Raw genomic sequence first — 57,671 nt, forward strand, 5'->3', positions numbered from 1 at the left:
AGGATGAGGCAGGCTCCGAGAGGATTAAGCTTTTCTCTCCCAACAGCAACTCATACCTGCATTTGGGTGCAGCAAACCCGGTAGATGCCAACGGTATTATGATGATGACCGAAGGAGGCTTCTATCAGGAAGTTGTCAGCGGCTCACAAATTACAATGACAACCCGTAAGAAAACCGATGCGATCCCTGAAGGGCTCTTAAACGCCTCTGATCAGGCAAATGACTTAATCGATGAAAGTACACTGGATGGCGATATCTTCCTAAAAGGGGATGATAACGGAAAGCTCAGTGACAAAATTGGAGATGAGCGAACCGGTGAATACCACTTCGTACGCATAAGCGGCGAACAATACACCTGGACCGATGGTAATACCTATACCTTTGGCGGCTCCAAAGATTTTAACTATGGCAACGGTTATGAAGTTAGTTATGTGAAAACCGAAGGCCGGACTAAATGGGATGGCAGCTTCGAACTTGATTACTTTTCAATACCCGGCTATGACCCGGATAAGCTGCTGATCGGCAAGACCATTGGTGATACCTATGACTACCAAGCTGGTAACAAAGAAGAGGTCTATTTCGGCCTGGATGAAGTGAGCCGAGGGGCCACATTGGCAACAACAGAAGTGAAAGCTACGGGTGTGAATACTTCGGCAAGTATCTCAGCACTCAGCTTTAACTTTGAGGCGGCAGGCGCTAAAGTCGATTTCAATGTTGCCCCAATTACTGCCGACATCCATTTTGGCCATAAATTTGAAAGAAGCGAAGCCAGTCAGGATATAACAGGAGTTCAAGGCGTTACAGTCTCATCAGCGGTGAAAGTTGGGCTTTATGCATCACCACTGGCAGGCTCTGCAAGCGCTCCGCCCACTACAGACTGGGCTGCAGCCGTCAAAGACTCAGCAACTATATTAACCAAGCTATCCCTTTCCCAACAAGCGATAGACGATACCAACTCTGGCGGCTCACTTGAATTAACCCCTGCTTCAGCAAAATTATCAGCTACCCCAGCCACAACGTTAACGATGAACCCTTCAGCCCTTGATCTAAAAACCGCTACAAATCTCAGTATGGAAGGCACAATTCAAGCAGACCTCAACGGAGGCAGAGTCAATGTTAAAACTACTATGGGTCCTTTGACCGTAGCGAGTGCAAACTTACTCAGCTTAAAAGCCGCTACGACAGCGAGACTCGAAGGCACCGCCGCAGCAGTAATCACTGGCGGCACGGTTACGACTAAAGCTAAAACAGCCCTTACCCTGCAAGGCGCTACAATTAACATGAAGTCCAAGGCCCTGGGAACGATTAATGGTGGGGGCATGCTTCAAGTCAAAGCCGGCGCGGTGCAAATAGGCTAATTATGACGCAACTGATCGCACCGCCGGAAATTACAATCCAAACCCTTCCTTACGCCTGGAAGGGCAAACAGAGGCTGGCTGTCAGTCTGATGCTGGCAACACCCATCGACAACCATCAACCCTACTCCACCCAGGATGCCTGGAACGGTATTATGGAGGTGATTCCTAAAGCGGAATGTTTTGACCTGGGCTATCCCAAACCCCGTGGCGAGGTTTTGGTTTACGGCAGTTATTACGCACCGGATGGTTATGCTATTAGTGCCGACAATGTGCGCCTGAAGGTCGGTAAGGTCGACAAACAACTGATTGTTACCGGTGAGAGGCTTTGGAAGAAAATTCTGACACCCACAACTCCAGAACCTTTCAGCAAGCTCCCTCTTACTTACGAGCACGGTTTTGGCGGTGAAGAAGACGAAAAAAACCCTATAGGTAAAGGTTACCCCCTAAAGCCCGATGAGCCTATGCCACAACTGGAATACCCTGACCAACTACTAACCCAGAAGCGACAAAGGCCTCAACCGGCCGGTTTAAACGCCACATCCGTCGACTGGATGCCCCGCAAAAAACTCTGGGGCACCTATGACGAGCTCTGGCAGGAACATGACGCTCCTTTCTTAGCCCGTGATCTTAGTCCGGATTTTTTTATGCAGGCGGCGCAGGATCAGTGGTTTGAGCACTACGTGCCTGACAACACCCCGATCCTGTTGGAAAATATGCACCCTCATCATCGGAAAATTGAAGGTCTGACACCGGACTATCAGCTGCAGTTCCTGGCAGAAATAAAGGGCCAAACCTCCCTGCATCAGGCAGTGACCGACTCACTTATATTATTGCCTGATATCAACATGCAAGTTGTTATCGCCCGAGCCGAACTTGAGATCGCCTCCATCGATGGCAGCGAGGTAACGGCACTACTGGCTTCATATTCCGCCATCAATCAACCTGAAAACCGTACCTTACAACACTTTTCCAACCACCTGCAGCTCAGGCGCAGCGACACCATTACCGATGAAGAGATTCTTGACTACAGCCCTTTGCGGCCTTTACGGGTCAAAGAGCCATTAACCCCTCTGGTAATACCCGGACCGGACAAAACTGAAATTGCACGCCCCGGAACGTTGACCCTAGCTGCACTGGCGGCTGCAGGAGGACTTGCCGGCAAAATGGCGGTGGCCGCTGCAAAATCAGCGGGGGGCGACCAGGGTTCGAAAGACGCCACCATCACAGATATGGAAGCCTCTGCCACGAGTAAATCCACAGCGGTAGCCGATAAGATCACCGCCGCCCAAGCAGAGCAAGTTGCGGATGCCTTAAAGACACAATTTGAAGCGATGGGTTTGACCGATCAGCAGCTCAACGAGCTAATACAGGCGGAGCCAGACCAGATTCCAGTATTGATTAACCAGATGTTAGCCCAGCTTTTCCCCGATCAGGCACTCCCTGACCCTGAAAACCCTGAAGCTGATCCCTTGGTACAGGAGCAGCTTAACCGTGCAGGAGAACTAGCCGATGCCAACAGCAGAGCTATTCCTGAAAGCGGCAATGCGGCTATAGATAACGAGATTGCCAGGGCACTGGCCAAGCCTGGACAATCTCCTGACTTTGCGACCCTGGAGCCTTTGGTAGAAGACCAGCTCAACCGGGTGTCCGAGGAATTAGCTCAACTTTATGATGCTTATCCTGGGGATAAGAGTGAATTAGACCAACCCAGTGATATAGGCACCAAGGCAATTTTAAATCTGCTAAAAGGCTTATCAGGAAAATCATGAATCTTGAAGCGTTTATCCAACAGGTCCAGGGAGATACCTTGCCCGCTGAAGGCATACTTGAAAATGCCATACTCAATCAGATCAACCTGATTCAGCTTGATCTTTCAGGCTGGAGCTTCTCCCGTTGTCACTTTAATGAATGTACCTTATCTGAAATGCAACTCGCCAGTAGTCAGTGGAACGAGTGTCAGTTTAGGGCGTGTGCTTTTACTCAAACTCAATTCAGCAACAGCTTGTTTATCAACTGTCAGTGGTCAGAATGCCAAAGCGAAAAGAACCAGTGGCAAGGCTGCGAATGGATAGAGTGCCAGCTGAACGGCGTAAAAAATGCAAATGACGCCTTTGTCGGAGCAAACTTCAGTCAGACCCATTTCAGTAACTGGCAAACCGAGCACTGTGACCTTAGCGACGCCTCTTTTCTGGAATGTAACCTGACCACAACCATTCATCGTGAGCTCTATTCCCCAAGATGCAGCTGGCTGGACTGCAACCTGCAACACAGCCAGTTTATCCGAGCAAACCTTGAAAACGCTCGCTTCCTTGCCGCCTGCCAACTGGAGGGTGCAAACTTCACCGCCGCTTATCTGGTGAATGCCAGTTTTGCTGAAGCAAAGCTGAGCAAATCCCATTTTGATGAAGCAGAGCTTCACAGCACCAACTTCAGTGACTGTGTGTTAACAGAAGCCTCACTTAACAGAATCAATGCCGAGCGAAGCGTCTGGGTCAGGGCTGATTGTTCCTCAGCAGATTTCTATGGCAGCCTGCTAACCTACACCCTGTGGCTGGAAGCGGACCTGAGATCGACCGATTTCGAAGCCTGCAACCTTTACAGTGCAGACTTTTACCTGGCAACTTTTGGTAAAACCGGGTTTAAGAGATCAAACCTTGATCAGACGCAATTGGAAGAGTGGCAACCCTCATGACAACGGCTCCCGTAACTCAGCTAACTGAAGCGCTTCAGTTCCAGATCAAATCTGATGAAGAAATCCTCGATCGGGTTTTCCAAAAAGAAACATTTTCAAGCACAGACCTCGCGGTAGCCCGTTTCAGCAACTGCCGGTTTGAGCAGTGTCGCTTTGAGCAGTGTGATCTGCGGGAAAGTGTTTTCGCCACCTGCCAATTTAGCGATAGCCAGTTTATTCGTTGTGATTTTGAGAGTAGCCAATGGCTGAAAAATGAGTTCACTCGCTGTCTGTTTACGGAATCCGATCTCAAGCACAACCAGTGGCTGGCGTGCAAATGGCTGCACTCCCAGTTCAATAAAACCAATTTCCTGCACGCATCCTTTGAACAAAATAGCCTGGAACAATGCCAGTTCACTGGTTGCCATTTCGGACATACCACCTTTTTCGAATCTGACCTGACCCAGTGCTCCAGCACGGAAGGGATGACAGAGCGCCTTAGCCTTTACCAGTGCAAAATGCATCCTTTCCCTTTCATGGAAAATAGTTTGACAAAACTACTGATCGCCGAAGCAGATCTTACAGGTGTCGATTTTGCAAAGCGGGACTTGTCTATGACTCAGTTTATGAATTGTATTCTGAATAACCTCAAAGCAGATGGCGCAACCCTGGTTCAAACCAATCTTTCCAACTGCAAGCTTAACAAAGCTCAAATGAATGGGATTCAGGCGACAGGGGCTTTAATGACCGGGTGTGAGCTGAACCATGCAACCCTCAATAATAGCCAGCTTGATCAGGCAAGCTTTCAAAATGCGCAGATGAACCGGGTTCAGTTAAAAAACTGCCGACTGGACATGAGTCAGCTGTCGGATGTGCAGCTGCAGCACGCAAATCTTGCAAACTCTGTATTAACCTATTCAGATCTTAGCAACGCAAATCTTTATCAGGCGGTACTGACAGGATGCGAACTGACACGATGCAATCTCCATAATATAAAGGTTGAAGATACGGACTGGACAGGTAGTAACCAACAGGATGCCTTGCCGACCGATGAAAAAAGACTCAAAGCAGAGTTATGGCAAAAACCCCTGCCAAGAAAACACTAAAAGCAGCAAAAACAGTTAAAATAAATTCAGAAGACCTCTATTGGCATATCAGCAAGGATTTCATATGTTCGCCAACAGTCAACAAGGTGCCATGAGCATGATGATGCCGGATGTGTGTAAAGTCCCCGCACCTCCGGCCCCGCCTATACCCATGCCTTTTCCGAATCAGGCCAACAGTATGATGGCGAACCCCAGCACGGCATCAACCAAAGTCATGATGATGAATATGCCTGCCCACTCCCTGAAGACCCTTGTCCCCTTAAGCATGGGGGATACGCCAGGTGTAGCCGGCGGCCTTATCTCCAGTAAGATCATGAGTGAATGCCGCCATATGCTGGGCAGTATGAAGGTTATGATTCAGGGCCAGCCAGCGACTAAACTCAGCGCAATGACTGGTCAGAATGGAGCGCCTCAGAACGGCCCACCGGGAACCACCATTAAACCGGCACAATCTAAAGTCATGCTCATGGGGTAATCAAGATGTCAATATATTCAGAAAACCGTTCGGCAGAACACAAAGATAGCCATGCAGCAGCTCATCCGGTTTTATTGCATGGCAATAAGCTAATGACAGCAGATGTTATCTCGGTTTCTTCAGATAATGCAGCCGGACTGATGCTGAAGGCACCCATCGGAGTGATTAAGGCCCAGATTGCATTCAGCTGCCATACCCAGCCGGAAGAGGGTGACACTGTACTTCTGGCAGATTCTGATACAGGCTACTTTGTAACAGATATTCTCACCCGCCTGAACCCAAGCCCTGCAAAGCAGAGCTTTCCCCAGGGCGTTGAGCTAAAAAGCAGTAAAAAAATATCACTGGAAAGCCATCAAGAGATAGCAATTAACAGCACAGGAAAAACATCCTTAACCGCTGCAGATTTCAGTTTGGCAGCACTTAGAGGCAGGGTACGGATACTTGATCTGGTCGCGCTGATATCAGAGTTTAACGGTCGTTTCACAAAATTATCATGGATCAGTGACTGGGCGGAACAGAAGGCCGGCACCTTCAGGCAACGCTTCAAACGCAGTGACAGAAAGGTTGAAGAACAGGATGTACAAAAGGCAGGCAGCCTTATCCAACAGGTCGACAAGACCGCTTCGCTTCGAGCTGAGCATACGATCATAAAAGCCCGTAAAGATGTACAGGTGGATGGTAAGCGAATCCATATGGGCTAAAGCGCTTTACTGAAATATCAAACAAAAATGCCGCTTGCGATGAAGCGGCATTTTTTGCTGGGCACAGAGCCCGGATTAATCGAACAGTTCTTCAAGAACCTTGTTCGAATCACTTAGGCGCTGAGTCAGAAGCATCACCACAAAGCGGTGCAGACGAACAGCCATAAGCTGGTTATGGGTCTCCATCTCCTGCAGAGACTTAGCGGTCAGGCGCATAAGCTGAGTATCCACGACTGCAGTGGCTGAAGCAGTACGGATACCGCCAGTATAAACACCCATTTCACCAATAATGGTTCCCGGCATCATGGTTTTCAGGCGCTGACGATTTTCTTCGCCTATCTCCAGTTCAATATCCACCTTGCCCTTGGTAATTAAGTAAAGGGCATCAGCTTTATCACCCTGCTTAATAAAGGTTTCACCGGCTTTAGCATCTACAGGCTCAAAATAACGCACAAGATGTACCACCTCATAAGGCAGCAGATCTAGCCGCTCCTTGAGCACAGATTCCAGTGTATATTCACCCGACTCATTCGTTGGCAAACGACTGATTAGTTCGTTCTCACACCACTCCAACGCACGATCCCAGTTAACAAATAAGCCTGCCGTATCCATCAGGCCTCGGGTTGTAAGCTTGGTTTCTTCACCATCCTCAAGCATCTTCAGGTCAGAGGATTCCAGCAGTTGCTTCAACTCATAGGGTACCGCTGTCAATATCAGAATAATATTTCTCTGCACACATGCCCGGTGCAATCGAAGCAACGCATTTGCTGTTGAGGAATCTGTGCCACTGACCCGCGAAAAATCAAGAATCATAAAAACACAGGGAGGCTGGAGCATTGTCTTCAATTCTTCCAGTAACGTATACGCCGTGCCAAAGAACAAAAAACCTTTCAGGCGTACGACCCGAACCCTGTTGCCATATTTCTCCAGTGCTTTTTTATGACGTAAAGGCCGCTCTACACGACTGCGTAACGTTGTGGCATCTGTATTATGATGGATAACCCGCAAGCGACTGTATTGGCGGACAAACATAAGAATCGTAATCAGGGTGCCCAGCAGCACCGCGGGTAAAAAACCACTCAGAATGATCACGGTGAAGATCAGAGCAATAATCTGATAATCCATCATTCCAAATCGACTACGGGATTGGTACAGCCACTGATCCATAAAAATCAGCCCCTGATATACCAACACTACAGCGACTGCAGGTAATGGCAAATAAGCCCAGACAGAGCTACCTGCCAGACAGAAGAGCAGCAGAATAAGAGCCGCAATAATGGCAGGAGACTTACCCTGTCCTCCCATTTGTTGATTCAGTGTAGTCTGACTTAAAGACAAAGATGCTACAGAGCCACCCATCAAGCCAGTCAGCAGGTTAGCGCCCGATGCAACTTTCAGCTCTTTATCCAGATCAATACTATCCCCAACGGTCAGTTCAAGAGATGTCGCCTGAAGCAGCATGGAAAAGACGCTGATTAATGCCAGCGTAAGAATCCCGCCCCAAGGTAAATTAATCGCATCAGAGACGCCAATGCGATCATATCTGGGCAGCCAGTTCATAGACCAGAAAGAGAGTGTCCGGCCATCGAAGAACCAGCCACCAGACCACTCAGGGAAACCAGCACCGAGTAAATTAAACAGGAAGATAAGAATCAAAAAACCTGTCGGCAACACCATAGAGCCGCCCAGCTTTTTCTGAGCAAAAAAAAGTAAACCACCAAAAAAGAGAACCAGCCACACAGAAGGGTTAAGTACCAGGTCAAGGCTGAGCAATTCCGGCTGAACCAATCGAATGCCACCGCTGAAAAACAGCCAACCAACCCCGGCAAGAAAGCCTGCCAGTACAGGCAGAGGCAAATACCGAATCACACGCCCCAATCGTGCCTGTCCCAGTAAAATCATCACTAAAGCGGCCAGTAAGGTGCCGCAAATCATAACCAGGCGAATATCCTGCTGAGCTATCGTTTGCTCTGCAACAAGAGCTGCAGTCATAGCTACAGCACTTGGTAATGGGATCGCAGCCATGCCATCCCGTGAACTAAAGAAGCCAATAGCCAGTGTTGCGATAACAGCCGTCATCAGCAGTGTGGTGATACCCGCCTGAAATTGACTGTAACTGCCGCCACCAAAAAGTAAGGATGCAAACGATAACGAAAGTACCGTACCTATCAGACCTAACATCACTCCGGATGAGAGATTACGCATTGCAGATGTGAACATGGGTTCCCTAATTCTTATTCCAGATTAGCGTGCGAGTATTTAATGAGCCAGAACCAAAGGTTACACTGGATAGTGCTTTTCCATGTAACCATGACATACTTTACCTGAAATCAGACTCCCCTGAAATCAAGCTCTCTTTTGGGCTAGGGCAAACTTTCATATTCAAACAGCCTTGGTATTTGCCATAAAACAGATACAAACCATCTTGTTAGTACCATTTTTTCTTAATAACCAGTGAAGTATATTCAGAGAATTAGACGCGTTAGTTTTCCGGCTCATTTTTCTCCGGCAATTACTCTCATCTGGCTATCCAGCTTATTCATCAGACGATGTAGTAGCACACGTTCCTCTTCTGCCAAAGTAGCCACCAAACAGCTCTCCCACTCCAGCGCTTTCGGAATAATGGAATTATACAGCTTAATACCCGCCTGGGTGAGGCTCAGATGACTGACTCTGTGGTCCAGCTCATCCCGCTCACGATGCAGATAGCCTTCCTGACCTAGTTTATGTACCGCCCGGGAAACTTTTGCCTTATCCATTTTGGTGCGATGACTGATATCCGTAGAGATCATTGTGGCTTGTTGCCCTAACAAAGCCAGAATACGCCACTCAGACAAACTAACACCGAACTCAGAGGAATACACTGCCGTCAGATTGCTACTGATCTGATCGGCAAGCTGGTTAAAGCGATATGGAAGATACTGCTCAAGTTGCAAAGAAGAGCTGATAGTCTGATCGGGTGAATCCCTGAAATCCTGTTCAGGTTTATCTGCAAAATGCTCAGGCGCTTGCATCAAATTCTCGTTTATTATTGTCAGCTGAGTTTAGTTCGAGGCGATAGTAAGACTTTGGTCGCATCAGGAAGAGTTTATTATAGTCGTATTACTCTTACCTTCAAAGCAACTCATCATAAAATCTATGCTGGACCAACATAACAGAGCGTTAAAACTGAAGGATTTCAGTGCCTGTAAAATCTGCTATGCTGCACATCTTCTATGCCTTGATCTGATACCGATTCCCGATAGCCTCCCCCCAGAAAACAGGAGCATCCACGTGCCCAACAATCAACGTCCCCGTATCACCGCTATGACAGCTGACGGCGAAACAATTGAGCTGAACAATATCAGTGAGCTACACCTGGAATGGGATGAAGGCTTGCCTGCAACACTACTTTTATCTCCGGATCACCTTCAGGGCCCCTCATTGACATTAGAAGTTGGCAGCGCTGAAGATGAAGCTGACAGCCTGACCGAGTACGGCATTATCACCATACGCCCTGGGGCCAGCAATATTGTAGATATCAGCATTGAAACGGAGTCCGTTGACGACAGTAACGACGTTAGTTAACCGAAATGCCCATAGCCATCAGAGCTGTCTCAACTGTATTGCAAATCATCAGGGGTACCGGGTCAGAGATCAGTTTAACCAGGCTATCCGCAGCCTAAAAAATAGTGGAGAACTGAATAAAATTATTCCGGATCGCTACGACTCATCCGACTGGATTGATTCATTGCTATTTTTTCAACAAAACTTACACATACATACAACCAAAATCCGCTACCCAGTCCACATAGGCTGTGCCACTCTGTAACAAAACAGCAAGATCGTCAGATAATTTAGCAAACAGCGTCAATACAAGGAGTTCTATTTATGCTTCCGGAACATTGGTCAGTAAAGGGGCGGGCTGAAACCTTGCACCATCTGGCGGATAAAGAGTGGGATATCATTATTATTGGCGGGGGTATATCTGGGGCGGGCTTATTATTCGAAGCCAGCCGCAGAGGATACCGGGCCCTACTCCTGGAAAAGAATGATTTTGCGTCCGGTTCATCAAGCCAGTCCAGCAAACTGGTTCACGGCGGCATCCGTTATCTAGCAACAGGTCAACTAAGCCTGACCCGAAATGCCGTTCAGGCAAGAGAGCACCTGTGCCAGCAATTACCAGGTTTGGTTGAGCATCTGCCATTAGTCATGCCCCACTACCGCAATCACCTTCCGGGGCGCTTTAAATTTCGCGCTCTGATGTGGCTTTATGACCTTCTGGCGGGGAAAAAGTATCATAAAGGGCTGAGCGTTGCCGATATTCAAAAAGCGGCGCCAAGCCTGCGCAGCCAGCAGTGTTATGGCGCTACTCAATTTAAAGATGCCATCACAGACGATGCCCGCCTGACGCTTAGAGTTTTACTTGAAGCGGCACACTACGGTGGCAAAGCATTCAATTACTGTAAAGTAGACCGAATCCAACTACTTGAATCGGGCAACCAGTCTGGCGGATTTCAGATTGATATATCCCCCGAAGACCACCCTATGCTCAGCCTTTCGGCCCGGCAAGTCATTCATGCTACCGGAGCCTGGACGCAATCTCCCCGTGCCCATCCATCAGATCCCCATGACGATCCGGTAAAAATCCGGCCATTGCGCGGTAGCCATCTTTTATTTTCCCAAAAGCGACTGCCGTTAGAAAAAGGAGTCTGTCTTGTCCACCCGGACGACAGCCGGCTGATGTTTGCCCTACCCTGGCTGGGGCACTCACTGGTTGGCACCACGGATCTTGATCACAAAGAACACATGGACGATCCGATTCAAATGCAGCAACAGGAGCAGGATTACCTGTTCAAAGCACTTAATCACTATTTTCCTGCCAGCAAGCTGACCCCCAAAGACTGTTTGAGCGTCTGGTCTGGTGTTCGACCCGTGCTTTCAGAACCCGGTAGCAACCCTGAACACAAAGCACCGTCTGATGAGCATCGGGAACATAAACTCTGGTGGCAGGATGGACAGCTGTATCTATGCGGTGGGAAACTTACTACGTTCCAGAAAATGGCCGAAGATGCTATTGATCAGCTGCCATTCAGCCCTCAGACCCCGGTAGCTAAGCCTTGGCCTGATCTTGGTGCAAACAGTCATAACCAGGGTGAGTTCTTACTCATACCGGAAACATTGCACCAAATGTATGGCGCCGATGTCCTGCCTCTTAACAAAATGATACCGGTGGAGCAAAAGGTAGCTGCAACCCCATATTACAAAGCAGAACTGCACTGGGCGCTGGCTCATCTTGCGGTAAAGCACTTGGACGACTTACTGCTGCGCCGTACCAGGATCGGTCTTTTATACGCAGATGGCGGAACCAGCATGAAAGATGAACTTAAAACACTATGTCAGAAGTATATGCAGTGGGATGACACAACATTTGAAGACGAATGGCTACGTTATCAGCAGATTTACCGCAGCTTATACCAACAACCTGATTATAAGTAACCTGGCAGGCATTTTGATTCAGAAAAAAAGGGAGCCCAAAGGCTCCCAAAAGGTTGATGAGTGTGACGAAAGTCATCAGATCAACTTGCTTTACGCAAGATTGGCAATGATTGAGAACCCTCATCCATGAAAAAGTTCTTGCAGATCTCAAAAAAATTCCATCTTTCAAAGCTTGGAACCAGTCTTGTAAACCCGGCATAGCAGTACCAAATAAAGCACTTTATCCCCAGAAAACCACTTGACATCCTCACACAATGACAGTTTCGCACTCTTTTTATGACAGAAAGAAACTCACCGAAAAAAATGGACTTGCTTTAGGCTTAGCACTGAGGTATTAGTTATTATCTAAATCGTTCTAATCAATTGTTTTATAAGGCTTTCGACAAATAAAACATACCTGCCATATGCCGTTTGGTAAAAAATTATCTTCTACTACTTACCCACAAAAGCTGTGAATAACTCTCTGGATAAGTTGAGGAAATTTCTCTGAAGCAGACAAAAAAAGGCATACAGGCTTAGATTGGCTATTTTTTGATCACTTCAATTTCCTCCATGGTAAAACGATTGAAATCTTCTATAGCCTCCTATACCAAAGTCGCATAATGTAGTTTACAACTTGGGCAGACCTTTGCTGACTATTGCGCCGTTCTAAGATAAAATCGACGCCCATTTTGAATAGAGGGCAAGTGATAACTCTGCCGCTGACAATTCGGCCTTCTCACTCCCCCTGACATACCGCAGGTTAACGGTCACCTCCAACCTGCCCGGCGAATCACCGCCGAAAACGAACTGTTCTCAGAAAGGCACCCGATTCCGATGATTAAGCAACTGGCCGACACCGCTTTATATACCGACGCAGCTGCCAACTTAACGCAACATGCACCGGCTCCGATACGTGATGAATATTTACGCTTTATCGAAGCACTGAAAGCTGCAAGTTTTCAGGGTGACCTGAACCCGGATTACGCCAACCGCGTGGTGCTGTCCACGGATAACTCCATTTATCAGGTACTGCCGCAGGCGGTGCTCTATCCTAAAAACAATGCCGATATCGCTAAAATTGCCCACCTGAGTAACCAGCCCGGATTTGAGCAGGTTGTATTAAGCCCAAGAGGTGGTGGCACCGGTACCAATGGTCAGTCACTGACTGATGGTCTAGTGGTTGATATATCCAAACACATGAACCAGATTCTGGAGATTAATGCAGAGGAAGGCTGGGTTCGTGTGCAGACCGGTGTCGTCAAAGACCAGTTGAATAAAGCGCTGAAAGAACACGGCCTGTTCTTTGCCCCAGAGCTATCCACAAGTAACAGGGCAACCATTGGCGGCATGATCAATACCGATGCCAGCGGTCAAGGCTCCGTGCTCTACGGCAAAACACGGGACCATGTGCTGGAGTTAACAGCTATCATGCTGGATGGTAATGAGTGGACCTCCGGCCCGATTCCTGACGAAGAGCTGGACACCATCAAACAGCGGGATGACCGTGTGGGTGAGGTGCACCGCTTAGCCGATCAGATTTTCAGTGAACAGGCCGATCTGATCGAGGCTAAGTTCCCGAAACTAAACCGCTGCCTGACCGGTTACGATCTGGCGCATATCCGAGATAACAACGGCCAGTTCAACCTGAACGCCTTACTCTGTGGTGCCGAAGGCAGCTTGGCCTTTATCACCGAAGCCAAGCTGAATGTCCTTAAGATCCCCAAATATTCGGCTCTGGTGAATATTCAGTACGCCAGCTTCAGCGATGCACTGCGTGATGCGAAAGATCTTATGGACTGGAACCCTACCTCCATTGAAACCGTTGATTCCAAGGTACTAAATCTGGCCATGGGGGATATCATCTGGGATACAGTGCGTGATTATTTCCCGGAAGGTAAAGAAGGCAAAGCCATTGCAGGTATCAATCTGGTGGAGTACACCGGTGACGATGAAGCGGAGCTGAACGCCAAATTGGATAAGCTGACCGTTCACCTGGATCAGGTGGCGGGTTCTGAACTGGCGGGTAACGGCAAGAGTTTTGCCTATACCATCGCCCGGGGAGCCAGTGAGATCGGCAAAATCTGGGGTATGCGTAAAAAATCGGTTGGTCTTCTGGGCAACGCCGAAGGTGAAAAGCGCCCGATTCCGTTTGTGGAAGATACCGCTGTACCACCGGAGAATCTGGCGGACTTTATTATGGAGTTCCGGGAGCTGCTGGACAGTCACGATCTGGCCTACGGTATGTTTGGCCATGTGGATGCTGGTGTACTGCACGTACGGCCAGCCATCGATATGAAAGACCCGGCGCAGGAAAGCATGATCCGCACCATCACCGATGGCGTTGTGAAACTGACGCAGAAATACAAAGGTCTGCTCTGGGGCGAGCACGGCAAAGGTGTACGCTCGGAGTACTCACCGGAGTTCTTTGGCGAACTGTACCCCTTTATTCAGGAAGTAAAAGCCGCCTTTGACCCACGCAACCAGTTGAATCCGGGCAAGATCGCCACTCCAGCTCAGTCGGGTGCCCAACTCTTAAAAATCGATGGTGTCGCTACCCGTGGCCAGCATGACCGTCAGATCACCGAAGCCACCCGTAATGAGTTCAGTGCCGCCATGTACTGTAATGGTAACGGCGCCTGCTACAACTATGACCCGAACGATGCCATGTGCCCATCCTGGAAAGCGACCCGTGAACGCACTCAGTCGCCCAAAGGCCGTTCTTCTCTGATCCGTGAATGGTTGCGCCTGCAGGAGGCAGCAGGTAGCGACCTGCAGCAAGAGGTGCGTGAAGTCCGCCGTTCAGGCTTTGTTAGCAGCTTTATTCCACGGCTGAAAAATACTCTGGCCAAGCGTAAGGGAGGCAAAGAGAACGAAGACTTCAGCCATGAGGTGTATCAGGCGATGGCAGGCTGCCTGGCCTGTAAATCCTGTGTCGGCCAGTGCCCGATCAAGGTTAACGTACCGGAATTCCGCTCCAAGTTTCTAGAGCTGTATCATGGCCGGTATCTACGCCCGTTAAAAGACTACTTTGTCGGCACACTGGAATACGTGATCCCCTATGCAGCCAAGGTGCCTTTACTGTACAACCTGCCGATGAAGTTTGGCCCGGTAAAAAGCCTTTTGAAAAACACCGCCGGTATGGTCGACAGCCCACTGATCTGCAAAGAGAGTATCGCCAAAGAACTGGCGCGCTACGGTGTGACTTGGGCGACTCCGGAAGCCCTGAACCGCATACCTGCGGACCAGAAAGATAAAGCTGTGGTCATCGTGCAGGATGCCTTCACCAGCTTCTTTGAAACCCGTCTGGTGCTGGATATTTTTGATCTGCTGACCCGACTGGGCTTCCGCGTCTTTATCGCGCCGTTTAAACCGAACGGTAAACCCCTGCATGTGCACGGTATGATGAAGCAGTTTGGCCGTGCCGCCGCCGATAACGCCGAGATGCTACGCGCTCTGAACCAGACCGGTATTCCTCTGGTGGGTATCGATCCGTCCATGACCCTCACCTATCGTCAGGAATACACTAAAGCCCTACCGGAAGGTGACGCCCCGGAGGTACTGCTGCTGCAAGAGTGGCTAAGCAATCAAACTGCCCAGTTGGAAGCGTTTAAGATCACTGATTCAGAGTCAGGCGAAACCGAAAACAATCAAACAGAAGGCCAAGAAGTGTTTCTGCTGGCCCACTGTACCGAAAAAACCAATGCCGCCGCGACCATTAAGATGTGGCAACAGGTCTATGCAGCACTGGGGTATAAGCTGACACTGCAAGCCAGCGGTTGCTGTGGCATGTCCGGCACCTTCGGCCATGAAACAGCAAATCTTGAAACCTCAAAAACTATTTACAATCAGAGCTGGGCTGGCATTGTGGCAGACAGAGATAAACAAGACAGACTGGTGGCAACCGGATACTCCTGTCGCAGTCAGGTAAAGCGCATCGACAGTCAGCAGATCCCGCATCCGCTGCAATGGTTACGCAATAACATTTAAACCTTATAAATCTTTGTAGTACAATGCAGACATGAAACTAGTATATTCCTTTATTTTTTCGGGTTTTTACTAGCAACAAATGAATACTGCACCAGGGACGGCTGTACATCTTAAAAGTACAGCCGTCTTTTTTTTGCTCGCCAGAGCTGTTTATCAGGACGTTACCTCAATGGTTCGATCAGCTGTTTTAGCGTTTTTAAGCTTTGGCACTTTGCTAGCGACTCTGTGTGCTACAACACCTATTCAGGCTGCAGCCCCCCTTACAGTGGGCATTCTAAGCGCCCCTGTCATGGGTTATCGCGATGCCAGCCATCAGGTTATGGGGTTTGAAGGAGAGTTAGCTCACCAGATATGCGAGCGGATAAAGCGCCGGTGTACATTTGTTCTGCAGCCTTTCAATACAAATCTTAGTGATATCCGCCAGGGCCGCATTGACCTTGCTTTTTCCAATATTCTGGTTACTGAAGCTCGCTCCCGGGAGTTTATATTTTCAGAACGCTACATGCGCTCTGTCTCCTATTACGTCGGCAATCCAAATACTCAACCGAAGTACCGATCAACCCGGGTCGCCGTCATTAAAGGCTCTGTGCATGCATTCTATCTTCAACAGAATCATAGCGCAGCGATGGAGGCCGTAGTTTATACTGATATCAGTGACATTTACGCTGCATTGAAACACGGTGATGTCGACTTAGTTCTGCTCTCGACAATTCTTCAGCTGGGTTTTCTTTATTCCGATGAAAGTGGACTCTTCGACCTGATTGGTGACCCTATCGAAAGCTACGGATTAGCAGGAGATATAGCCGTGGCCATTAACCCGGCGCATAAGCAATTAAAGCCTGATATTGATCAGGCGCTTCGCAGTTTGCTAACCGACGGCAGCTTTAACAAGCTTAATAATAAGTACTTTCCTTTCAACATTTACTAGATTAGGCACTTTTATGGTATGTCATAAACACTTTTCTATTTCCTGCCTGGTCATTAGTCTGATATTGATTGGTTTTAGCCAGGCTCTCAGTGCCGCCCAGAAAAACGAGACGATTAAAATAGGTATCTCCATCTCTTTCCCGCCCTTTAACTTCCTTGATGAAAATGGAAATGTTTCCGGCTACAACGCTGATGTTGCCATGGCGGTATGCGAAAAAATGAAAACTCATTGTGAGTTTACCATCCTGTCATTTCCAGATGTTATTACTGCATTAGAAACTAATGAAATACAACTCGCTGCCAGTAACCTTCTATGGACAGAAGAGCGCGCCAAACGCATTAACTTTAGTACTAAATATTATCGATCAACCAGCAGCCTTTTAGGTGACATGAGCAACTGTACAAAAAACCCGGTTGAAGTCATCAAGGACCCTGACGTCACCATTGCTGTAATTGCCGATTCAGCACAGTGGCGCTATCTGTCAGGTCATGCCAAAGGGGAAATCCTTGTCAAAGCATCCACCAGGGAGGCAATGCTTGCTCTTCAGCAAAAGCAGGCTGATTACATCCTGATACCAACACTTTTTGCGCTGAATTTTCTTGGACGGCCAGAGAATGATAACCTGGATTTTATTGGTTTGCCGCTAGAGGAAAAGACCCTCTCCGGTGATGTTCATTTTGGTATCACCAAAGCAGATCCTGAATTGAAAATACAGGTCGACCAGGCGATTCAGGCATTAGTCAATTCCGGCGAACTACGTGCTCTGAGTAAAAAGCACTTTCCATTTAACGTGTATTAATATGCAGAACATGACCTCCGGCGCAAAGCGCCCACATATTCGTCGTTTATTGCAAAAACTAACCCTTGTTCTGGTCATTTTTGTAATCTGCGCTCTAGCATTAGTAACCGCTGTACACCGCTATAGTATTAGCCTGATTGACACCAGTCAGAAAGAGCTTTTGCCAGCCATTCATGATCATCAGCGCGCAGCATTAAACCTTGAGAGACTCGAGCGCATGGGTGATCTGGTGGCTTATGGTGGCAGCCTGACACTGATCCGAAAAAACACCCTGGCAGCCCAGGTACTCGCATTTCAGCCTTCTTTTGATTTCAATCAGAATACCCGGAAAACGGTTCGCGCTGCATCTGAACTCCTGCGCGAAATTCGCCGAACCCGGCAACCACTACTGAGCAGCCGGGCAGAACGACTCAGCAGCATTGAGTATGAAAACCTGATTCAACTGGAACAAACACTGCAGAAGCGCTGGGACAAATACAAACAAGAACTGTTTGATCTTCAGAACAAGATCATCAGCAATGCAATCGCATTACAAACGAAAAACATGCAGTTAATAACCGCAACGAATAATCAGATGTTAATCGTATCTGCCTGCAGCATCTCAATGCTCTTACTGGTCGTTTTTATCATAGGCTACAATTTATACAAGCACCTGATAACCCCCGTCACTGAGGCTAGCCAGGCTCTGGCAGTGCTGGAGCAGCAGACTAAATATACCCCTCTTAAGGAAGCCCGCTATCAGGAATTACACAACATTCGCAATACAGTAAACAGCCTCAGCGGCACAATGAAAAAACTACACGAGATGGCTACACGTGACGCCCTGACAGGCTGCATCAATCGTGGTTATTTTATGGAGCGAGCACAACAAATACTCGCCGTTGCCCATCGAACCAAATCCCCCATGGCGATGGTTATGCTGGATGTTGACCACTTTAAAAGGGTGAATGATCGCCACGGACATGCTATGGGCGATGACACCCTGAAGTTTGCCGTTAAGTGGATCTCATCTCTACTGCCAAATGGCAGCTTTATAGGTCGTATGGGCGGAGAGGAATTCGCAATGGCGTTTCCGGGATACGGTTTGGAAGATGCTGTTAAAATAAGCGATAAAATCCGCAGTGAGATCGAACAAAACTCTATCAATAGCGGTACAATTCCTGCTATCACTGTCAGCCTGGGTGTTGACGTCATACGCGATGCCACCGATGAGGTGGACAAGCTCCTCTCTCAGGCAGACAAGGCACTCTACCAAGCAAAAGCCGGAGGCCGCAATCAGGTTGTTCCATATCAGGCACCGGTATTTATTTCCGGCGAATTACAATAAAGCGTCGGTATAGGCAGGTTGTCAGAAAAAGCGCTAACAACGCAACTTAGAGGGTTAGGCCACACACCTTTAATTCGCATAGCATCAGGGTAGCTCAGACGTATATCTGGCGGCCCTGAGTACTTTTCAATATTCTGCCAATGACCCATGGTATCAAGATCACACCAGCCTGATCGAGGAAGATAAACCGTATTCAGCCCATGTAAGCGATAGGATGGTTTTCCCCGTTCATTTTCAACAGCCTGATATGCAAAGCCTGCAGAGATCCCATTAGCCCTTAATAAGGCAGCCAGCAGATGGCTCTTAGCAAAACAGCAACCCCGCTTTTGAACAAGGACATCTGAAGCTCTCAATATATCAGCTGCTTTCTGACACACCTCAGTATCCTCAATGTGGTCGCACACCCAATCAAATGTTTTGGCAATGAACACCTGAGGTGCCTCACTCTGCTTTGATAGGTAACTGGCAAGTGCCAGAACTTCCGGATGATCCCAATTGACTATCTGGGTAGAACGCAGAAAAGGATTCATGGACAGCACTCCGACTGAAAGGGTTCATGTAGAGTATGCCAAGAAAGAATGACAGGGTTTTTAAGAGTTACTGACAGGTTAATGACAGTCCAGAAGAGATAAAATGTAGCGAGCAAGCTGACTCAACGAATTAACTGTCCCATAAGCAGCCTGAGGTTCATCGGCTTTACCGGCTTTTTCAAGAGCTGGTATTGTGCGGCTTTAATTTCAACATTTAATGTTCCGGAGTAATTTGCCGTAACAACAATAACCGGTACAGGGTCTACCATTCGCTCATTCAGCTCACGGGCTACATTGATCCCTGTTACCCCATTATCCAGGTGATAATCTACTAAAATAAGGTCTGGGGAGAAGCCATCATCAATAAGCTGACAGGCATCATCACGCCCAAGGGCTACCATGACATCAACCCCCCAGCCATCCAGCAGCTGCTCCATGCCATGGCAGATCGCAGGGTCATTATCAATAACCAATACTGGTCGACCTTCCAGAGGGTCAGCCTTATGCATCAGGGGTAACGACTCGGTACATACGATCTTATCCGGATTTGCCAAGGGAACCTCGATGGAGAATACTGAGCCTTTACCCGGTATTGAACGTACCTGAATACGATGATTAAGTACGCGGGCGATTTTCTCTACAATAGCAAGTCCAAGCCCTAACCCTTTATCTGAGGCATTACGCTTCAGACGACTGAACTCACGGAAAATCTCACTCATCTTTCCCGCTTCAATACCTTCACCGGTGTCCCAGACTTCAATGCTGACATACTCACCCCGCTTTCGGGATGCAAGTAATACCTGCCCGCCGGGATCAGTATATCGACTGGCATTTGTCAGGAAATTTCTCAAGATACGCCCCAACAACTGAGAGTCTGAGCAAACCGTGCAGCTTACGACCCGCGAACGAAACCGCTGCTGCTTAAGAGCTGCCTGACACTGATACTCATAGCAAAGGTTTTCCAGCAGAGCGTCAAGAGAAAATGCCCCCATCTGAGCCTCGACAACGCCTGCATCAAGCTTAGAAATATCCACTAATGCTCCGATCAGACCCTCGATGTCGTTAAGGGAGGAGCCGGTTGAGTACACTAATTGCTGCGCAGCCTTTTCCAACGGGTACTCGGTCAGGGCACTGTTAAACAAACGTGCTGCATTCACTGGTTGCAACAAGTCATGGCTGATCGCCGCCAGAAACTTAGTCTTAGAAATATTGGCTTGTTCAGCTTGCTTTTTAGCTTCTGAAAGCTCCGAGGTACGCACTTCAACCCTTTGCTCCAGCAGCACATTAGCATCACGCAATGCCTGAGCCGTCTGACGCCGCTCAGTAATATCCTGGGTCAGGACAAAGAAACCCAGCGTCTCTCCCGTTGCAGATATATGTGGAACATAGGATTTATATAGGTATCGACTTTCACCCTGCTGATTGGCTTCATCGACTTCAAAGCTTACCGTATCGCCCTGAATAACACGGTCGATATACCGCGCCAAACGCTGTAACTGGTGCGCCGAGTAAACCTCACTCAAATGGCGTCCCAATAGTTCATCACGCTGTAAACCATGCCATTTTTGGTAGGCCCTATTAGTAAATTCATACTCCAGACATGCATTGATGTAACAGATCATCGCTGGCAAAGCATCTGTAATCAGTCGCATCTTCTGTTCGCTTTGCTGTAAGGCCTTTGCAAATAAACTGCGCTCAGTGACATCGCTAAAGGTGATAACCCGCCCCCCTTCGGCTCGGGGGCGCTGGCGGATCTCCAACACAGAACCGTCTGTGCCAGCCACTTCGCTGAGCATATTGTCTTCTGATAACAAAACGCCGGAGAGAGGGCTGCCCAGATCGGCACGATCAAATATCCGGTTAAGCATCAGGGGAAAATCCAGACAATCCCTCAACTCCCGCTCCTGTATCGCCATCAACTCTGTCAGGCGGGAATTCCATACCTCTGGTATTCCCCTGTCACTGATCAGAACCACCCCCTGGGAAAGGTTCTCCAATGTGCTTTGCAAGACACGGGATTTCTCTGCCAAAGCCGCTTCCCGGCGCTCAGTTTCAATAGCCTTTAGTCGGGTAATATCAGTATAGAGAATGGAAAGGTCACCCGTTGATGTCTCTCTCTGATTGACCTGTAACCACCGGCCATCCTTCAGCCGGACAACCTGCCCATAAACCTGCCGATACAGCTGCATCTCTTCCTGCGTTGTAGCATCGTCTAACAGAACGTCCGTAGCATAGCGGGTAATCTCTGTGAGCGTAGTACCAACCTGAACAGGCAAGTCATAGCGCTGCCAGATCTCTCGGTAGCGGCTGTTGCAGAGCACCATACGTTTTTGCTCATCAAACAGTACAAAAGCATCTGCCATGCTCTCAATCGCATCCATGAGACGGTTATGCAGCGTTTCAATCTCGATATGGGCCTGCTTCAAAGCCTGGTTGCTATCCCGAAGATCTACCAAAGCTGCATTTAAGGCTGCAGTGCGCTCCCGAACCTGCTCCGCCAACAAGGCAGAGTTCTCAAACGCGGCATAAGCCCGTCCGCCAACATCCGGTGCGGCTTCAACCCGGTCAATCAGTGCCAGGTTCATCTGCTGCAGACGATAATTCGCCTGAATCAAGGACTCCCTCTCCTGATGCAATTGCTTTCGTTCCTGCCGAAGCGACTGCAGCTCAAGAAAATCAGCATCACTCATGGGTGTACTCATCGTTTCCCCCTGAATCCGGTATTCGCTGGTTTAAAGCTCAGCACTCTTCTGCCCAAGCCCAATGGCGACCCCCGTAAAGGTTGCATTGAGATGGATGCCGTTAACATGTTCCCCATAGGTGTTAAAACCCACAACCGGGTGGTAGGACAGTCGATCAGAGACATGACTAAGCTGATTAAGAGCTCTTAGCTCCAACTGGCGGAAAATGCAGTCAAAGCCAAGTATCAGCTGCTGCTCACCAAGCCTTTCATCAATGCGACTCAGTAAAAGCTCCAGTGCCTGGGGAATATCCAAGTGTTGATTACGACGTAGAACAATGCCTCGCTCAACAGCACAATAAAAACTTAGACTGCCATCATCATTAGCACTTTGTACGGCACGGACAAAGCTCTCTCCTGCAATACGAACACTCAGGGTATGGCGTGCAAATACGGTAGGTGTTAACTGATCCGGTGCAACGCCAATCGCATTGGCATACACCTCTGCTGCAGGCTGAGCATTTAGCTCATAAACCCGTCGGTGCTCGCTATCCACTTTCGTCGCAACAAAGAGTTCATCAGTATCTTCCACATGTTTCTGGGAAAACACCATAAAAGGACAGGCCGTATTAACCAGCATCAATACTGCTGCGTTTTGATAGCTTTTCCCCTGATAAACCACCTGCGTATGGGAGAAATCAAGATCATCCCCTGCAGAGCCGCCCAGCATAGGAATACTGCCCAGTACAGCATTCAGTATATTCAGAACCACTTCCTCATGGTCCGACATACCATCCAGCAGAGTCAGCAAAAAGGTATGCCCCTTGAGCGGAGCTTTCTGGTTTAACTGGCAGCACTCCAGCATATGACTAACCTGCTGCTGGGCTTTAGCAAAGTCAAACTGATCCAGGTGCTCAATAAGGGCTGTCTCAATATGAAAAGCAGCTTCAGGAAAAGCAACGGCAGTGACACTTCTCTGGCAGTAGCCTACCGGGCTTAATTCACCGGCACTGGTGCACCCGATAATCGTTTTATCAGGCATAAGGCGTTCAAGTTCTGTTGCTAATGCTTCAACATCAAGTTGAGCCGAACAAAAAAACAGAACCCATTTCAGCTGTGTATTACCGAGGGCCCGCTGAAGCTCTGCAGCACACTCAGCTGCTTCCTGCAGGTGAGAAACCGCTGTCACAGCCTGGGTTAAAACTGATAAAGGCGATCCAAAAGCCGATCTAGTCTCTGGCAAAGACCCGCCCTGTGAAGGCATGGTCACCTTTTCATCCAGCTTTTTACTCATAGCCACCTCATATTTCAGACCCGGATTTCCAGATCAAGCGACTGTTATGTTAAAGGCAGAGCCTATCAGCGATTAGCAGGCTCCTCCGCTAACTGTTGACAGGCTTGAGTTGGAGAAGGTGTCAGGATGAGTTCATCGCAGCTTTGCGCCAGCATACTTTCGACACATGCTTCAATACGGTATTTAAACTGAGACTCCCGGGTTAATACCGTATCCCGATGAATGGAGTCACAAACCGTTTTAAGACGGGCTTTTAATTCTCTCTGGTTTTCCACCGGCAAGTTAGCCCCGTCCAACTGCTGCCAAGCACACCGCTCTACTCGCAGACACAACTCATCCAACTTTTGCTCTAAATCCTCAGCATGTAACTCAGTAACCATCAGAGCCATCAGAAACAAAACAATCCACTGTCGCATCACCACTACTCCTGACTCCCTTAAGAGCCACAATAAACTTGTCTGAATGTATATTTCAGTAAAGGTGACCCTATCCTGATATTTTAATTGCGTTAACAGGTCATCAGAAAAAAGCGCTGAAGATCAGCGCTTTTCTGTATAAAAGCGATATGGCACTCAGTGCAGTTTCATCTTAGGTCTTACTACCTTACCCAGTTTCTCAGCCAGAATCACCAGAATTGCTTTTGGCCAACCATGAATCGCAATCTGATGCATGCGATAAAGAGAAATATAGACAAAACGTGCAATACGCCCTTCAATAAACATGCTGTTACCCATAAGATTTCCCATCAGGCTTCCTACAGTACTATAGCGACTGAGATTCACCAGAGAGCCATGATCCTGATAAACATAGGGCTTCAGAGTATGACCCTTTGTAAGGGCAATCAGATTATCCAGAACACATGCTGCCATCTGGTGTGCCGATTGAGCCCGGGGTGGCACCCAGGAACCATCAGGCTGCTCACATGCGCAGCAATCACCAATAACCCATACATCATCAGCCCCTTTCGCCTGAAGTGTCGGTTGTACCAAGATTTGATTATTGCGATTAGTCTGAAAAACATTCAAGCGCTGAATAAAGTCCGGCGCTTTAACTCCGGCAGCCCAGATCATCATATCCGCTCGAATCATCTCGCCCTCTGATGTCATAAAACCATCCGCAACAGCAGAAGCAACCCTGACAGATTCACGCACGTTGACACCGAGACGCATCAGCTCTTTTCGGGCGGCCAGGGAGATACGTTCAGGTAAGGCCGGTAAAATACGCGGGCCCGCTTCAATCAGGCTGATTTTCAGTTGTTGAGTCGTCATCTTTGGCAAGCCATAGGACTTCAGAAGATCAGCAACATGATACAGTTCAGCTGAAAGCTCCACACCCGTCGCGCCACCTCCAACGATAGCAATTTCAAGATTATCTGCTGTCGCTTTCTGGTTAATACGCAGGAAGTTATTGATCAGGCCATGATGAAAGCGCTCAGCCTGAGTGTGAGAGTCTAAAAAATAACAGTGCTCTGCTACCCCTAGAGTGCCAAAGTCATTACTGACACTACCAACCGCTAACACAAGCTTATCGTAGTTAAGTTTTCGTTCAGGTAGGACCTGCTCTCCTTCACTATCAAAAGAGGGTGCCAAGGTGACCGTTTTATTTTCCGCATCAAGGGCACAGAACTCGCCCAGCTGAAAAATATATCCGTGCCTGGCAGCATGAGCATGGTAAACCACACCATCGACACTGGTATCCAGAGACCCTGTGGCAACTTCATGCAAAAGTGGCTTCCAAATATGGGTACGATTTTTATCCACCAAGGTGATATTCGCTTTGCCTTTACGCCCCAAGCGGCGCCCTAACTGCGTTGCTAATTCAAGCCCACCGGCACCACCGCCGATAATAACAATCTGTTCCATGGTATTTTCCTTGCTAATGATATGGGACTCCCCCCTGAAACAGCCCAAATCATACTTTTGGAGTCCGTTAACAGGCCAGAACCTCGCGGCTATTGAGTCCCATGTCATCAGTACGATCAAAAATCTGTACAGACAAAATCAATCAAAAACTGAACTTAAGCTGTCATTCGAAATCCATCAATATTCATTCGCCTGAGTGATGAATCTGTTATCTGTTTATTCTCTTAAAACAATTGGGTAAGTCGTTATAATAGCGGGGTTATATACTCTGCAATAGACACCCTTAACCGGATTTTCATAGCCCTATGCCCAAAACGATATTCACCACTCCCATTGTCTCTCATCTGTTATACGGGATATCAGTGCTTGTACTGAAGCTAGCAGGCTGGCAAGTGGTTGCAAACACACACAAAACCCCGGAAAAAGCCGTATTTGTTGCAGCACCCCACACCACCAACTGGGATTTGCCTTACGCTCTGATGCTGGCTTTTAAGTTGAAGCTCCCAATCTATTGGATGGGGAAAACATCTATTTTCAGATTTCCTTTTGGCGGACTGATGCGTTGGCTTGGGGGCATTCCCGTCGAACGAACACGCTCAACCAACCTCGTGGATACAATGATTGATCGCTTCAAAACCGAAAAACAGCTATTGATCGTTATCGCACCAGAGGGCACCCGGAAAAAGGTCAGTGAATGGAAAAGTGGCTTTTATCATATCGCTTGTGGAGCCAACGTTCCCTTACTACTGGGCTTTATCGACTACCCTAACAGACGGGGAGGTATTGGCTTGGTTTTTCATGCATCCGGCGACTACGACAAAGACCTGAAAGAGATCAAAGCTTTTTACGCCCCCTTCAGAGGTAAATAGGCACGTCAGAGGTGAATAGGTACGGCCAGAGGTAAGTAGGTGCAGCCGGAAACTCAGGCGCTGCGCTGGTGATTAAGAGTTAAACGCCGTTTAAAACGATACAGGCGATAGATAAGTGCCAGTATCAGGCAAAGCAACACGGGTAACAACAAGGCAAAAAAGTGAAAGTGTTCAAACAGTAATCCCCCGGCAGTACCGCCGGATATAAACCCTGCAATCAAGAGTAAAAACAGTATCGCCTTACGTTTATCAAACCCTCGCCTTTTAAGCCCCTGACCCAGCATGATCCCAAGGTCGGTGACAATTCCTGACATGTGCGTTGTGCGCACAACAGCGCCGCTATAGGTGGTCGCAAGGGCGTTCTGTAAACCACAGGCAGCAGACGCCAGATAATGGCCATAAAGCTGCCCTTCATTCAGAAACCAAAGTGTTGCTAGCAGAAATAAAGCTTCGATCAAAAGAAGGGAGTCATAGTGCCGGCCCAATTTCAGAGAGTTATCATTCAGCAGCAAGCCGGAAAGTGTTGCGCCTAAAAGAAAGCTAACAATCACTCCGGCCAGATGTAAAGCATCCAGAGGGGAGTCTGCCAACAACGTGCCTAGCAGAGTCGCTGTTCCCGACACATGGGACACGGCCTGATGCTTAAAACCCAGCAAGCCAACGGCATTAACAGAACCGGCAATAAAAGCCAGTACAAAAGCACCAGCTTCTACCCATTTAGGTAATCGAGAGATCAAAGCATTTCACCTGAAAAGACGTCAAACCGAAAAATATCAGATAATAATTGACTTAATAAGTGACACAAAGAGTTACGCAGTTCTGCTAAACCTCCAGAGAGGCTGCCAGTTTGTTATCTTCAAAAGATGCTGCAAAAACCCTATTACGACCCGCTTTTTTCGCGGCATACATAAGCTGATCTGCACGGGCCAAGAGATCTTCCCACTCTTCACCAGTAACGCACTCCGCAACACCGGCACTAAAGGTTACTCCTCCCTTCTCCGGCTGAGTACTCTGCAGCTCCAACGCCAGCTTTTGTATCTCTGACAAAGTCATGGCCTCAGACATGGGCAGAATCAAGACAAACTCCTCACCGCCCAACCGAACCGCTAACCCTTTATTAGTCAGAGCCAGATGGTTCAGCAACTTCGCAAAGTGGCAAAGCACCTCATCGCCGTAACTGTGTCCGTAACGATCATTCAATGCCTTGAAATGGTCAAGGTCAAGGATCGTCTGGGTAAAGAGTGCTCCGGAGCGCTCCAGCTTATCCATATAGCGATCCATTCCCCGCCGATTATGTAGCCCGGTCAAGGGATCCAGTTCTGAAAGATTGCGCAGCTGATCAGCCAGATACTCGGCCTTATCCCGCTCTAACCGGTAGCGACGGGAGTATGTCCTCATCATAATCAACAACAGAAACGCGGTCACCACAAAGCTAAAGCTTAAATCCAAAGCCCTGGCAAGATCACTGGGGTAGGCATAGATCAGATCAGGACGTATCAGATCCAGCCACACCATAAGCAAAGGAAGTAGAATAATCAGGGCGATCCCCACTTTCAGGTAGATGCCAAAATCACGAAACGCAACGCAGATATAACCCAAAACACACAGGTTTAGAAAATAGGTAGGCCCAGCCAATCCGGCGTTATAGATCCAATTCATCGGCAATGCGATTAATATCAGGAAAAACATAAAGGCAAGGGCCATTCGCTGATATTCGTTTCGGAAACGGGACCGGAACCAGATCCACATAATCAGTAGAAAAAAACCGAACTGCGCATAGGACAGAATCACATCCGCAGTCTGAAAAACAAAGTTAAAAATACTACAGGCAAGATAACTAAAACCACCAACCAGTAGCACCGCATGATGCGTATGTTGGTAAGGGGATAATTTGCTGCCCAATAAAAAATACAGCAGCTGGTCAATATGCTCTTTTACTTGCATGGGGACATCTAGCTTCTCAAGGGGAGGCTCGGCGGGCCGTCAAAAGAGTCTAACCCGCTGGGAATAAGGTTAGTAGTCAATAAATTCCTGACGTCAGAATTTGTCAGAATCCGGCAACGGCTGCTCAGCAGCTTTAGCCCTAAGATCCTTTAAAACAACTTCCAGCGCCAACTCAGCAGTGTGATTATCAATACCATTCGTTTCCAGCAGTTCAATCAGATCCACCGCCAGCTTAATATGATCCGGTGCCGTTTCAAGGGGCATAATTTTTCCTGCTTAGTAAAAAACAGGCGGTATCATACAATCCCTTCACCTCTGCTGAAAAGCGACTATTTGCACAAAGTTCCGGCAAAAAAAATGCCCTCCGAAACCGGAAGGCATTTCAATCAGTCAGCCAGAAATTGACAAAAAAAGCACAAGGAATACTAACATCCAGGACCTTAGCCATAGGAAATAATCCTATAGGCTAAGGTCAGCTTCAGGCTTAGAAGAAACCCATAGGGTTGATATCGTAACTGACCAGCAGATTCTTGGTCTGCTGGTAGTGATCCAACATCATCTTATGGTTCTCACGGCCGACACCGGATTTCTTATAACCACCAAAGGCAGCATGGGCTGGGTAGTGGTGATAGCAGTTAGTCCATACACGTCCTGCCTCAATGCCGCGCCCCATGCGATAGGACAGATTCATATCCCGGGTCCAGACACCGGCTCCCAAACCAAACTCGGAGTCATTGGCGATCGCCAGCGCTTCGGCTTCATCTTTAAAGGTTGTGACCGAAACCACGGGGCCAAAAATCTCCTCCTGGAATACCCGCATATCGTTGGTGCCTTTCAGCAGGGTCGGCTGAATATAATAGCCTCCGATCTCATCGCTGAGAGCTTCTTTATCGCCACCGACCAGTACTTCAGCACCCTCTTTACGACCGATATCCAGGTAGCTCAGAATTTTATCGTACTGTTCCTGTGACGCCTGAGCACCCACCATTACCTCGGTATCCAGTGGGTTACCCCGTTTAATCTGACCAATCCGTTCGATTACTTTACCAATGAAGGCGTCGTATATATCCTCCTGAATCAGCATACGGGACGGGCAGGTACACACCTCTCCCTGATTGAAAAACGCCAATACACTGCCTTCAATACATTTGCTGACGAACTCGTCCTCTTGGTCCAGCACATCATTGAAGAAGATATTCGGAGACTTCCCTCCCAGCTCAACAGTGGATGGAATAATATTCTCAGCGGCACACTTCAGAATATGAGCTCCCACAGGGGTAGAGCCGGTAAACGCGATCTTTGCAATACGCGTCGAGGTTGCCAGTGCCTGACCGGCTTCTGCGCCAAAGCCATTAACAATATTCAGAATACCGGCGGGCAGCAGATCCTGTATGGTTTCCATCAGAACCAGAATAGATGCCGGTGTCTGCTCAGCAGGTTTCAGAACAATACAGTTACCTGCTGCCAGGGCCGGGGCAATTTTCCAGGCGGCCATAAGCAGCGGAAAGTTCCAGGGAATAATCTGCCCTACAACGCCTAAAGGCTCGTGGAAGTGGTAGGCCACTGTGTTTTGATCTATCTCTCCGATAGAACCTTCCTGAGCACGAATACAGCCTGCAAAATAGCGGAAATGGTCGACAGCCAGAGGGACATCTGCAGCCAATGTTTCTCGCACGGCTTTACCGTTATCGTAAGTTTCTGCTACAGCAATTTTTTCCAGATTGGCTTCAATCCGGTCGGCAATTTTCAGCAACAGATTCGAGCGCTCTGTTACTGACGTTTTACCCCAGGCGTCCTTCGCTGCATGGGCTGCATCCACTGCCAGATCAATATCTTCAGCAGTCGATCGGGGAATTTCACAGATAACTTCGCCGTTAACCGGTGATGTATTTTTAAAATATTCGCCCTTCACAGGGGCAACCCATTCACCACCGATAAAGTTACCATAACGCTCTCTGAAATTAACAACTGAGCCTGTTGTTCCAGGTTGTGCATAGATCATACTAATCGCCTCTTTTGTTGTTGTCGTTAAGGGGAACTTTCGGACAAAAGAACACCCTTAGGCATAGCAAACAATGAAGATGGCGGAGCCAAGTGAAATACATCCGGTCAACCTGATGAGCTACCTGCTCCGACTCACTATGAGTCCATAATGGTTGATTACAACAAGTCACAACATGGCACTTTAGAGGCTAAAAAGTAGTACTTTAGTACTGGTTTTAAAAGTAACGCATCATTTGCCACTACAGAAAAACAGGACTAAAGTGCTTTCCTGTAAAACTAATAAACCGGTGAATGGAACAAACCAGCAGCCTGTTCTTAAAGGATGACTAAAGGGTTTATCAAAAAAGATCATTCATGGCGCTTTCGAGTATTAATGCGCCCAGACTATTTAGGAGCTAACCCCGATGAAACTGGTAGGATCCCACCCATCCCCCTATGTTCGACGCCTACGTCTCTGGCTTGAAGGTCATCAATACGATTTTTTACCTTTGGATATCTATAGCGAAGCTGGCCGAGCTGAGCTGGAAACCTACACCCCTGCCATGAAAGTCCCCATGCTGGTAGACAATGAACACTCGGTTTATGACTCCCGCATTATCCATCGCTATCTGAATGAAAAACTGAAGAAAGAGAGCCTTAGCTGGGAAGATGAAAACCTAATGACTCTGATCGACAGCATGCAGGAGTCCTTTATTATTCTTCTTATGAGTAAACGCTCGGGCATCGATACCTCAGATGACCGCCTGATTCTTAATCTGCAGAAAGAGCGCATCGCCCGCACTATGCCTGTTTTAGAGCAAGCCACCAAAGATGGAGACTTCAGTGAGTGGCGCTACCCTGCCATCTGCCTGTTCGCCCTGCTGGATTGGATATTGTTCCGTGAGCTCTTCACTCTTGATGAGTATCCGGCTCTGGCAGCTTTTTATACCGCTCAGTTGGATAAGAATCTTGTGCAGGAAACAGACCCTAGAGCAACCCACTAATCCATAGCAGAGCCAATCTACGGAGAAAAACTGGGAACAAAAAAGGCCGGCAAATGCCGGCCAACAAAAAGGGTGGGAACCCCAGAACAACAAGCACACTGCTTGTTCAGGATGCCAAGAGACAAACATCATAAGTACATCAAATGTAGACTATATTTACACCACCGCCAAAAAATTTCCGCCATATCGTCCTGATTTCAAGCACGCCTTACTTTTGTAGTATGCACAAAACCTAACGCAAGGTTCATTATTGACAGGCATTAATCCAATTAAAATGTCTGAAGCACCTGTTTAAAACTCTTAAGATGTCCGGTTAAAGCATATGAAAGTACGGCTATCACATCTAACGGCAGAGAAAGTAAGCAGATAAAAGGGTTAACTATGTACAAAATTGTAACGGCCGACGACCACCCCATGTTTCGGGAGGCTATCGCCAGCGTTGTACGTAACAGCTATCCGGAGAGTGAAATTCTGGAAGCCTGCAACTTGGATGAGACCTTTACACTGGTCACCCATGAGGCTGACATAGATCTTGTTCTGCTTGATCTTAATATGGATGGTATGAACGGTTTCCAGGGGTTAATGCGTTTACGGGAAGCGGTACCATCAACACCTATTGCCATTGTGTCAGCGGAAGATAACAAGAAGGTCGTACTACAGGCTATTACTTTTGGAGCGGTAGGCTTTATTACCAAATCATCACCTCGCCAGCAGATGCATAAGGCACTAGAACACATTCTCAATGGTAATGTTTATCTGCCATCCGATATTATCCGGGGAGATAGCTGCATCGATAAAAAGCTGTCTGGGGCTCAGGCACGGCATCAGCAACGCCAGACAGAGTCTATTAATCCTGTTCTGCTTTCTTCTTTAACCCGGCGACAGATCATTGTTCTGCAGCATATGGCAGAGGGCGAGTCGAACAAACAGATCGCCTACACACTCTCCATTGCAGAAACGACCGTCAAGGCTCATGTCTCTGCAATTCTGCGCAAACTGGGCGTAAAAAACCGAATTCAGGCTGTTATCGCTGCCCGGGATATCGACTTCTCTGAGCTATCCCGATGTTAATGCCCCACCGGAAAAGTAAAAACTCCGGATAACACTCATAAAGCGGCCACTCGAACACTCTGAGATCAAACCATCACAACCTGGTTTCGCCCCTGGTTTTTAGCAAGGTATAGAGCCTGATCAACCTGTGCCAATAGCATTTCAGCAGACTCATTGGTAATACACTTAGAAAAACCACCCAAGCTAGCCGTCACAACGTCAGCCACGGGAGAAAACTCATGCGCTACAGCCATCGACTCAACAGCCTTACGCATCTCCTCGGCAATTTGCCTTACTCCCGCCAGATCAGTCTCCGGCAGAATGGCAATAAACTCTTCACCTCCATAACGGGCAAAAAGATCCCCCGGGCGATTAACGACACGCCTCAACACAGTCGCCACCTTAACCAGACACTCATCACCTTTGCCGTGACCGTAGTTATCGTTGAAAGATTTAAAATGATCAATATCCAGCATCACAAGCCCTAAGGGTTTATGACTTCTCTGTAAACGCCGGATCTCTGTGCTTAACTTTGTATCAAGATAACGCCGGTTTGCCACTTGAGTCAGCCCATCAATGTTGGACATATCTTCCAGCATGTCTGACTTCTGTTTCAATATCATATGACTGCGTACCCGGGCTTTCACAATATCCGGGTGATAGGGTTTTGCAATATAGTCCACGGCTCCCAGCTGCAAACCTTTTGCTTCATCACTCACCTCATCCAGGGCACTGATAAAAACAATCGGAATACGGCTGGTTCGCGGATTCGCTTTCAGTTGTCGACAGACATCATAACCATCAATATCAGGCATCATAATATCCAGTAACACCAGATCCGGCGGATGATCGCCCTGGGTAATCGACAGCGCTTTCTGACCACTGTTTGCAACCTGAACGACATACTCATCTTTCAACAAGCTGGCAAGAACTTTAACATTGGCTGGAACATCATCAACAATCAACACGGTTTGTTTCTGGTTCAGCTCCGCTAAGATAGCAGGGTCAGAATTCTGATTAGATGTTGCCGGTTTTTGTACATGCTCACCAGATCGAGCAGCCCTTCCGCCTTCTTCTGTCTCCAGCCAAGGTTCAAGATGATCAAATAGCTGGTGCTTGGTAAAGGGTTTACCCAGATGGTCATTCATTCCGGCCTGCAGCGCTTTTTCACGATCCTCTATCAACGCGGCGGCTGTTAGTGCAATAATCGGTATCTCTTTATTAAACTGTCTAATCTCCCGGGTTGTCCGATAACCATCCATGACAGGCATCTGAATATCCATCAGAATCAAATCAAACACCTCCCGACGAGCCGCCTCAATCCCCAAACGACCATTATCCGCCACGACAACCTGAAGGTTCATCTGCTCCAGCTGCGCCTGAACAACCTGCTGATTAATCAGGTTGTCCTCCACGACCAGAATTTTCTGTTGCCGAAAGCACTGGGATTGACTGACATTAAGAGCAGGAGCAAGCCTCGCTTGTAAAACACCAAGAGCCTCATACAAGCTGGATTGATGCACAGGCTTCGGTAGATACAGAACATTCTCAACACATTCCAGGTCAATCTCAGATCGCTCATAAGCTGACACCATTAACATTGCGGGCAAATTCTCACTATGGCCGTTTTGGTGTAACAAATCCTGAATGGACTGCAGAGCAACCAGTCCATTCATTCGAGGCATATCCCAATCCATCAGAATCAGGTCGTAGAGGCAGTTATCGGAAAGAGCCTGCTCTACCCTCTGTACGGCAATGTCCCCATCCTCTGCTTCAGTGACCTCAAAACCCCAGGATTGCAACATTTCCCGTAAAACCTGCCGGGCAATGGGTTGGTCATCTACAATTAGGGCCTGACTTGGGTGCGTAGTGCATAGCATCGGCAGGTGCTGATCTTCAGTCACCGGGGAAAAAGGCAGCTCTAAGTCGAAATAGAAACAACTCCCTTCTCCTGGGGTAGTTTCCAGCTCAATACCCTGCTCACTCCCCATCAGAAAAACTAACTTCTGGCTGATAATCAACCCCAAACCAGTTCCGCCATGACGACGGGTGATAGAGTTATCGGCCTGAGAAAAAGCCTGGAATAAGTGAGCCTGTTGCTCTTGAGTTAAGCCAATACCTGTGTCCTTCAGACTGAATCGTAGCAATGCCGAATCAATTTTTTCATCGAGGACCGTGACTTCAAGCTCAACCAAACCCTGGTCTGTAAACTTGACCGCATTAGCCATCAGATTCGTCAGGACCTGGGTTAATCTCAGGGAATCACCCTGATATCGATGAGGTATGTTAGCCGGTAAATTCAGAACCAGCTCCAGTCCCTTCTTACTGCTGGCAAGACCAAATAATGTGGATAATTGCTCAAGAATTTGCTGTAAATTAAACGGCTCAGAAAGTATGTTCACTTTGCCAGCTTCAATCTCGGAAAAATCCAGAAGATCATTCACAATACCCAGCAATAACTGACCGGAACTGTGTATCTGCTGCAGATGACGGTGCACCTCTTCCGAAAGATCAGGTGAGGTCAGCTGGGATTCACTCAGGCCGATAATAGCATTGAGCGGTGTACGAATTTCATGGCTCATATTCGCTAGAAAATCTGACTTAGCCTGATTAGCCTGCTCCGCATTTTCACGGGCTTCGATCAGGTTCTTTTCGGTTTTCTGCCGCTCACGGTACTGCTCTGTAAGATCAAGAGCTGCGGTTGCAATGTACACAGGCTGTCCATCCCGCCCCTCCATTACAGAGCTGCTCATCAGCATAGGAAAGGTGTAACCATCACAATGCTGATGCCAAATTTCTCTGGGTGGGATATGGCCATACTCTTTCAGGTCTGCCATTAATTCATTAACTTGTTCCATCTGCTCTTCAGTATGAAACTGGCTGGTAAGCTGCCCGACTACATCCTCAGCCTTATAACCGTGAACCTCGGCAAAGAAAGGGTTCACATAGATCACTTTACCATCAAAATCTGAGATGATATTTCCATAAATTGCATTATCTGCAATCGCTTGAAAGCGCTGACTTTCCTGCTCTGCACTACGGCGCTTACGCATTACGAAAATCAAAGTCAGGACGGCCCCGCCAGTCATGACCAGACCAATAACCAAAAGTGTGATAGTACGATGACTCTGATCTGTAGACTCTTGGGTCTTTATCGCCACCAGCTCTTCGAGGCGCTGCTGATAGTGCCACATTCCACGGTCAAGATTACGCCCTGGAGTGATATCGTGAATCACAGATAGCAACAACTGCTGCCCATTTCTTTCATAGGGATGTGAGTAAACCTCAACAGTACGGATCTCTCCATCTGCCAATTGATGACGAAAGATAAAATAGTTCCTGCCCTCGGCAGAAGCCGCACGACGCTCTTCAAACACCTGCTCAGGATCAAAGGTGTTAATGTCCTGGATGCTCATTCTCTGCAGTGTTTCACGGCTATAACCATAGAAATCAGCCGCTGCCTGATTCACCTCAATGATCTCTCCATCGGAGGGTTTAATCCAAAGCAGAGGAATATCCTGAGTTTCAAAGACATGGTCGAAATTCACAGCAAACACAGGTTGAGACAACCAGAATATCCCACACAAAAAGACAGAGGCATATAAGCCAGAAACTTTCTTCAGATAACAGGAGAGTTCGATCTTGAGCTTTTTAAAAGCACTTGGATTCAAAACAGTTTTCCTTAAGACGCTGATTCAAGTTTGTTGAGCAGTCGCTGCAGGGCAGATGCTGCCTGCTCAAAGTCAAACTGATCCAACGCTTGTGTAACCGTTTTCCAGAGTGCATCAGCATCTGTGTCTACCTTGCTATTATTGTTCAACGCACCAGTAATCTCTTCGAGTTCGCTCTCATCAATAAACTGGCTATTACGAATCTCTGCCATCAAAACCTGCAAACGGGCACGAATGCTGACGTCTGATGCACCAGACATCCCCTCTCCTGAGACGGTTACCGGAAGAGGCGGAGTTGAATTCTGAGCGAGTAACCAGGTGTGCACTTCTGTATAGGACTGCTCCAAAAGCTTTCGGAACATCTGCAATTGCCCCGGTTCAGGAGGGTGGTTGAGTTTTAGTTTCCGATCAAGATTCGCTGCCGCCTCAGCCAACGGCCGCATACAAAGATTGCCCGCTACACCTTTAATACTGTGGGTCACACGATGAGCTGTCAGAAACTCCTCAGAGGAGCTTTCTTCAGATAGCTGCTCCATCAGGGATACATCCTTCATATATTCATCTGAAAGCTGGCGGATAAATTCCTGTAGAATTTTCTGATAGATCAGGTATTGCCCCCCTACCATCGCAATCCCCTCCGCCGGATCAAATAAAGCAATATCACCAGAAACAGCTGGAGGTAACGATCCTTCTTCTGTAGGAACGGAAGCAGACGTAGCAGATAACACCACCTCTGACAGGTCATCGGGACCACGATCCAGAGCCTGAAGCCAGTGACTCAGCATATGGAAAAGAGCATAGGTTTCAATCGGTTTCGTCAGGTGGCCATTCATACCTGCATCAGCCGCACGCTGCTGATCCTCAGCCATTGCTGCGGCTGTCAGAGCAATAACAGGTAGTTTATTGCCCTGCGCACGAAGCCTGCGGGTTGCTGTATAACCATCCATGACTGGCATTTGTATATCCATCAATACCAGATCAAATGTTTGTTTTCCAAGTAAATCCAGTGCTTGCTGGCCATTTTCCGCAAGAGTCACGTCTAAACCTAGCTGTTTAAGCTGGGACTGAGTAATTTCCTGGTTAATCAGATTATCTTCCACCAGGAGAATATGCCCTGTCAGGCTGCCAACAACATCTTCATCCTGCGGCTGAAGAGCCAGAAACTCCTTCTCCTGCGCGGGTGAACAAGGGGAAAGCGGCAACTCAAAGCTAAAGCAAGCCCCTTTACCAAGCTCACTTTCAAGTGTAATTCCCTGGCCCTGCATAGCCTCAACCAAACGCTGACTGATCACCAGCCCCAGCCCTGATCCGCCATGCTTGCGGGCTATTGAAGTATCCGCCTGACTGAAGGCATTAAACAATTTCTCTTTTTGCGCCGTAGTAATACCTATACCTGTATCCCGAATATCGAAGTGCAGCCATTGCTGGCCCTCTTTATCCTGCGGTCTGTCCTTACAAAGAGCGACAGTTAAACGTACCTGCCCTTTTTCAGTAAATTTAATCGCATTGCCCAGCAGGTTCGTCAGTACCTGACGAATACGCAACTCATCGCCCATATAGACAAGAGCCAGCTCCGGCGCGCTATCAAAAACAAGCTCTAACTGCTTTTTATCGGCTTCCAAAGCAAACAAGCTGCGCAGATTATCCAGCAGACCGTCAATAAAAAAAGGCTGGGACTCAATGCCCAACTTGCCGGATTCGATTTTGGAGTAGTCCAGAATGTCGTTGAGAATACCCAACAACAACCTGCCTGAGTGGTGGATCTTGTGGAGGCGTTCATGCAGTACTTCGAGCCTATGCTCACCGATACTGATCTGGCTTAAGCCGATAATGCCGCTCATAGGCGTTCGGATCTCATGGCTCATATTCGCCAGAAACTCTGACTTAGCGCGACTGGCATCATCAGCCATCTTTCTGGCTGCTTCCAGAGCGAATTCCTGAGTCTTACGCTCGGTAATATCATAAATGTAGCCATTCCAGATAACGGAGCCATCACTCATATGACTGGGAATTGCACGCCCCTCAATCCAGCGCAAACCCTTTATAGGGTGATCATAGCGATATTGTTCTTCCCAGACCTCCAGGCTTTCCTTGGAGGCTTCGATACTGCTGCCGATACGTTCAATGTCATCACGATGTATACGATCCAGTATGGCTGCTACATCACGTTTAAGCTCTTGCGAACTGAAGCCATAGACATCTTTACAGCCTCGGGTAGCAAAAGGAAAACTGACGTCACCCTCGGCATCAATGCGATATTGATAAAGCATGCCTGGTGCGTTATCAGCCAGGAGGCTGAGCTTCTCTTTTAGCTCAATCTCCTCTGTAATATCCGTATGGCTACCAATAACCCGAAGAGGATTTCCCTGAGCATCACGACTGAATACTTTTCCGATATCACGGATCCATTTATAGCGACCACCCTTGCACAAAACCCGGTGAGTATTGTCATATATTGAGGTTTCACCTTTCAGGTGAGCATCCACATCCCGATATGTGCGCTCAAGGTCATCCGGGTGAATACGGGTTTGCCATTCGTTAATAGTGTCGCCAATTTCATGCTCTTCGAAACCCAGCATCGACTTCCAGACTGGTGAATAATAGACTTTACCCGTCTGAGCATTCCAATCCCAAACGCCCTGCCCTGTTCCTTCAAGAACAGCCCTCCAGCGTTGCTCATTGTCACTCAGTTCCTGCAGCATTACCTGTTGATGCCGCTCTTCCTTCATAACATCGTAAACCTTAGCGATGATCTCCCGTTGATGAATCAATCCGGTTATACGGTGTTCCTGGTCTGAAATAGCCAAACGCTTCAGATGTGAATTACAGAAGGAAACCAGTACATCCTGGACCAGGCAATCCCCGGAAATATGGGTCACGGGAGATGTCATAAAATCACTGACAGGCCGTTGCCACTGACCGTCACCAAGGCTAAGAATGGGAAGAATATCACTGTGGCTAACAATACCCACAACGTCCATCTGCTGACAGACCAAAACGGAGCTATGGCCTGCTGTCTGCATTTTCAAAACGGCCTGTTTAAGGGTGGTCCCAATGTCAACCTGCACATAGTCATTGCTGGCTGGCAGCTCCGTGATCAGGCTTTTAATGTCAGGGGCATACCGTTTCATATAATGGATAATGTTGGCACTGGTGATAACCCCCAGCAGTGAATCGCCATCAACCACACATAAAAGTTCAGATCGGGCACGGCTATATGTCACAGCCCCTTCTGCAAGCACTTGGTTTCTTTGCAGACACTCAGCCATTGGCAAGCCGATATCGCGAAGCGGCGTTGTAAAGTCCAGTCCGGCAAAGCGTAAACTGATCAGAATATGTGTACTCATCACCCTCAGCCCAGCCTCCCCCATAATAACAAGGGCGTGCTTAGCCTCCCGGGCCATCAGCTCAAGGCCATCATCCACTGAATGGGTATCATCAAGAAGCGCTACATCAGTATTAGCAATTTCGGATACGGGGGTAAAAAACATCTCAATCCTTACAAGCTGGCTCAAAACCAACATTGGCTAAACTGCACCAAACACTAAGTAATTATACACGCCATTTAAATAAGTCCAGATAATCCTTAGTCTTGAGGTTTATCAGATAACCTGTATCTTACTTAAAATAAAAAAAGCCGGGATATAACATCCCAGCTTTTAAAATAGCCTATATGCGCGCCACTGTTTCTGCCAATAAAACCAGCATCTTACTTTGCCCTATAAACCGACGGCGCTGTATTTAGCGGCTTAATCGGGAAGATATCCAACACGGAATCCCCCCCAGTGCCGTCCATTAACAAAAACAGGCACAGAAAGATCGTGCAATACCTCTCCGGTGTCTCGCTTGTAAGTTTGCAGTAGCAGCTTTTCCTGATGCTGCCCTCCACGCAAACCGGTTTTATCATTGAAAATACGTTTACTGCGACTTTTCACCAGATCAATCTCAGGGTCACCACTCTCTTTGTGGGCATACTGGTTGTTATGGGTAGATACATAACCATGATCATCAATCATAATAGAGTATGCAAAGCTATTGCTGTTCAGTACATCTTCCTGAATCGCAGGCAACACTCGATCTGTAAACTGATCAAACCGGGTACTGTATTTCTGAGGATTGGTTCCGGGAATGGGCTGGTAATTACGATCAAACAGGTCATCCATAGAGAGTGCTCCGTCCGCCACAGCCTTTTCAAAAGCCTGTTGAACGCGCTCCGCAGCCTGTCGGCAAACGGCATAGGATTCACGGTGTTTGCCGGTAGCCGCCTGACGTGCCAGCTCAGCAGTAATTGTTTCAGCTCCCTGCATCAGGCTTTCGGCCTGCACCGTCAGCTCGTGCATCTGGTCGTTACCTTCCGTCACTTCCTCTTTTAGTGACGAGATAGAGTGGGAGATATCTTCAATATGCTCGTGGCTATGTACAACAGCCTCAGCAATACTACTGATCTGATGCTCAACCTCATCAAACTGATTTGCCATATCGCCCAACCGATTGCCCACTGTTTCAACTTTCTCTGAACCGAAGTTGATACGCGATACCAGATCTTCAATTGTTGTCACAACCTCCTGAGTACTGCTCTGAATCTCCTGCACAATATCCGCAACCTGTTGCGTCGAATCCGATGTCCGACTGGCCAAACTGCGAACTTCATCGGCCACCACAGCGAAACCCCGCCCATGTTCACCGGCACGGGCAGCTTCAATAGCAGCATTCAGCGCCAGAAGATTAGTCTGTTCCGCAATACCTTCGATCACCCGGGTGACATCCTGAATCATATCGGACTTTTCATTCAGCTGATTGATCAGGCCCAAAGTGTGATCTGTTCGTGAACTGATATCCCGCATCTGGCTGATCGCTTCCTGCAGCTCATCACGACCGGTAAAACTATACTCTTTCGCCTGTGTTGCCAGGTCCGTTACGCTGCTGGCATTCACTGAAACCTGCTGCATGGTTACGGTGATGGACTCAACACGGGCCGCAACTTTTTCCACCTCTTGCTGCTGAACATCAAGGCGCCGATCCATTTGGTCCGCCAAATGAGAAACCTCTGCCGTAGCAATAGCTGTTTTACTCGCCGTGCCATCCAGACCATCGGCCATTTGACGTAATCTGGCAAAGCCATCAATAAAGCGACCAACAGACGTCTCTGACATATTCTGCTGATACAGTGTCTCCCGTGCTTTCAGCAAATCATCTGTTGTGACACTTTCCTTTTTCAGGAGCTCACCTAGTACAGGGTTAGAGCCACCCACACCATTTTTAGCCAGCAGAGGTAATAAAATGGGTAAAGCAGATGCCGCCAGCAACCCTACCCCTAGACCAGTAGGTAAAAGCTCTGTTGTCAAAGCGAACAAAACACCACCAAAAACCGGAACACCCGTAATAACCTGTCTTATTTTATAATTAGCCGTTGGACTCATACGAAAATCAGCTCCACCCTGCCAGCACAGGAACTTGTTGTTGTTTTAATTGTTTTTTGCGGTTTTTATTATTTTTAGCACTTCATAATAATGCCTAGAGCTGTACCTACACGCCCTACTTTAGTCCAAAAAAACCATCAGATAGCGCTAAATAACAGCAATATCCACTATTTTTCCTAGCTGCAACGCACAATATTTATGGCCGCCACTAGGGTTTCCACTGGGTTTATAACATTAAGAAACAAAAAAACCGTCTGGATCAGACGGTTTATAGAGAAGGAATCATCGCTATCGAAATCAGGCTGGCACAAATCGTAATGCGACACCATTATTACACCAGCGCTGACCTGTAGGCTTGGGGCCATCATTGAATACATGCCCCTGATGACCGCCACATCGAACGCAGTGGTATTCAGTTCTTGGGTAGATCAGCTTGAAATCTGTTTTAGTTTCAATATGACCATCGACTACAGTGAAGAAGCTGGGCCAGCCGGTGCCGCTGTCATACTTCATTTCAGAGGTGAACATCAGTAAATCGCAACCCGCACAGCGGTATTCACCCTTACGTTTTTCATCATTCAGCGGACTGGTAAATGCCCGCTCCGTCCCTTCCTCCCGTAGCACATAAAACTGCTGGCCATTAAGGCGTCCCTTCCACTCTTCAGGGCTTAAATTAAGGGGGGTAATATCATGATTTGGCTTATTACTGGCCTCAACCGCAGGTACAAAACTAAGTGCGGCGGGAAATCCAAGCAATGCCTGCAAAAAAGTACGACGTTTCATCGGGTGCTCCTGACGCTTGGGCGAACATAAATGCTTTAGAAGCTATACGCAAAACAAGCCCTGAATAGATTCAATGACACGCCAGAATATTTTAAGACACCGTTTTTTTCCAAAACCCCTGACTACCACCGGCCTGCTCAGGATCAAACCAGTTGAGAGCCCCGTGTAGCGAAACAACCTCCCCCACAATAATCAATGATGGTGGCTCGACATTTTTATCGGCAATGTGCTCCGCCAGCGTCCCTAAGGTGGCAATATAGTTTTTCTGGTTGCGGGTCGTACCCTGCTGAATAAGGGCTGCCGGCGTATCAGCACTGCGTCCGTGGGCGATCAGCTGACGGGTGATTTCCGGCAGGCCTACCAGTCCCATATAGAAAACCAACGTTTGTGCTGGCGTCGCCAATTCATCCCATGGCAGATTGCTACTACCATCTTTTAAATGACCCGTAACAAAACGTACCGACTGGGCATGATCTCTATGGGTCAGGGGAATACCGGCATAAGCGGCACAGCCCGATGCGGCAGTAATACCGGGGACCACCTGAAACGGAACACGGTACTGACTCAGGGTTTCAATCTCTTCCCCGCCCCGGCCAAAAATAAAAGGATCGCCACCTTTAAGGCGTAGCACCCGCTTACCCTGTAACGCCAGGTCAACCAGAAGCTGGTTAATATCTCCCTGAGGCACAGCATGATCTGAGCGAGCTTTACCCACATAAATTCGCTCGGCATCACTGCGGCAGAGATCAACGATTTCAGGGGCAACCAAGCGGTCATACAGCACCACATCTGCCTGCTGAATCAGGCGTACCGCTCTAAGGGTCAGCAGCTCAGGATCGCCAGGGCCGCCTCCAACCAGATACACCTCCCCTGTCACGGTATCAGGGTTTTGCTCGGCCGCTGTCAGGTTATTTTCCAGCAACTGCCCAGCCTGACCCTCGCGCCCTGACAACATCAGCTCCCCAACAGCTCCTTCCAGTTGTTGCGACCAGAAGCGCTCGCGCAGCTTGAGCGTCGGGAACAGATCTTTGACCCGATCCATTCCCTGATGCACCAATCCGGCCAGACGACCAAAAGAGCGTGGAATCAGGGACTCAAGACGAGCTTTCATAATACGGGCCAGCACAGGGGCTTCACCGGTAGAGCCCACGGCAATCAACACAGGATGCCGATCAATCAGATAAGGCAGGGATACGTTAGACCACTCCGGATGGGCGGCTACATTCACCAGCCTTCCCTTCGCTTTAAGTTCTAACGCCTGCTGCTGTAATCCATCACCTGCACTTTCTGCCAGAATGACTAACGGGTAAAGCTCGGCATTAGTAAGCGCCTGCTCAACGCTAATTTCAGCGACATCATGTGCTTGCATTAGCTGCTGCAACCCCTGACTCAGCGGCTGAGAAGCGGCTACTGCAACCTTAGCACCAGCACGCAACAACGCCTGCAACTTGCGACGGGCTGTATCATCGTGACCAATAACAACCGCACCGAACTCATCGGTATTCGCCATTAGGGGAAGCATTTTCATAAGCAGATCTCTTATACAGGGGCTACTGGGCCGATCAGGGCTCGATTAAGAAAGGGCAAGACCATTCTTATATAACCAAATCAAAGATACAAGAAATCTTTTATAACCATTTTAGAGCGACAGTACCGATAAATGCACCAAAATTGTTCAGAACAGAACAATGCAACCTGACAGACATAAAAAAAGCCTGTGCTTTTCAGCACAGGCCATTTCTTATAGCAGATATAAAAGCAGCAGATTAACCGATAACGGTAACACCACCCATATAGGGCTGTAGAACCTCAGGTACGTGAATACGGCCCTCTGCATCCTGGTAGTTTTCCATTACAGCCACCAGTGTACGCCCAACGGCCAGACCAGAGCCATTCAGAGTGTGCAGCAGCTCAGGCTTGTTGGTTTCCGGATTACGGAAACGGGCCTGTAGACGGCGTGCCTGGAAGTCTTCAAAGTTAGAGCAGGAAGAGATCTCCCGGTACTTCTGCTGGCCTGGCAACCATACTTCAATATCGTAGGTTTTCGCTGCAGAGAAACCGATATCGCCGCCACACAGGTTAACCACACGGTAAGGTAGATTCAGCGCCTGCAGAATTTTTTCTGCGTGGCCAGTCAGTTCTTCCAGAGCTTCGTAGGACTTGGACGGTTCAACCAGTTGAACCATTTCTACTTTTTCGAACTGGTGCTGACGGATCATGCCACGGGTATCACGACCGTAAGAGCCCGCTTCACTACGGAAACAAGGCGTGTGTGCTGTCATCTTCAGCGGCAGTTCTTTCGCCGCCAGAATCTCATCCCGCACCATATTAGTGACCGGTACTTCTGCAGTCGGGATTAGGTAATACTCATTTTCGCCCTGTAATTTGAACAGATCTTCTTCAAATTTAGGCAGCTGGCCAGTGCCACGAAGTGAGTCTTTATTAACCATGTAAGGCACGTAAACTTCAGTGTAACCATGCTCACCAGTATGTGTATTCAGCATAAACTGGGTCAGGGCACGATGCATACGAGCCAGGGGGCCACGCATCGCCGTAAAACGTGAACCCGTGATTTTAACGCCGGTTTCAAAGTCCAACAGGCCATTCGGAGAGCCCAGATCAACATGGTCTTTTGGTTCGAAGTCCAGCTCCTTCGGTGTTCCCCAGCGACGGACTTCGACGTTGTCGTCTTCACTACTACCTGCCGGTACAGACTCATGCGGCAGGTTAGGAATGGTCAACAGCAGATTGTTAAGCTCGTCCTGAAGTTCTGCCAGTTTCTGCTTACCGGCATCCAACCGGTCACCCAGATCACTGACTTCAGCCAACAAAGGTGCAATATCTTCACCAGATGCCTTTGCCTTACCAATCGCTTTCGATCGGGTATTACGCTCGTTCTGCAGCTGTTCGGTTTCAGTCTGCAGACCTTTACGCTGGGACTCCAGCTCCTGCAGACGAGCGGCATCCAGTTCAAAACCGCGAATTTTCAATTTTTCCGCAACAGTTTCCAGATCCGTACGGATCAGCTTTGGATCAAGCATTATGATTACCCATTAGTTTCAGTCATATTCCCGGTCAGACAAGCTGTCTGCCCAACCACATGCCAGCGGCCACCGCAGCCAAACAGCAAACGACACTCAAAATGATGTACAGAATTGCTGCGGATACCCGCCCGCTTTGAAAAAGATTCAGTGATTCCAGTGCGAAAGTGGAAAAGGTGGTAAATGCACCGGTAAAACCCGCCATCAGAATTGCCTGACCATGAGGCTCCAGTCTGAGTTGCTGGACAAGAACCGTGTACAAAAAACCGATCAGCACAGACCCGGCAACATTAACGGTTAGCGTTCCATAGGGAAAACCTCTGCCAAACCATTGTGTGACAACCCCAACGACCCAGTAGCGGCCCATCGCCCCGAAAGCCCCGCCAATAGCTACGGCTAACATCTGATTCATGGGTTATCCTCTTCTGGTTCTTGAGGCTCTGACTTAAAGACAGAGCTTTAGCAGTCACATCACTGAAATCCAAGGGGCATCATTGTAGAGAAAAGAGCAGCATTTCCAAAGCCCCAGCCAAGGAATATTCCCGGATAAATTGACAACACATACTTTGCTGGCAGATTTAGCCAGTCTTTGCTCTTCATTAGCTCGCTTAAACAGAGCAAAGGAGTGCACCAATAAGTGTATCAGAGGCGTTAGCAGGAACCCGGGTAACGCTTCAGCTCACTCTCTGCATCTTTTTGCGCCAGCCACTGCATTTTCTGAGCAATTTTCTGTTCAAGACCGCGATTCTCCGGCACATAATAACGGGTATCAGCCAGTTCCTCCGGGAAATAATTTTCACCTGCTGCGTAGGCATCTGGCTCATCATGGGCGTAACGATACTCCTGACCGAAGCCCATCTCTTTCATCATTTTGGTCGGGGCATTTCTCAGATGAACCGGCACATCATAATGACCAGTCTCTACCACATGGGCCCGAGCTTTATTATAAGCTTTATAGGCGGCATTACTTTTAGGGGCAGCGGCCAGATAGAGAATCGCCTGGGCCACTGCCAGCTCGCCTTCCGGGCTACCGAGGCGCTCCTGCACATCCCAGGCATTAAGACACAATTGCAAGGCTCTTGGATCAGCATTCCCGATCTCTTCGCTGGCCATACGCACCACCCGCCGGGCAATATACAGAGGATCACAACCCCCATCCAACATACGGCAGAACCAGTAAAGCGCTGCATCCGGAGCCGAACCCCGAACCGACTTATGCAAAGCGGAGATTTGTTCGTAAAACAGATCGCCACCTTTATCCATGCGACGGGTACTTTCTGCCAGAACTTCAGACATCACCTGACTATTAATCTGGCGACCTTCCGCCGTATCTTCTGCCAGGTCGGAAGCGACCTCCAACAGGTTCAGAGCCCGGCGGGCATCGCCATCTGCAGCTTTGGCCAACAGTTCAAGATTCGGGTTATCAATCTGAAGTTTTTCCTTGCCAAGACCACGCTCAACATCTGTTATTGCATGATGTAAAACACGCATCAAATCTTCAGGCTCAAGATTGCGCAGCACATAAACCCGGGCGCGGGAGAGCAGTGCATTATTCAGCTCAAAAGAGGGATTCTCTGTGGTGGCTCCCACAAAAATAAAGGTGCCATCTTCCACAAAGGGCAGAAAAGCATCCTGCTGGGATTTGTTAAAGCGATGCACCTCATCAACAAACAAAAGCGTTTTTCCGCCGTGGGCGCGGGTCTGTTGCGCGCGTTCCACTGCAGCCCGAATCTCTTTCACACCAGAGAGCACCGCCGAGATACTTTCGAACCTCGCCTTGGTCAGCTCGGCTATAAGGCGTGCCAGCGTAGTTTTGCCTACCCCTGGCGGGCCCCAAAAAATCATCGAGTGCAGCTGATCGCGCTCAATAGCTTGACGTAAAGGCTTATCCGGTGCCAACAGGTGTTGCTGACCAGAGTATTCATCCAGTGTCTTGGGCCGCATTCGCGCCGCCAATGGCTGCCATTTTGGCTGTTCCGCAAAAAGATCCATCAGATCGGCTTAATGCATAATGACATCGATACCTTCCGGTATCGCAAAGGTGAAACGATCACCAGGAAGCTCAGGATTAAAACGGGTGGCAAACAGTTCAATAGAGGTGCGCTGCCCCAAACTATCAGCAAGCAGTAAGGACGCCAGTTGCCCCTGAGAAAAGCTCAGCCGTAACTCTTCAAACAAAGACTCCTGACCCGTAGGAATCAGAAGAAACTCTTTAAACTGAGCTGAATCCCGGGTCAGTCTGATCGAAAAGCGCTCTTCGATCGAGGTGATATCACCGCTGAGTAGCATGGCCGGAGTTTGGTTTTGAGCCTGAGTAACCTGTTGCACAGTGACCTGCTCAAGATCCGGGTCGTATAGCCATAGGGTTTCGCCATCGGAAACCACAGTTTGCGGGAAAGGGGTCTCTGTGGCCCAGTAAAACTTACCCGGACGGGCAAGGCTCAAATGGCCGGAAACCTCCTGTAAACGGCTGCCTTTAGCGTCAAGAATACGTTGCTGAAAGTCCGCATCCAGGCTCTGCATTTGGGTTAATAACTGGCTCAGCTGCTCTGCGGCTGAGACCTCAGAAGCTGCAGCCTGAACACGTGAAACCTGAAAGACACACACACTGGCCAAAACCAGAAAAAAAGTAATAAAGCGTTGCATAGAATTCCTTAAATTAAGCACTCACCCCTAATCGGGCAAAGTTACTCCTGCGGTTGACTCGGTGGTGCCAGCACTTCACGCTGACCGTTGCTCCCCATACCGGAAACCACGCCCGCGGCTTCCAGGGACTCCACCATTCGGGCAGCGCGGTTATAACCGATTTTAAAACGCCGTTGTATTCCTGATGCAGAAACCCGGCGGGTTTCGGTGATAAATTCCACCACCTCATCGTAAAGTGCATCCCGGTCTTCATCACCGGAATCTGCACCGCCACCTTCAGATGGGACACCATTCTCCTCCCATCCGTTCAAAATACTGTCGACATAGTCCGGCGCTCCCCGGCGCTTCCAGTTTTCGACAACTCTGTGTACCTCATCGTCATCAACAAAGGCACCATGCACACGGACTGGCATCGCGGTTCCCGGTGGCAGATAGAGCATATCACCGTGCCCCAGAAGCTGCTCTGCTCCGCCCTGATCCAGGATTGTCCTGGAATCAATTTTAGAAGAAACCTGAAATGCAATACGGGTTGGAATATTCGCCTTAATCAGACCGGTAATCACATCCACCGATGGGCGCTGAGTCGCCAGAATCAGGTGGATACCGGCCGCACGAGCTTTTTGCGCAAGACGGGCGATTAACTCTTCCACTTTTTTGCCGACGATCATCATCATGTCGGCAAATTCATCGATCACGACCACAATAAAAGGCAGTTTCTCCAGCGTCGGAGGTGCCTCTCCCTGTTCTGGTTTAGCCGTTGGGTCAGCAACCCGAGCGCCCTGAGCCGCCGCTTCATCCAACTTGCTGTTAAAACCCGCAATATTACGCACACCCATGGCCGCCATCAGCTTATAACGGCGCTCCATTTCTGCAACACACCAACGAAGAGCATTGGCTGCATCCTTCATATCCGTTACAACGGGCGTCAACAGATGCGGAATACCGTCGTAGACCGACAGTTCCAGCATCTTGGGATCAACCATAATCAGGCGAAGCTCTTCTGGCGTAGCTTTAAACAGCATACTCAGCAGCATGGCGTTCACACCCACAGATTTACCGGAACCTGTGGTACCGGCCACCAGTAAGTGCGGCATTTTAGCAAGGTTAGCGACGACCGGCTGCCCGGCAATATCGTCCCCTAGGGCCAACGTCAACGGTGAATCAGATCTGGTGTAGGAAGCATGATTCAGCACCTTATGCAGACGTATCATCGCTCGATTCTGGTTAGGAATCTCAATACCTACGGAAGACTTACCGGCGATCACTTCAACCACACGGACACTGGTAACTGCCAGCGCCCGGGCAAGGTCCGTGGCCAGATTGGTAATTTTACTGGCCTTGACGCCAGCGGCTGGCTGGATCTCAAAACGGGTGATCACAGGCCCCGGATGCACGTCCACCACCTGAGCGACCACGTTAAACTCTTTCAATCGTACCTCAAGCAGCTCAGACATGGTCTGCAGCTGCTCAGGTGTGTAGCTTGGTTTACTGACACTATCACCCTGGGTCAACAGTTCAATACTGGGTTTATTACCCGTAATTTCACCGACAGGTGTCGTATCCGGCTTTTGGAAGCGAGCAACACTCCAGATCTCACCATCTTCAGTGGTTTGCGTTACGGCTGCCAGGCGCTCATCCATTGACGGTTCGTCATCCTGAATCACTCCATGGTTAGCCACTGGTTGAAGGGGGGGCTCCTCCCGTCTCTGCTCTGCAACGAACGGAGCTTCTTCGGCTTCCACAGCAGAGTCGGAGCCATTGAATATGGCTTCAGCAGCTGGCTCAGCGGAGAACGACATTTCTGGAACTGAAACCTGTTCCGGAGAATGGCTGAAGGCCTGTTGTAACGAGGATGACATATTCAGCGTTGGCTCAGAGGCATTCAGAGGATCATCGGTATCTGCAATCAGAGGGTGATCAAAAGACAGGCCCGGCTCAACCCTTTCCTGTATCGGGCTTCGGCGATCCGATTTGCCATCATTCGTACTGAACAAGGGAGGTAAAGCAGGAAGGCTCTGCAGCAAGTGTTTACGCCAGGCAGATAGTTTTGAACGCCCATCACCACGTTCCGAAACGGGCTCCGGCTGGCCCTCATAAGATACATCCTGAAACGCAGGTGCTTTCTGTTCAACAGGTACGTTCTGCTCAAATGTCCCCGGCGCGATGGACTCCTGCTGGGGTTGCCGGCCGGAATAAGCATCCCGGACCGGAGCAAAAAAAGCATCGTTTTCTGATGGAGTCGTATCCGATGGATAGGGTGCCCGGGCCTGCCCCTGATAGCGGTCACTATAAAGCTGATCGCCTGAAGGTGCTGAAAACTGTTCCGGTAGGCCTGCACTGGAGTCCTTCGCCTCCTGTTTCAACCAGGTATATACCCGCTGAGCACCGGATTCGGCGTAAAAACCCACAGCATCCATTATCAGCAACCACGACCAGCCTGTGAGCAGAGAGAAACCGACCATCCAAAGCGCCAGCATCAGCAGTGTCGCGCCCATCAGCCCAAGGCTCGCCAGAAACAAGCTGGTAAATGACTCACCGATAATGCCACCCGGCCCGCCGGGCAGTGCACTCTCCGCATGGTAAAAATGCAAACTAGCAAGGGTCGCATTGGCACAAATCCAAACGACAAAGCCTAACAGTCGCAACCCCAATGCTACGCCATCCAGTTGTTGCCGGCCAAGATAGATACGGTGAGCAGCATAATAGATCATAGCCAAGGGAAACAGGTACGCTGAATAACCTGTCAGACTCAATAACAAGTCTGATGTGTAGGCTCCAAAACGTCCCATTAAATTACCCGTAACCCCTACATTCTGGCTCCGGGACCAACCACCATCATCCGCATTAAAGCTGATCAACGCTAAAAACAGAAAACTGCAGAGCGCCAGAATCAGAATAACAACCCCTTCGCGGGCACCTCTGCGAATCCGGTCAGCAAGATCCTGCCCAAACTCAGGCTGTACATCGTTATCAAGCGACTGATTCGGTTCAGGCTGTTGGTCTGTTGTCATGAAACTATTACCCTATTGGATTGTGCCCTTATAATACCTGAGCAAAGAGATAAGCAAAACGAAGGTGGTCAATTTCCTGAGCAACTTTCCGATACCTCCTTTCTGAACAAAAGACATGTAAAATAAGACATCACTGTCAGAACCGATAAATGAGCTGTTTTTTTATGATAGAGCTGCCCTGGCTGAATCCTGAACAACCACCATATTTTCCACCGGTAACCGAAGCTTTAGCAGACCCACAGGGACTTCTTGCATTCGGCGGCCAACTGAACGCTCAGTGGCTATTAACGTCCTACCATCAGGGTATTTTCCCTTGGTTTAATCCGGGGGAACCCATTCTATGGTGGTCACCTGACCCTCGAATGGTAATTTTTCCGGAACATTTTAAGATACGCCGCAGCCTGAAAAAAACACTGCGCAAACAGCCATTTGAAATCACCTTCGACACAGCATTCGCGGAGGTGCTGAACGGCTGTGCAGCAGCGCGCAACTACACCGATGAAACCTGGATCACAGAAGAGATGCGCAGTGCCTACCAGGAACTCCACCAGATGGGCCATGCTCATTCAGTAGAGGCATGGCAGGATGGTAAATTAGTTGGCGGACTTTATGGCGTCGCTATCGGCCGGATTTTTTGCGGCGAATCTATGTTCGCCCGCGCCACCGATGCTTCCAAAGTCGCCTTTGTTCACCTGATACAGCAACTCAAGGCCTGGCAGTTTGAGCTGATTGATTGCCAGGTCTACTCTGATCACCTGGCAAGCTTCGGCGCTGAAGAAGTCGATAGAGCGTGCTTTCTTGACTATCTTAAACAATACGCAACCGCCGCCATGCCGGTGGGACACTGGTCACTGGAACAACGCATTAAGGAAACTGTGCTTTGAGTAGCGACGCACCTTTTATTGAACCGCAGCTGCGCTTTTACATGACAGTCCCCCACGACTGTAGCTATCTGACGGATCATACAGCAACAACACTGTTTCTTGACCCGGAGCAGCCTGTTAACCAGCAGGTGTACGACTTATTGACTCTGGTTGGCTTTCGACGCAGCGGCAAACACCTTTATCGCCCTAACTGCAAAGGCTGCAATGCCTGCATCTCAGTCCGCGTGCCAACAGAAGAGTTTCTGCTGAAACGCAAACACCGCAAAGCTCTAAACCGGAATAAAGACCTGACTACCAACATAATGCCTGCAACTTATATCCGGGAACACTACGACCTGTATGAGCGCTACATAAATGAACGTCATGCTGATGGAGATATGTTCCCACCTTCGGAGGAGCAATATAAATCCTTTCTAACGCTGGATAAACATTTCTCCCATTTAGTAGAGTTTCGGGATAGTGATAATCAACTTGTGGCAGTATCTGCCATGGACACCCTAAGCCACGGCATATCCGCTATCTATACATTTTTCGACCCTGAGCAACCTAAACGCTCCCTTGGCGTCTACGTGGTTCTCTGGCTGATCCTGCATGCCCGATACCATCACCTACCCTACGTTTATCTGGGTTACTGGATCGAAAACTGTCAGAAAATGAATTACAAAACGGACTACCAGCCACTGGAACAACTCCGGGACAATCACTGGTATCCACTGGAGCTCTCACCGCCCTCAGGCAAAGACGGCATTTAAGTAATCTGACACAGGAAAACCAGCATAATACGCTGATATTTTTGCGCCACAGATTAAAAGATTGCCCCACCCCAATTACACCAAACAGAAAGATTTCAGGCTTTTTTTCGGGAACTTTTGATTAGCAGAGGAAAATAAGGCAAAATACGCGCGCTTATTTTGTGTGTGGCGTCATCTGATTTTACACCAAGCCCATAAACACAGAACCTGAGTCCTGAAGCGTGTATGCTCTCACCTCTCAGGCAGCGTGTAGCACCAAATGATTCGTACCTGTACTCCCGCCTGAAAGACCAATTTGGTCAACTGGAGTGCAGATTATAGACCGCAGAAGAACCCGAGGTAATTCCTGCATGGCAAAAGAAGATTCTATTGAAATGGAAGGCACCGTGGTCGACACGCTGCCCAACACAATGTTCCGCGTTGAGCTGGAAAACGGCCATATCGTTACTGCTCATATCTCTGGAAAGATGCGCAAAAACTACATCCGCATTCTGACTGGCGACAAAGTAAAAGTGGAACTGACGCCATACGACCTGTCCAAAGGCCGTATCGTATACCGCGCCCGTTAATCACGGAGCCTCCCGTCAGGAGGTAGCGATATAGTTTCTGAAAAGCCTGATACCTATTCTGAATAACCAGAATAGGTATCGGGCTTTTTTGGCTACTTCCAGCCTAATAGCTGCTCCTTGAGGAACCGACAGAAATAAAAAAACCCTGCCGAAGCAGGGTCTTATTATGGCAGTAAAAAATTACCTAAAGGTCAGGCAACCTCACCAGCTTTTTCGGCCTCAAGTACTATTTCACCATTATCATCCAACGAAACATGCACCTCACCGCCACCTGTCTCAGCAAGATCACCAAAGAGGATTATCTCCGCCAACGGCTTCTTGATTTTCTCCTGAATCAGACGAGCCATCGGTCTGGCCCCCATCTCAGGATCATAACCATTTTCCGCCAACCAGTTCTTAGCATCATCATCCAGTACCAGCTGTACCTTTTTCTCATCCAGCTGCGCCTGCAGCTCCACCAGGAACTTATCAACCACATTACGGATCATTTCAAAGTTCAGCGCAGAGAACTGAATAATACCATCCAGACGATTACGGAACTCCGGCGTAAAGGTCTTGCGGATCACCTCCATACCATCGGTACTGTGGTCCTGATGAGAAAAGCCTATAGAGCGACGACTGATAGCCTCAGCACCAGCATTTGTGGTCATAATCAGCACCACGTTACGGAAATCTGCTTTGCGACCATTATTGTCCGTCAGCGTACCGTGATCCATCACCTGCAACAGCAGGTTGAAGACTTCCGGATGCGCTTTCTCAATTTCATCAAGCAACAAGACACAATGCGGATTCTTGGTAACAGCCTCTGTTAACAGGCCACCCTGGTCATAGCCAACATAACCCGGAGGGGCGCCGATCAATCGCGAAACAGTATGACGCTCCATATACTCAGACATATCAAAGCGAATCAGCTCAATACCCATAATATGAGCAAGCTGTTTACTAACTTCTGTTTTACCAACACCGGTCGGCCCGGCAAACAGGAAAGAACCGATCGGCTTCTCAGGTGCTTTCAGACCCGCCCGCGACAGTTTTATCGCATTGGACATGGATGTGATCGCATCATCCTGACCAAACACCAGCATCTGCAGATTTTTCTCAAGATCCTTGAGCACCTTCTTATCAGACGTTGTTACACTCTTTGGTGGTATGCGGGCAATCTTGGCTACGACAGCCTCGACCTGCTCAACACCTATCGTATCAACGCGATCCTCTTCTTTTAGCAAGCGCTGATAGGCACCCGCCTCGTCCACCACATCGATAGCTTTATCCGGCATATGACGGTCATTAATATAACGATCCGCCAAGGTCGCTGCAGCCTCCAGAGCCTCATTCGTATATTTCAGCTCATGGTGCTTTTCAAATCGGCTGCGCAAACCTTTAAGAATCTCAATGGTGTCGTCCACGCTCGGCTCCATCACGTCCACCTTCTGGAAGCGGCGTGCCAGGGCGCGATCTTTCTCAAAAATGCCACGAAACTCCTGAAAAGTGGTCGAACCGATACAGCGGATCTCACCGGAACTGAGCAGAGGTTTCAAAAGATTAGAAGCATCCATCACACCACCGGATGCCGCGCCAGCACCGATAATCGTATGAATTTCATCAATAAACAAAATAGCATGGGGCTGTTTTTTCAACTCACCAAGCAGGGCTTTCAGGCGCTTCTCGAAGTCACCCCGATATTTGGTGCCCGCCAGAAGCGCACCCATATCCAGTGAATAGACGATGCTATCGCTAATAACGTCCGGCACTTCACCATCAATGATACGCTTAGCCAAACCTTCAGCAATAGCCGTCTTCCCAACCCCAGCCTCCCCCACCAACAGAGGATTATTCTTGCGACGACGGGCCAGAATCTGAATGACCCGCTCCACTTCATGGTCACGCCCCACCAGAGGATCGATACGACCAAGACGTGCTTGTTCGTTCAGGTTAGTGGAGTAACCGGTCAGTGGGTTATTGGCAGCACCCTCCTGAGTGCTATCTTCCGCCTCTTCATGCTGCTCATGCTCTACCGGCGCCTCATGGCCGGCAACCTTGGAGATGCCGTGCGAAATATAGTTAACGGCATCTACCCGAGCTACACTCTCCTGCCGCAGGAAGTAAACAGCCTGACTTTCCTGCTCACTGAAAATCGCCACCAGCACATTAGCACCGGTTACTTCACTTTTACCGGAAGACTGAACATGGAAAACAGCGCGCTGAAGCACTCGCTGAAAACCCAGTGTCGGCTGAGTCTCACGCTCCAGCTGATCATCCGGAATCAAAGGCGTTGTCGAGTTAATAAAATCCTGCAGCTCGATACGTAGTTTGTTCATATTGGCTCCGCAGGCGTGGAGTACACGTGCGGCAGATTCATTATCCAATAGCGCCAGTAACAGGTGTTCAACTGTCATAAACTCATGGCGCCTGCTACGGGCTACGGTGAATGCAGCATTTAACGTTGATTCGAGGTCTTTGCTTAACATGGGACTACCCTCTCTTGCCGCTTTGTTATATCGGCCCTTTTCATTCCGGGATTGATTCCGGTATCAGCCCTTACAGCTTCAATCAGTCTGCTCAATATCACACATCAGTGGGTGTTCATGTTCTCTTGAGCACTGATTTACCTGGGCACACTTGGTTTCAGCAATATCCCTGGTAAATATTCCACACACACCCTTGCCTTGGGTGTGCACTGCCAGCATGACTTGCGTGGCTTTCTCCTCATCCATGTTGAAAAACACGGAGAGCACTTCAACAACAAACTCCATCGGTGTGTAGTCATCATTCAACATCACAACTTTATACATCGGGGGACGCTGAAGCTCTGGTTTTGACGGAGCGACGGCCACTCCGCTGTCACCGTCGTCCTGATAAGGATCTGAAGAGTTATCCTGATTAACGATGGTGAAATAAGGGTTTGCCATGGCGGTACCGCTAATCCTCTATTTTTGAGTTTTGTTTAAAACATACTTTAGTTAAAAAATAAGCACAGATTAGGTCAAACTCAAGTTTATAAATCGATCAAAGAGACAAATGTCACAGCTTTCAGGGCTGTCAGCCTTATGTCTCAGAGTCCATTGAGGTTTAAGGAGTTCAGTTTTAGGACGAACAATAATCAGCCCTGACTGAAGATACTTAAATCACTCACCTGATACAGATATGGGGTTAATAACCTACTTATAAACTAAGAATAATTAAAAAATTCGGAAACACAATGCACAAAAGCGAGTTAACGCCTTATTTTATCAAGGCTTTACCCATAAAGATGAACACAAAGGGCCTCCTACGATCTGTTATCACAGGGCATCTCTGGTATATCATGCCGGACTTTTAATCAGCCCACCCCAAAACCACCTGATACAACACCCGTATTGGTCTTTTACTCTGCCAAACACCAAAAGGATCACCCCACCATGAGTCGACTTATTCTGTTTAACAAGCCCTTTCAGGTACTGTCGCAATTCACAGACTCTGAAGGGCGCAATACCTTGGCAGATTTCATTACCGAGCCTGGCATATACCCGGCAGGCAGACTGGACTACGACTCCGAAGGCCTGTTACTTCTGACCAACGACGGTAAGCTACAACACCGAATTGCATCTCCAGATATGAAATTGCCTAAAACCTATGTCATTCAGGTGGAAGGCAATATTACCGAAAAAGCCCTGCAACAACTTCGCAGGGGAGTATGCTTAAAAGACGGCCAAACCCGCCCCGCCAAAGCACGAAAAATTGACAACCCCGAGCTCCCGCCCCGAACCCCACCGGTACGAGAACGGAAGAATATTCCAACCTCCTGGGTAGAACTAATCATCAGTGAAGGCCGCAACCGGCAGGTGCGCCGTATGAGTGCTGCGGTAGGCTTTCCAACATTGAGATTGATTCGCACCTGCATTGGCGACTGGAAGCTGGACAATCTGAAAAGCGGCGAGCATAAAGAGATCGACGTTAACCTGCCTGTCGCTACAAAACCAACGGCAGGTGCATCAAAAAATGGCTCCCGGACAAGAAATATACGCACCAACAGTGGAAAAAACGGCAATCGCCCCCACTCTAAATCCCATAACAGTGCAGGCAATAAACGTCATACCGGCAAACCTAAGCGCTGAACCCGTTTCATTTTACTGCTGATTACCGCAGAGAACACTTTAAGGATTACCATGCTGTCACGTGATGATGTCTGGAAACCCAACTGTACCGTTGCCACTGTGGTGGTGAAAAAGGATACTGAGAGCGGCGAAGATCGCTATCTGCTGGTGGAAGAGTGGAGCCAAGGTCGCCGGGTACTGAATCAACCGGCAGGCCATGTCGAAAAAGACGAAAGCCTGGTCAACGCCGCCATCCGGGAAACATTGGAAGAAACCCGCTGGGAAGTCCGAATCACTGATTATATGGGGCTTTATATTAATAAAGCCTCCGAACGTCTGACCTATCACCGGCACTGCTTTATTGCTGAGCCTGTACAGCATCACCCGGATGCCGTACTGGATGAGGGTATTGAACAAGCTCGCTGGCTTAGATGGGAAGAACTTCTGCAACAGCAGGAAAAAATGCGCAGTCAGGCAGTGATGATCTGCTTTGAAGACTACCGCAAAGGTAAGCGTTATCCTCTTGAGCTGATTACAGACCTTGACCACCCGCTCTAAACCCGAGCTCAAGCGCTCAATGTAACGATAAAGAAAGATAACTCAGAGCCCATCACTTTAACTGCATGGGCTGACAACATCCGTTATAATCCCCGCTGACCTGCTTCAGGGGATTTGGCTCAAATTTACGATGCACCAGATCACCCAAACACTGTAAACCGATTAGCGAAACATCATGCCAAACAGTCAAAACGCTTCAGAAACTCAGCCAACACCTAATATCAGTGCAACCGAC

Annotated in this window: 44 protein-coding genes and 3 pseudogenes (2 of these 47 only partly in view); 22 read left to right on the forward strand and 25 right to left on the reverse strand. The window is 48.6% G+C overall.

The genetic code is table 11. The features are described 5' to 3' along the window. The 4 genes and pseudogenes from ACN0R8_RS03295 to ACN0R8_RS03310 form a co-directional block, all read left to right on the forward strand. Positions 1–1,358, forward strand: partial view of a type VI secretion system Vgr family protein gene (locus tag ACN0R8_RS03295; RefSeq protein WP_417595043.1) — the final stretch only. The gene continues 1,432 nt to the left of window position 1, outside the view; the window shows 1,358 of its 2,790 coding nt (coding positions 1,433–2,790); its start codon lies beyond the left edge, outside the window; its stop codon occupies positions 1,356–1,358. 2 nt (positions 1,359–1,360) lie between these two features. Further along, entirely contained in the window at positions 1,361–3,127 is a 1,767-nt protein-coding gene (locus ACN0R8_RS03300) for a DUF2169 family type VI secretion system accessory protein (protein WP_417595045.1), read from the forward strand. After that, positions 3,124–4,050, forward strand: coding sequence for a pentapeptide repeat-containing protein (locus ACN0R8_RS03305; protein WP_417595047.1), 927 nt, complete (start codon positions 3,124–3,126; stop codon positions 4,048–4,050). The genes ACN0R8_RS03300 and ACN0R8_RS03305 overlap by 4 nt, the downstream gene beginning before the upstream one ends. Continuing rightward, positions 4,047–4,229: pseudogene (locus ACN0R8_RS03310) on the forward strand (pentapeptide repeat-containing protein); the annotation flags it as partial. The gene ACN0R8_RS03305 and the pseudogene ACN0R8_RS03310, both read left to right, overlap by 4 nt. On the opposite strand, the gene ACN0R8_RS03315 reads toward ACN0R8_RS03310, so the two are convergent. Next, positions 4,146–4,553, reverse strand: coding sequence for a hypothetical protein (locus ACN0R8_RS03315; RefSeq protein ID WP_417595188.1), 408 nt, complete (start codon positions 4,551–4,553; stop codon positions 4,146–4,148). The pseudogene ACN0R8_RS03310 and the gene ACN0R8_RS03315 sit on opposite strands and share 84 nt — an antisense overlap. A 24-nt stretch (positions 4,554–4,577) precedes the next feature. Here ACN0R8_RS03315 and ACN0R8_RS03320 point away from each other — a divergent pair, with 24 nt between their 5' ends. From ACN0R8_RS03320 to ACN0R8_RS03330, 3 genes are all read left to right on the forward strand, one after another. After that, a complete protein-coding gene (locus ACN0R8_RS03320) occupies positions 4,578–5,135 on the forward strand; it encodes a pentapeptide repeat-containing protein (protein WP_417595184.1) in 558 nt (185 codons plus the stop codon). A gap of 64 nt (positions 5,136–5,199) precedes the next feature. Further along, positions 5,200–5,610 carry a PAAR-like domain-containing protein gene (locus tag ACN0R8_RS03325; RefSeq protein WP_417595049.1) on the forward strand — a complete coding sequence of 137 codons (411 nt, stop codon included), beginning with the start codon at positions 5,200–5,202 and terminating at the stop codon, positions 5,608–5,610. A 5-nt stretch (positions 5,611–5,615) separates the two neighbouring features. Next, entirely contained in the window at positions 5,616–6,311 is a 696-nt protein-coding gene (locus ACN0R8_RS03330; protein ID WP_417595051.1) for a DUF3540 domain-containing protein, read from the forward strand. A 75-nt stretch (positions 6,312–6,386) separates the two neighbouring features. Here the strand turns inward: ACN0R8_RS03330 and ACN0R8_RS03335 are convergent, their stop codons facing one another. Next, positions 6,387–8,531: an SLC26A/SulP transporter family protein gene (locus tag ACN0R8_RS03335; protein ID WP_417595053.1), complete on the reverse strand. Its 2,145-nt coding sequence runs from the start codon at positions 8,529–8,531 to the stop codon at positions 6,387–6,389. Positions 8,532–8,806: 275 nt separating this feature from the next. Further along, on the reverse strand, positions 8,807–9,325 hold the full coding sequence (locus ACN0R8_RS03340; protein WP_417595055.1) for a MarR family winged helix-turn-helix transcriptional regulator: 519 nt from the start codon (positions 9,323–9,325) through the stop codon (positions 8,807–8,809). Positions 9,326–9,584: 259 nt separating this feature from the next. Between ACN0R8_RS03340 and ACN0R8_RS03345 the strand changes: the two genes are divergently transcribed. The 6 genes from ACN0R8_RS03345 (at position 9,585) to ACN0R8_RS03370 (ending at position 18,812) form a co-directional block, all read left to right on the forward strand. Continuing rightward, the gene (locus ACN0R8_RS03345; protein ID WP_417595057.1) at positions 9,585–9,878 is read left to right on the forward strand and encodes a hypothetical protein; all 294 of its coding nucleotides are present in this window, start codon (positions 9,585–9,587) and stop codon (positions 9,876–9,878) included. Positions 9,879–10,181: 303 nt separating this feature from the next. Continuing rightward, entirely contained in the window at positions 10,182–11,789 is a 1,608-nt protein-coding gene (locus ACN0R8_RS03350) for a glycerol-3-phosphate dehydrogenase/oxidase (protein WP_417595059.1), read from the forward strand. Between the two features lie 816 nt (positions 11,790–12,605). Continuing rightward, on the forward strand, positions 12,606–15,758 hold the full coding sequence (locus tag ACN0R8_RS03355; RefSeq protein WP_417595061.1) for an FAD-binding and (Fe-S)-binding domain-containing protein: 3,153 nt from the start codon (positions 12,606–12,608) through the stop codon (positions 15,756–15,758). Positions 15,759–15,927: 169 nt separating this feature from the next. Beyond that, positions 15,928–16,686 (forward strand): substrate-binding periplasmic protein, encoded by a 759-nt coding sequence (locus tag ACN0R8_RS03360; RefSeq protein ID WP_417595063.1) that lies wholly within the window; start codon positions 15,928–15,930, stop codon positions 16,684–16,686. Positions 16,687–16,750: 64 nt separating this feature from the next. Further along, positions 16,751–17,485, forward strand: coding sequence for a substrate-binding periplasmic protein (locus tag ACN0R8_RS03365; RefSeq protein WP_417595065.1), 735 nt, complete (start codon positions 16,751–16,753; stop codon positions 17,483–17,485). Between the two features lies 1 nt (position 17,486). After that, the gene (locus tag ACN0R8_RS03370; protein ID WP_417595067.1) at positions 17,487–18,812 is read left to right on the forward strand and encodes a diguanylate cyclase; all 1,326 of its coding nucleotides are present in this window, start codon (positions 17,487–17,489) and stop codon (positions 18,810–18,812) included. Here ACN0R8_RS03370 and ACN0R8_RS03375 read toward each other — a convergent pair. The 5 genes from ACN0R8_RS03375 to ACN0R8_RS03395 form a co-directional block, all read right to left on the reverse strand. Then, the gene (locus tag ACN0R8_RS03375) at positions 18,776–19,342 is read right to left on the reverse strand and encodes a transglutaminase-like domain-containing protein (protein ID WP_417595069.1); all 567 of its coding nucleotides are present in this window, start codon (positions 19,340–19,342) and stop codon (positions 18,776–18,778) included. The two genes, ACN0R8_RS03370 and ACN0R8_RS03375, sit on opposite strands and share 37 nt — an antisense overlap. A gap of 122 nt (positions 19,343–19,464) precedes the next feature. Next, positions 19,465–22,044, reverse strand: a complete 2,580-nt coding sequence (locus tag ACN0R8_RS03380; RefSeq protein ID WP_417595071.1) for a NahK/ErcS family hybrid sensor histidine kinase/response regulator — start codon at positions 22,042–22,044, stop codon at positions 19,465–19,467. A gap of 30 nt (positions 22,045–22,074) precedes the next feature. Next, positions 22,075–23,316: a nitric oxide-sensing protein NosP gene (nosP, locus tag ACN0R8_RS03385; protein WP_417595073.1), complete on the reverse strand. Its 1,242-nt coding sequence runs from the start codon at positions 23,314–23,316 to the stop codon at positions 22,075–22,077. Between the two features lie 65 nt (positions 23,317–23,381). Next, positions 23,382–23,732, reverse strand: coding sequence for a hypothetical protein (locus tag ACN0R8_RS03390; RefSeq protein ID WP_417595075.1), 351 nt, complete (start codon positions 23,730–23,732; stop codon positions 23,382–23,384). 156 nt (positions 23,733–23,888) lie between these two features. Next, on the reverse strand, positions 23,889–25,178 hold the full coding sequence (locus tag ACN0R8_RS03395) for an NAD(P)/FAD-dependent oxidoreductase (RefSeq protein ID WP_417595077.1): 1,290 nt from the start codon (positions 25,176–25,178) through the stop codon (positions 23,889–23,891). Between the two features lie 305 nt (positions 25,179–25,483). Between ACN0R8_RS03395 and ACN0R8_RS03400 the strand changes: the two genes are divergently transcribed. After that, positions 25,484–26,047, forward strand: coding sequence for a lysophospholipid acyltransferase family protein (locus ACN0R8_RS03400; RefSeq protein ID WP_417595079.1), 564 nt, complete (start codon positions 25,484–25,486; stop codon positions 26,045–26,047). A 53-nt stretch (positions 26,048–26,100) separates the two neighbouring features. Here ACN0R8_RS03400 and ACN0R8_RS03405 read toward each other — a convergent pair whose 3' ends face one another. The 4 genes from ACN0R8_RS03405 to ACN0R8_RS03420 all read right to left on the reverse strand — a co-directional run bounded on the left by ACN0R8_RS03405 (position 26,101) and on the right by ACN0R8_RS03420 (position 29,993). Beyond that, positions 26,101–26,784 (reverse strand): YoaK family protein, encoded by a 684-nt coding sequence (locus ACN0R8_RS03405; RefSeq protein ID WP_417595081.1) that lies wholly within the window; start codon positions 26,782–26,784, stop codon positions 26,101–26,103. An 85-nt stretch (positions 26,785–26,869) separates the two neighbouring features. Further along, positions 26,870–27,991 carry a diguanylate cyclase domain-containing protein gene (locus ACN0R8_RS03410; protein WP_417595083.1) on the reverse strand — a complete coding sequence of 374 codons (1,122 nt, stop codon included), beginning with the start codon at positions 27,989–27,991 and terminating at the stop codon, positions 26,870–26,872. Between the two features lie 93 nt (positions 27,992–28,084). Further along, positions 28,085–28,255, reverse strand: coding sequence for a DUF2496 domain-containing protein (locus ACN0R8_RS03415; RefSeq protein WP_417595085.1), 171 nt, complete (start codon positions 28,253–28,255; stop codon positions 28,085–28,087). 220 nt (positions 28,256–28,475) lie between these two features. Further along, positions 28,476–29,993 carry an aldehyde dehydrogenase family protein gene (locus ACN0R8_RS03420; protein WP_417595087.1) on the reverse strand — a complete coding sequence of 506 codons (1,518 nt, stop codon included), beginning with the start codon at positions 29,991–29,993 and terminating at the stop codon, positions 28,476–28,478. Between the two features lie 406 nt (positions 29,994–30,399). Here ACN0R8_RS03420 and ACN0R8_RS03425 point away from each other — a divergent pair, with 406 nt between their 5' ends. Continuing rightward, complete coding sequence (locus tag ACN0R8_RS03425; protein WP_417595089.1) at positions 30,400–30,978, forward strand: glutathione S-transferase family protein; 579 nt, start codon at positions 30,400–30,402, stop codon at positions 30,976–30,978. A 381-nt stretch (positions 30,979–31,359) separates the two neighbouring features. After that, a complete protein-coding gene (locus ACN0R8_RS03430; protein ID WP_417595091.1) occupies positions 31,360–32,049 on the forward strand; it encodes a response regulator in 690 nt (229 codons plus the stop codon). A gap of 65 nt (positions 32,050–32,114) precedes the next feature. On the opposite strand, the gene ACN0R8_RS03435 is transcribed toward ACN0R8_RS03430, so the two are convergent. The 11 genes and pseudogenes from ACN0R8_RS03435 to ACN0R8_RS03485 all read right to left on the reverse strand — a co-directional run. Next, the gene (locus ACN0R8_RS03435) at positions 32,115–35,597 is read right to left on the reverse strand and encodes a response regulator (RefSeq protein ID WP_417595093.1); all 3,483 of its coding nucleotides are present in this window, start codon (positions 35,595–35,597) and stop codon (positions 32,115–32,117) included. A gap of 113 nt (positions 35,598–35,710) precedes the next feature. Next, positions 35,711–39,190, reverse strand: coding sequence for a PAS domain-containing protein (locus ACN0R8_RS03440; RefSeq protein WP_417595095.1), 3,480 nt, complete (start codon positions 39,188–39,190; stop codon positions 35,711–35,713). 258 nt (positions 39,191–39,448) lie between these two features. Next, positions 39,449–41,119, reverse strand: a complete 1,671-nt coding sequence (locus ACN0R8_RS03445) for a methyl-accepting chemotaxis protein (RefSeq protein WP_417595097.1) — start codon at positions 41,117–41,119, stop codon at positions 39,449–39,451. 297 nt (positions 41,120–41,416) lie between these two features. Further along, a complete protein-coding gene (msrB, locus tag ACN0R8_RS03450; protein WP_417595099.1) occupies positions 41,417–41,902 on the reverse strand; it encodes a peptide-methionine (R)-S-oxide reductase MsrB in 486 nt (161 codons plus the stop codon). Positions 41,903–41,993: 91 nt separating this feature from the next. Further along, a complete protein-coding gene (cysG, locus tag ACN0R8_RS03455) occupies positions 41,994–43,430 on the reverse strand; it encodes a siroheme synthase CysG (protein WP_417595101.1) in 1,437 nt (478 codons plus the stop codon). 238 nt (positions 43,431–43,668) lie between these two features. Beyond that, positions 43,669–44,943, reverse strand: coding sequence for a serine--tRNA ligase (gene serS, locus ACN0R8_RS03460; RefSeq protein WP_417595103.1), 1,275 nt, complete (start codon positions 44,941–44,943; stop codon positions 43,669–43,671). Between the two features lie 34 nt (positions 44,944–44,977). Next, positions 44,978–45,355, reverse strand: coding sequence for a fluoride efflux transporter CrcB (crcB, locus tag ACN0R8_RS03465; protein ID WP_417595105.1), 378 nt, complete (start codon positions 45,353–45,355; stop codon positions 44,978–44,980). A 239-nt stretch (positions 45,356–45,594) separates the two neighbouring features. After that, the gene (locus tag ACN0R8_RS03470; RefSeq protein ID WP_417595107.1) at positions 45,595–46,935 is read right to left on the reverse strand and encodes a replication-associated recombination protein A; all 1,341 of its coding nucleotides are present in this window, start codon (positions 46,933–46,935) and stop codon (positions 45,595–45,597) included. A 9-nt stretch (positions 46,936–46,944) separates the two neighbouring features. Then, the gene (gene lolA / locus ACN0R8_RS03475) at positions 46,945–47,589 is read right to left on the reverse strand and encodes an outer membrane lipoprotein chaperone LolA (protein WP_417595109.1); all 645 of its coding nucleotides are present in this window, start codon (positions 47,587–47,589) and stop codon (positions 46,945–46,947) included. A 41-nt stretch (positions 47,590–47,630) separates the two neighbouring features. Continuing rightward, positions 47,631–49,067 (reverse strand): annotated as a pseudogene (locus tag ACN0R8_RS03480) (DNA translocase FtsK); the annotation flags it as partial. 936 nt (positions 49,068–50,003) lie between these two features. After that, positions 50,004–50,600: pseudogene (locus ACN0R8_RS03485) on the reverse strand (DNA translocase FtsK 4TM domain-containing protein); the annotation flags it as partial. A gap of 164 nt (positions 50,601–50,764) precedes the next feature. Here ACN0R8_RS03485 and aat point away from each other — a divergent pair. The 3 genes from aat to infA all read left to right on the forward strand — a co-directional run bounded on the left by aat (position 50,765) and on the right by infA (position 52,805). After that, positions 50,765–51,484, forward strand: a complete 720-nt coding sequence (gene aat, locus ACN0R8_RS03490; protein ID WP_417595111.1) for a leucyl/phenylalanyl-tRNA--protein transferase — start codon at positions 50,765–50,767, stop codon at positions 51,482–51,484. Further along, the gene (locus tag ACN0R8_RS03495) at positions 51,481–52,236 is read left to right on the forward strand and encodes an arginyltransferase (RefSeq protein ID WP_417595113.1); all 756 of its coding nucleotides are present in this window, start codon (positions 51,481–51,483) and stop codon (positions 52,234–52,236) included. The genes aat and ACN0R8_RS03495 overlap by 4 nt, the downstream gene beginning before the upstream one ends. Positions 52,237–52,586: 350 nt before the next feature. Next, positions 52,587–52,805, forward strand: coding sequence for a translation initiation factor IF-1 (gene infA, locus ACN0R8_RS03500; protein ID WP_078319170.1), 219 nt, complete (start codon positions 52,587–52,589; stop codon positions 52,803–52,805). A 191-nt stretch (positions 52,806–52,996) separates the two neighbouring features. Here the strand turns inward: infA and clpA are convergent, their stop codons facing one another. Both clpA and clpS read right to left on the reverse strand, forming a co-directional pair. Then, positions 52,997–55,273, reverse strand: coding sequence for an ATP-dependent Clp protease ATP-binding subunit ClpA (gene clpA / locus ACN0R8_RS03505; RefSeq protein ID WP_417595115.1), 2,277 nt, complete (start codon positions 55,271–55,273; stop codon positions 52,997–52,999). Between the two features lie 78 nt (positions 55,274–55,351). Next, a complete protein-coding gene (clpS, locus tag ACN0R8_RS03510; RefSeq protein WP_417595117.1) occupies positions 55,352–55,714 on the reverse strand; it encodes an ATP-dependent Clp protease adapter ClpS in 363 nt (120 codons plus the stop codon). Between the two features lie 489 nt (positions 55,715–56,203). On the opposite strand from clpS, the gene ACN0R8_RS03515 reads away from it, so the two are divergent. The 3 genes from ACN0R8_RS03515 to mnmA all read left to right on the forward strand — a co-directional run. After that, positions 56,204–56,899, forward strand: a complete 696-nt coding sequence (locus ACN0R8_RS03515) for a pseudouridine synthase (protein WP_417595119.1) — start codon at positions 56,204–56,206, stop codon at positions 56,897–56,899. Between the two features lie 51 nt (positions 56,900–56,950). Next, positions 56,951–57,436, forward strand: a complete 486-nt coding sequence (locus tag ACN0R8_RS03520) for an NUDIX hydrolase (RefSeq protein WP_417595121.1) — start codon at positions 56,951–56,953, stop codon at positions 57,434–57,436. A gap of 175 nt (positions 57,437–57,611) precedes the next feature. Next, positions 57,612–57,671, forward strand: partial view of a tRNA 2-thiouridine(34) synthase MnmA gene (gene mnmA, locus ACN0R8_RS03525; RefSeq protein ID WP_417595123.1) — the 5' end (the start) only. 1,101 nt of this gene lie beyond the right edge of the window; the window shows 60 of its 1,161 coding nt (coding positions 1–60); it begins with the start codon at positions 57,612–57,614; its stop codon lies beyond the right edge, outside the window.

Origin of the sequence: Oceanospirillum sp. (assembly GCF_048265165.1) — a bacterium.
In the GTDB taxonomy this organism is placed as follows: Bacteria; Pseudomonadota; Gammaproteobacteria; order Pseudomonadales; family Halomonadaceae; genus Oceanospirillum.

Bases quoted from the DNA above. Each gene is read 5' to 3' on its own strand.
- ACN0R8_RS03300 (WP_417595045.1), top strand. From the start codon at position 1,361: ATGACGCAACTGATCGCACCGCCGGAAATTACAATCCAAACCCTTCCT.
- ACN0R8_RS03305 (WP_417595047.1), top strand. From the start codon at position 3,124: ATGAATCTTGAAGCGTTTATCCAACAGGTCCAGGGAGATACCTTGCCC.
- ACN0R8_RS03315 (WP_417595188.1), bottom strand. From the start codon at position 4,553: ATGCATTTTGCACTGGTAAAGGCTAAGGCGCTCTGTCATCCCTTCCGT.
- ACN0R8_RS03325 (WP_417595049.1), top strand. From the start codon at position 5,200: ATGTTCGCCAACAGTCAACAAGGTGCCATGAGCATGATGATGCCGGAT.
- ACN0R8_RS03330 (WP_417595051.1), top strand. From the start codon at position 5,616: ATGTCAATATATTCAGAAAACCGTTCGGCAGAACACAAAGATAGCCAT.
- ACN0R8_RS03335 (WP_417595053.1), bottom strand. From the start codon at position 8,531: ATGTTCACATCTGCAATGCGTAATCTCTCATCCGGAGTGATGTTAGGT.
- ACN0R8_RS03340 (WP_417595055.1), bottom strand. From the start codon at position 9,325: ATGCAAGCGCCTGAGCATTTTGCAGATAAACCTGAACAGGATTTCAGG.
- ACN0R8_RS03350 (WP_417595059.1), top strand. From the start codon at position 10,182: ATGCTTCCGGAACATTGGTCAGTAAAGGGGCGGGCTGAAACCTTGCAC.
- ACN0R8_RS03355 (WP_417595061.1), top strand. From the start codon at position 12,606: ATGATTAAGCAACTGGCCGACACCGCTTTATATACCGACGCAGCTGCC.
- ACN0R8_RS03360 (WP_417595063.1), top strand. From the start codon at position 15,928: ATGGTTCGATCAGCTGTTTTAGCGTTTTTAAGCTTTGGCACTTTGCTA.
- ACN0R8_RS03370 (WP_417595067.1), top strand. From the start codon at position 17,487: ATGCAGAACATGACCTCCGGCGCAAAGCGCCCACATATTCGTCGTTTA.
- ACN0R8_RS03375 (WP_417595069.1), bottom strand. From the start codon at position 19,342: ATGAATCCTTTTCTGCGTTCTACCCAGATAGTCAATTGGGATCATCCG.
- ACN0R8_RS03380 (WP_417595071.1), bottom strand. From the start codon at position 22,044: ATGAGTACACCCATGAGTGATGCTGATTTTCTTGAGCTGCAGTCGCTT.
- nosP (WP_417595073.1), bottom strand. From the start codon at position 23,316: ATGAGTAAAAAGCTGGATGAAAAGGTGACCATGCCTTCACAGGGCGGG.
- ACN0R8_RS03390 (WP_417595075.1), bottom strand. From the start codon at position 23,732: ATGCGACAGTGGATTGTTTTGTTTCTGATGGCTCTGATGGTTACTGAG.
- ACN0R8_RS03395 (WP_417595077.1), bottom strand. From the start codon at position 25,178: ATGGAACAGATTGTTATTATCGGCGGTGGTGCCGGTGGGCTTGAATTA.
- ACN0R8_RS03400 (WP_417595079.1), top strand. From the start codon at position 25,484: ATGCCCAAAACGATATTCACCACTCCCATTGTCTCTCATCTGTTATAC.
- ACN0R8_RS03410 (WP_417595083.1), bottom strand. From the start codon at position 27,991: ATGCAAGTAAAAGAGCATATTGACCAGCTGCTGTATTTTTTATTGGGC.
- ACN0R8_RS03415 (WP_417595085.1), bottom strand. From the start codon at position 28,255: ATGCCCCTTGAAACGGCACCGGATCATATTAAGCTGGCGGTGGATCTG.
- ACN0R8_RS03420 (WP_417595087.1), bottom strand. From the start codon at position 29,993: ATGATCTATGCACAACCTGGAACAACAGGCTCAGTTGTTAATTTCAGA.
- ACN0R8_RS03425 (WP_417595089.1), top strand. From the start codon at position 30,400: ATGAAACTGGTAGGATCCCACCCATCCCCCTATGTTCGACGCCTACGT.
- ACN0R8_RS03430 (WP_417595091.1), top strand. From the start codon at position 31,360: ATGTACAAAATTGTAACGGCCGACGACCACCCCATGTTTCGGGAGGCT.
- ACN0R8_RS03440 (WP_417595095.1), bottom strand. From the start codon at position 39,190: ATGTTTTTTACCCCCGTATCCGAAATTGCTAATACTGATGTAGCGCTT.
- ACN0R8_RS03445 (WP_417595097.1), bottom strand. From the start codon at position 41,119: ATGAGTCCAACGGCTAATTATAAAATAAGACAGGTTATTACGGGTGTT.
- msrB (WP_417595099.1), bottom strand. From the start codon at position 41,902: ATGAAACGTCGTACTTTTTTGCAGGCATTGCTTGGATTTCCCGCCGCA.
- cysG (WP_417595101.1), bottom strand. From the start codon at position 43,430: ATGAAAATGCTTCCCCTAATGGCGAATACCGATGAGTTCGGTGCGGTT.
- serS (WP_417595103.1), bottom strand. From the start codon at position 44,943: ATGCTTGATCCAAAGCTGATCCGTACGGATCTGGAAACTGTTGCGGAA.
- crcB (WP_417595105.1), bottom strand. From the start codon at position 45,355: ATGAATCAGATGTTAGCCGTAGCTATTGGCGGGGCTTTCGGGGCGATG.
- ACN0R8_RS03470 (WP_417595107.1), bottom strand. From the start codon at position 46,935: ATGGATCTTTTTGCGGAACAGCCAAAATGGCAGCCATTGGCGGCGCGA.
- lolA (WP_417595109.1), bottom strand. From the start codon at position 47,589: ATGCAACGCTTTATTACTTTTTTTCTGGTTTTGGCCAGTGTGTGTGTC.
- aat (WP_417595111.1), top strand. From the start codon at position 50,765: ATGATAGAGCTGCCCTGGCTGAATCCTGAACAACCACCATATTTTCCA.
- infA (WP_078319170.1), top strand. From the start codon at position 52,587: ATGGCAAAAGAAGATTCTATTGAAATGGAAGGCACCGTGGTCGACACG.
- clpA (WP_417595115.1), bottom strand. From the start codon at position 55,273: ATGTTAAGCAAAGACCTCGAATCAACGTTAAATGCTGCATTCACCGTA.
- clpS (WP_417595117.1), bottom strand. From the start codon at position 55,714: ATGGCAAACCCTTATTTCACCATCGTTAATCAGGATAACTCTTCAGAT.
- ACN0R8_RS03515 (WP_417595119.1), top strand. From the start codon at position 56,204: ATGAGTCGACTTATTCTGTTTAACAAGCCCTTTCAGGTACTGTCGCAA.
- ACN0R8_RS03520 (WP_417595121.1), top strand. From the start codon at position 56,951: ATGCTGTCACGTGATGATGTCTGGAAACCCAACTGTACCGTTGCCACT.